The 57,488-nt window shown below is 59.4% G+C and carries 53 protein-coding genes, 1 pseudogene and 3 riboswitches (1 of these 57 running past the window's edge); of the genes and pseudogenes, 30 read left to right on the forward strand and 24 right to left on the reverse strand.

All coding sequences use genetic code 11. The features are described 5' to 3' along the window. Positions 1-198: 198 nt before the first annotated feature. The 3 genes and pseudogenes from QQJ86_RS07885 to QQJ86_RS07895 form a co-directional block, all read right to left on the reverse strand. Positions 199-402: pseudogene (locus QQJ86_RS07885) on the reverse strand (IS4 family transposase); the annotation flags it as partial. Between the two features lie 198 nt (positions 403-600). Then, positions 601-1,101, reverse strand: a complete 501-nt coding sequence (locus QQJ86_RS07890) for a hypothetical protein (protein WP_284320357.1) — start codon at positions 1,099-1,101, stop codon at positions 601-603. Between the two features lie 75 nt (positions 1,102-1,176). Next, positions 1,177-4,668, reverse strand: a complete 3,492-nt coding sequence (locus QQJ86_RS07895) for a LysM peptidoglycan-binding domain-containing protein (RefSeq protein WP_284320358.1) — start codon at positions 4,666-4,668, stop codon at positions 1,177-1,179. Between QQJ86_RS07895 and QQJ86_RS07900 the strand changes: the two genes are divergently transcribed. From QQJ86_RS07900 to metK, 17 genes are all read left to right on the forward strand, one after another. After that, on the forward strand, positions 4,645-5,328 hold the full coding sequence (locus QQJ86_RS07900) for a flagellar M-ring protein FliF C-terminal domain-containing protein (protein ID WP_284320359.1): 684 nt from the start codon (positions 4,645-4,647) through the stop codon (positions 5,326-5,328). The two genes, QQJ86_RS07895 and QQJ86_RS07900, sit on opposite strands and share 24 nt — an antisense overlap. Then, a complete protein-coding gene (locus QQJ86_RS07905) occupies positions 5,315-5,803 on the forward strand; it encodes a hypothetical protein (RefSeq protein ID WP_284320360.1) in 489 nt (162 codons plus the stop codon). Before QQJ86_RS07900 ends, QQJ86_RS07905 begins: the two co-directional genes overlap by 14 nt. After that, entirely contained in the window at positions 5,767-6,486 is a 720-nt protein-coding gene (locus QQJ86_RS07910) for a FliH/SctL family protein (protein ID WP_284320361.1), read from the forward strand. The genes QQJ86_RS07905 and QQJ86_RS07910 overlap by 37 nt, the downstream gene beginning before the upstream one ends. Next, positions 6,479-7,795: a FliI/YscN family ATPase gene (locus QQJ86_RS07915; protein WP_284320362.1), complete on the forward strand. Its 1,317-nt coding sequence runs from the start codon at positions 6,479-6,481 to the stop codon at positions 7,793-7,795. Before QQJ86_RS07910 ends, QQJ86_RS07915 begins: the two co-directional genes overlap by 8 nt. Positions 7,796-7,815: 20 nt before the next feature. Continuing rightward, positions 7,816-8,244, forward strand: a complete 429-nt coding sequence (locus tag QQJ86_RS07920) for a hypothetical protein (RefSeq protein WP_284320363.1) — start codon at positions 7,816-7,818, stop codon at positions 8,242-8,244. Then, a complete protein-coding gene (locus QQJ86_RS07925; protein WP_284320364.1) occupies positions 8,241-8,924 on the forward strand; it encodes a hypothetical protein in 684 nt (227 codons plus the stop codon). The genes QQJ86_RS07920 and QQJ86_RS07925 overlap by 4 nt, the downstream gene beginning before the upstream one ends. After that, positions 8,914-9,321, forward strand: a complete 408-nt coding sequence (locus QQJ86_RS07930) for a flagellar hook assembly protein FlgD (protein WP_284320365.1) — start codon at positions 8,914-8,916, stop codon at positions 9,319-9,321. The genes QQJ86_RS07925 and QQJ86_RS07930 overlap by 11 nt, the downstream gene beginning before the upstream one ends. A gap of 9 nt (positions 9,322-9,330) precedes the next feature. Then, a complete protein-coding gene (locus QQJ86_RS07935) occupies positions 9,331-10,527 on the forward strand; it encodes a flagellar hook protein FlgE (RefSeq protein WP_284320366.1) in 1,197 nt (398 codons plus the stop codon). Next, on the forward strand, positions 10,524-11,330 hold the full coding sequence (locus tag QQJ86_RS07940) for a FliM/FliN family flagellar motor switch protein (RefSeq protein ID WP_284320367.1): 807 nt from the start codon (positions 10,524-10,526) through the stop codon (positions 11,328-11,330). Before QQJ86_RS07935 ends, QQJ86_RS07940 begins: the two co-directional genes overlap by 4 nt. A gap of 14 nt (positions 11,331-11,344) precedes the next feature. After that, positions 11,345-11,656 carry a FliM/FliN family flagellar motor switch protein gene (locus tag QQJ86_RS07945; protein WP_284320368.1) on the forward strand — a complete coding sequence of 104 codons (312 nt, stop codon included), beginning with the start codon at positions 11,345-11,347 and terminating at the stop codon, positions 11,654-11,656. Beyond that, positions 11,656-12,012, forward strand: a complete 357-nt coding sequence (locus tag QQJ86_RS07950; protein WP_284320369.1) for a flagellar biosynthetic protein FliO — start codon at positions 11,656-11,658, stop codon at positions 12,010-12,012. The genes QQJ86_RS07945 and QQJ86_RS07950 overlap by 1 nt, the downstream gene beginning before the upstream one ends. Beyond that, entirely contained in the window at positions 12,009-12,794 is a 786-nt protein-coding gene (gene fliP, locus QQJ86_RS07955; protein ID WP_284320370.1) for a flagellar type III secretion system pore protein FliP, read from the forward strand. Before QQJ86_RS07950 ends, fliP begins: the two co-directional genes overlap by 4 nt. After that, the gene (locus tag QQJ86_RS07960; protein WP_284320371.1) at positions 12,791-13,558 is read left to right on the forward strand and encodes a sigma-70 family RNA polymerase sigma factor; all 768 of its coding nucleotides are present in this window, start codon (positions 12,791-12,793) and stop codon (positions 13,556-13,558) included. Before fliP ends, QQJ86_RS07960 begins: the two co-directional genes overlap by 4 nt. A gap of 3 nt (positions 13,559-13,561) precedes the next feature. Next, positions 13,562-14,134 carry a tetratricopeptide repeat protein gene (locus QQJ86_RS07965; RefSeq protein WP_284320372.1) on the forward strand — a complete coding sequence of 191 codons (573 nt, stop codon included), beginning with the start codon at positions 13,562-13,564 and terminating at the stop codon, positions 14,132-14,134. A 116-nt stretch (positions 14,135-14,250) separates the two neighbouring features. Beyond that, positions 14,251-15,081 (forward strand): class I SAM-dependent methyltransferase, encoded by an 831-nt coding sequence (locus QQJ86_RS07970; RefSeq protein WP_284320373.1) that lies wholly within the window; start codon positions 14,251-14,253, stop codon positions 15,079-15,081. Between the two features lie 54 nt (positions 15,082-15,135). Continuing rightward, positions 15,136-15,349: riboswitch (cobalamin riboswitch) on the forward strand. Between the two features lie 203 nt (positions 15,350-15,552). After that, positions 15,553-17,832, forward strand: a complete 2,280-nt coding sequence (gene metE, locus QQJ86_RS07975; RefSeq protein ID WP_284320374.1) for a 5-methyltetrahydropteroyltriglutamate--homocysteine S-methyltransferase — start codon at positions 15,553-15,555, stop codon at positions 17,830-17,832. 307 nt (positions 17,833-18,139) lie between these two features. Further along, positions 18,140-19,339, forward strand: a complete 1,200-nt coding sequence (gene metK, locus QQJ86_RS07980) for a methionine adenosyltransferase (RefSeq protein WP_284320375.1) — start codon at positions 18,140-18,142, stop codon at positions 19,337-19,339. 123 nt (positions 19,340-19,462) lie between these two features. On the opposite strand, the gene QQJ86_RS07985 is transcribed toward metK, so the two are convergent. Then, complete coding sequence (locus QQJ86_RS07985) at positions 19,463-20,548, reverse strand: D-alanyl-D-alanine carboxypeptidase family protein (RefSeq protein WP_284320376.1); 1,086 nt, start codon at positions 20,546-20,548, stop codon at positions 19,463-19,465. 266 nt (positions 20,549-20,814) lie between these two features. On the opposite strand from QQJ86_RS07985, the gene QQJ86_RS07990 reads away from it, so the two are divergent. After that, entirely contained in the window at positions 20,815-22,695 is a 1,881-nt protein-coding gene (locus QQJ86_RS07990; RefSeq protein WP_284320377.1) for an ATP-binding cassette domain-containing protein, read from the forward strand. A 78-nt stretch (positions 22,696-22,773) separates the two neighbouring features. On the opposite strand, the gene QQJ86_RS07995 is transcribed toward QQJ86_RS07990, so the two are convergent. Further along, entirely contained in the window at positions 22,774-23,403 is a 630-nt protein-coding gene (locus QQJ86_RS07995) for a TIGR00645 family protein (protein WP_284320378.1), read from the reverse strand. 192 nt (positions 23,404-23,595) lie between these two features. Then, positions 23,596-26,301: a phosphoenolpyruvate carboxylase gene (gene ppc, locus QQJ86_RS08000; protein WP_284320379.1), complete on the reverse strand. Its 2,706-nt coding sequence runs from the start codon at positions 26,299-26,301 to the stop codon at positions 23,596-23,598. A 98-nt stretch (positions 26,302-26,399) separates the two neighbouring features. Next, a riboswitch (S-adenosyl-L-homocysteine riboswitch) is annotated at positions 26,400-26,478 on the forward strand. Between the two features lie 66 nt (positions 26,479-26,544). Here ppc and ahcY point away from each other — a divergent pair. Further along, positions 26,545-27,978 (forward strand): adenosylhomocysteinase, encoded by a 1,434-nt coding sequence (ahcY, locus tag QQJ86_RS08005; protein ID WP_284320380.1) that lies wholly within the window; start codon positions 26,545-26,547, stop codon positions 27,976-27,978. Positions 27,979-28,178: 200 nt separating this feature from the next. Here ahcY and QQJ86_RS08010 read toward each other — a convergent pair whose 3' ends face one another. Both QQJ86_RS08010 and QQJ86_RS08015 read right to left on the reverse strand, forming a co-directional pair. Further along, positions 28,179-30,314 carry a beta-galactosidase gene (locus QQJ86_RS08010; protein ID WP_284320381.1) on the reverse strand — a complete coding sequence of 712 codons (2,136 nt, stop codon included), beginning with the start codon at positions 30,312-30,314 and terminating at the stop codon, positions 28,179-28,181. Positions 30,315-30,405: 91 nt separating this feature from the next. After that, a complete protein-coding gene (locus tag QQJ86_RS08015; protein ID WP_284320382.1) occupies positions 30,406-31,746 on the reverse strand; it encodes an APC family permease in 1,341 nt (446 codons plus the stop codon). A 165-nt stretch (positions 31,747-31,911) separates the two neighbouring features. Beyond that, a riboswitch (S-adenosyl-L-homocysteine riboswitch) is annotated at positions 31,912-32,007 on the forward strand. An 18-nt stretch (positions 32,008-32,025) separates the two neighbouring features. On the opposite strand from QQJ86_RS08015, the gene QQJ86_RS08020 reads away from it, so the two are divergent. Then, the gene (locus tag QQJ86_RS08020; RefSeq protein ID WP_284320383.1) at positions 32,026-32,931 is read left to right on the forward strand and encodes an ATP-grasp domain-containing protein; all 906 of its coding nucleotides are present in this window, start codon (positions 32,026-32,028) and stop codon (positions 32,929-32,931) included. A 108-nt stretch (positions 32,932-33,039) separates the two neighbouring features. Here QQJ86_RS08020 and QQJ86_RS08025 read toward each other — a convergent pair whose 3' ends face one another. Then, positions 33,040-33,720 carry a type 1 glutamine amidotransferase domain-containing protein gene (locus QQJ86_RS08025; RefSeq protein ID WP_284320384.1) on the reverse strand — a complete coding sequence of 227 codons (681 nt, stop codon included), beginning with the start codon at positions 33,718-33,720 and terminating at the stop codon, positions 33,040-33,042. A gap of 207 nt (positions 33,721-33,927) precedes the next feature. Between QQJ86_RS08025 and dinB the strand changes: the two genes are divergently transcribed. The 3 genes from dinB (at position 33,928) to QQJ86_RS08040 (ending at position 37,986) form a co-directional block, all read left to right on the forward strand. Continuing rightward, positions 33,928-35,031, forward strand: coding sequence for a DNA polymerase IV (gene dinB, locus QQJ86_RS08030; RefSeq protein WP_284320385.1), 1,104 nt, complete (start codon positions 33,928-33,930; stop codon positions 35,029-35,031). Next, complete coding sequence (locus tag QQJ86_RS08035; protein ID WP_284320386.1) at positions 35,028-37,199, forward strand: alpha-glucuronidase family glycosyl hydrolase; 2,172 nt, start codon at positions 35,028-35,030, stop codon at positions 37,197-37,199. Before dinB ends, QQJ86_RS08035 begins: the two co-directional genes overlap by 4 nt. A 112-nt stretch (positions 37,200-37,311) precedes the next feature. Continuing rightward, positions 37,312-37,986: a hypothetical protein gene (locus tag QQJ86_RS08040; RefSeq protein WP_284320387.1), complete on the forward strand. Its 675-nt coding sequence runs from the start codon at positions 37,312-37,314 to the stop codon at positions 37,984-37,986. 64 nt (positions 37,987-38,050) lie between these two features. On the opposite strand, the gene lpdA is transcribed toward QQJ86_RS08040, so the two are convergent. The 3 genes from lpdA to QQJ86_RS08055 form a co-directional block, all read right to left on the reverse strand. Beyond that, on the reverse strand, positions 38,051-39,871 hold the full coding sequence (gene lpdA, locus QQJ86_RS08045) for a dihydrolipoyl dehydrogenase (RefSeq protein ID WP_284320388.1): 1,821 nt from the start codon (positions 39,869-39,871) through the stop codon (positions 38,051-38,053). Positions 39,872-39,891: 20 nt separating this feature from the next. Then, complete coding sequence (aceF, locus tag QQJ86_RS08050; RefSeq protein ID WP_284320389.1) at positions 39,892-41,256, reverse strand: dihydrolipoyllysine-residue acetyltransferase; 1,365 nt, start codon at positions 41,254-41,256, stop codon at positions 39,892-39,894. 140 nt (positions 41,257-41,396) lie between these two features. Further along, positions 41,397-42,236, reverse strand: coding sequence for a mechanosensitive ion channel family protein (locus QQJ86_RS08055; protein WP_284320390.1), 840 nt, complete (start codon positions 42,234-42,236; stop codon positions 41,397-41,399). A 245-nt stretch (positions 42,237-42,481) separates the two neighbouring features. Here QQJ86_RS08055 and QQJ86_RS08060 point away from each other — a divergent pair, with 245 nt between their 5' ends. Then, positions 42,482-43,531, forward strand: a complete 1,050-nt coding sequence (locus QQJ86_RS08060; protein WP_284320391.1) for a glycoside hydrolase family 18 protein — start codon at positions 42,482-42,484, stop codon at positions 43,529-43,531. Positions 43,532-43,732: 201 nt separating this feature from the next. Here the strand turns inward: QQJ86_RS08060 and QQJ86_RS08065 are convergent, their stop codons facing one another. Next, positions 43,733-44,539 (reverse strand): DUF2884 family protein, encoded by an 807-nt coding sequence (locus tag QQJ86_RS08065; protein WP_284320392.1) that lies wholly within the window; start codon positions 44,537-44,539, stop codon positions 43,733-43,735. 221 nt (positions 44,540-44,760) lie between these two features. Between QQJ86_RS08065 and QQJ86_RS08070 the strand changes: the two genes are divergently transcribed. Further along, positions 44,761-46,416: an FAD-binding dehydrogenase gene (locus QQJ86_RS08070; RefSeq protein ID WP_284320393.1), complete on the forward strand. Its 1,656-nt coding sequence runs from the start codon at positions 44,761-44,763 to the stop codon at positions 46,414-46,416. Beyond that, positions 46,413-47,426: a 2-dehydropantoate 2-reductase gene (locus QQJ86_RS08075; protein WP_284320394.1), complete on the forward strand. Its 1,014-nt coding sequence runs from the start codon at positions 46,413-46,415 to the stop codon at positions 47,424-47,426. The genes QQJ86_RS08070 and QQJ86_RS08075 overlap by 4 nt, the downstream gene beginning before the upstream one ends. Before the next feature lie 78 nt (positions 47,427-47,504). On the opposite strand, the gene QQJ86_RS08080 is transcribed toward QQJ86_RS08075, so the two are convergent. From QQJ86_RS08080 to QQJ86_RS08110, 7 genes are all read right to left on the reverse strand, one after another. Then, entirely contained in the window at positions 47,505-47,837 is a 333-nt protein-coding gene (locus QQJ86_RS08080; protein ID WP_284320395.1) for a DUF2845 domain-containing protein, read from the reverse strand. Positions 47,838-47,887: 50 nt separating this feature from the next. Then, the gene (locus tag QQJ86_RS08085; RefSeq protein WP_345782811.1) at positions 47,888-48,472 is read right to left on the reverse strand and encodes a DUF924 family protein; all 585 of its coding nucleotides are present in this window, start codon (positions 48,470-48,472) and stop codon (positions 47,888-47,890) included. A gap of 2 nt (positions 48,473-48,474) precedes the next feature. Further along, the gene (locus QQJ86_RS08090; protein ID WP_284320396.1) at positions 48,475-48,912 is read right to left on the reverse strand and encodes a DUF2383 domain-containing protein; all 438 of its coding nucleotides are present in this window, start codon (positions 48,910-48,912) and stop codon (positions 48,475-48,477) included. Between the two features lie 114 nt (positions 48,913-49,026). Beyond that, positions 49,027-49,779, reverse strand: a complete 753-nt coding sequence (locus tag QQJ86_RS08095) for a DUF2884 family protein (protein WP_284320397.1) — start codon at positions 49,777-49,779, stop codon at positions 49,027-49,029. Positions 49,780-49,844: 65 nt separating this feature from the next. Beyond that, a complete protein-coding gene (locus tag QQJ86_RS08100; protein WP_284320398.1) occupies positions 49,845-50,375 on the reverse strand; it encodes a hypothetical protein in 531 nt (176 codons plus the stop codon). Next, the gene (locus QQJ86_RS08105) at positions 50,375-50,926 is read right to left on the reverse strand and encodes a peroxiredoxin (protein ID WP_284320399.1); all 552 of its coding nucleotides are present in this window, start codon (positions 50,924-50,926) and stop codon (positions 50,375-50,377) included. The genes QQJ86_RS08100 and QQJ86_RS08105 overlap by 1 nt, the downstream gene beginning before the upstream one ends. A gap of 103 nt (positions 50,927-51,029) precedes the next feature. Beyond that, positions 51,030-51,488 (reverse strand): hypothetical protein, encoded by a 459-nt coding sequence (locus QQJ86_RS08110; protein WP_284320400.1) that lies wholly within the window; start codon positions 51,486-51,488, stop codon positions 51,030-51,032. Between the two features lie 221 nt (positions 51,489-51,709). On the opposite strand from QQJ86_RS08110, the gene QQJ86_RS08115 reads away from it, so the two are divergent. Further along, positions 51,710-52,126, forward strand: a complete 417-nt coding sequence (locus QQJ86_RS08115; RefSeq protein ID WP_284320401.1) for a universal stress protein — start codon at positions 51,710-51,712, stop codon at positions 52,124-52,126. A 139-nt stretch (positions 52,127-52,265) separates the two neighbouring features. After that, positions 52,266-53,090, forward strand: coding sequence for a ferritin-like domain-containing protein (locus QQJ86_RS08120; protein ID WP_284320402.1), 825 nt, complete (start codon positions 52,266-52,268; stop codon positions 53,088-53,090). 107 nt (positions 53,091-53,197) lie between these two features. Here the strand turns inward: QQJ86_RS08120 and QQJ86_RS08125 are convergent, their stop codons facing one another. The 4 genes from QQJ86_RS08125 to QQJ86_RS08140 form a co-directional block, all read right to left on the reverse strand. Then, positions 53,198-53,470, reverse strand: a complete 273-nt coding sequence (locus tag QQJ86_RS08125; protein ID WP_284320403.1) for a hypothetical protein — start codon at positions 53,468-53,470, stop codon at positions 53,198-53,200. 6 nt (positions 53,471-53,476) lie between these two features. Further along, complete coding sequence (locus QQJ86_RS08130; protein WP_284320404.1) at positions 53,477-53,950, reverse strand: DUF6491 family protein; 474 nt, start codon at positions 53,948-53,950, stop codon at positions 53,477-53,479. 63 nt (positions 53,951-54,013) lie between these two features. After that, positions 54,014-54,748, reverse strand: a complete 735-nt coding sequence (locus QQJ86_RS08135; protein WP_284320405.1) for a hypothetical protein — start codon at positions 54,746-54,748, stop codon at positions 54,014-54,016. A gap of 67 nt (positions 54,749-54,815) precedes the next feature. Next, entirely contained in the window at positions 54,816-55,688 is an 873-nt protein-coding gene (locus tag QQJ86_RS08140) for a LytTR family DNA-binding domain-containing protein (RefSeq protein ID WP_284320406.1), read from the reverse strand. Between the two features lie 281 nt (positions 55,689-55,969). Between QQJ86_RS08140 and QQJ86_RS08145 the strand changes: the two genes are divergently transcribed. Together QQJ86_RS08145 and QQJ86_RS08150 are read left to right on the forward strand one after the other, a co-directional pair. Then, positions 55,970-57,208, forward strand: a complete 1,239-nt coding sequence (locus tag QQJ86_RS08145; protein WP_284320407.1) for an MFS transporter — start codon at positions 55,970-55,972, stop codon at positions 57,206-57,208. 214 nt (positions 57,209-57,422) lie between these two features. Continuing rightward, positions 57,423-57,488 carry the start of a hypothetical protein gene (locus QQJ86_RS08150; protein WP_284320408.1) on the forward strand. Its footprint extends 249 nt past the window's final position, so 66 of the gene's 315 nt are visible here — the first part of the coding sequence; the start codon lies at positions 57,423-57,425; its stop codon lies beyond the right edge, outside the window.

The raw sequence follows: 57,488 nt of genomic DNA on the forward strand, positions 1-57,488 counted from the left end.
AGTTGCCGCTTTTGCCGGTGTAGCCGTCGAAGGTGCGGTTGCCGTTGGCGTCGTATTCGTAATAGCCGCGCGTGCCGTTCTCGGTATCGACCATGTCGCGCAGCAAGCCGTTGTTGTAATAGCTGGGCAAGCGGGGTCGTGGGTAGTTAAGCCACTTTAACTACTCACGGTCCCTTTTGGCGGTTACTGTCCCTTTTGGCGGTTACTCAACAGTCGATCAAATGCTTTAAGTGGGGCTTTGACGCGTTCGGCATCGGGCCAAGAGCGTGCGACATCCATCAATGTCAGGCGCCGCCCTCGTAGCAGCGCTTCAACGGAACGCACTAATACATGGTTTCGCAACGCATGCATTGCACCTAACGACCTGGACATACACTTCTGCAATACTCGACTCGCGCGCATGGGCGGCACTCTTTATTGTGCTTGGTCGCCTTGAAGAATGCGCCATGCGCGCACTCTTACGCCACTCGGTACCGCTGTAAGTCGTTGATTGATCCACTAGAAACGTGGGGAAACCTCAGGGTCGTGGGTAGTTAAGCCACTTTAACTACTCACGGTCCCTTTTGGGAGTCCCTTTTGGGAGCATTCGTCAGTAGCCAGTCAATTTACAAGACCTTTTGATGCCTTGAATCTAAGGCCAAGATAAAGCACTAAAAAAAACAAAATAGATATTAATGACCCAAATTTATTTCTATCTATTACAAAAGAAAAAATCGAAGCAAAATAAATAATTCCTTCAAATATAATTTCCTTCCAATTACACACATTAACATTTTTCACATAAACATTCATTCGCCTAAATGCCCTATATGAAATTAGAATAGAAGGAATTATAAAAATAATAAATAATCCCATACCACCATTTTCAAAACTTCTAGAATTAGTCGAATGATATGGCCAAAATTTTTTATAAATTGAACTTAGATCAAAAATCCAATGATCAACAAAGGCATAAATTGAGGCGAAGACAGGAAGCAATCCAAACAACATAAAACCCATTGCCTGATATTTTCTTGAATCTTCATCACCCGATCTCGGCATGCGTGCGCATGCTAAAAATAAACAATCTAAAGCTTCCAATTTAAATCCTAATTTATTCATTTCTTATCCCCTTGCGACGTATAAGATCACAATGGAGACCTCGCACCCTTTGCAAAGGATACGAGGCCCCACCAATCAAGGAAGCTTAGGCATGTATTTTGACTGACGTCCAAACTGAATCAAATCATACATGCCGGCTGCTTGCTCGTGAGTAAGACCTGAACTCTCCCTTTGAATCTTTTGTATTCCAAATTCTCGATTATCCGACCCCGTTGCCCACACTGCGCGCCATCCATTGATATATTTGCCAGCATTTCCTCCGAACGCAGGAGTGTAGTGGTAGCTCTGGGCTGACGTGTCCAAAATTGTCCAATCAGCTCCTAGCAACGCGCCGGGAAGTCCAAATTTGGAAAGGCCAAAAGACACCCCTCCCGTTACGGCAAAATGCCCTATATCCCCTCCATCAACAGGCTTATCTTGGTTCAAGAGCGAAAAACCCTCGATACCAGGAGCTGCAAACGAAGACCACAGACCAAACATCTTCATAGCAGGCACTGCCTTGCTCAAATTAACTCCAAAGGTTTTTGTCAAAGGACTACTTGCTATCCGTCCTGCGTCTGTATATAGCTCAATCACCGTCGGTATCGCGTTAATTCCCTTCCCTCCACCAGCAACCAGCAAAGAATCATAGATCGCTGGTCTAGCCAGGCTTACCCCAAAATTAAATCCCTTTTCACCTAGCGCCTGCACACCGGCAAATGTAGTCCCGGCAGCAGTATTTCCAGCGCCCAGCCAGTCGTACAGCCCAAGGTTTTGCAAAGAGGCGTTGCCGATGTGAGGCTGCGGCTCATCAACGCCCCTACCCCAAGTTGCAAAACCATTAGAAGGTGCGCTCAAGTCGGATGCAGGCAATACATCACCTCGCACACCTGACAACGACACCTGTGAAGATGACCGGCTATAGGTCACAGCATCTCCCCTCACCCCTGCAAACGACGTATAGGTTGTCTGCGCACTTCCCGTCACTCCATCAAAAGGAGAACTCAGCACCACCGGCCCAATATCCGCAAACGTCAACTTATACGGATCAACCTCCAACGGCTGCGCCTCGAACGCAATCGGACTGACGATATCCCGAGCTGAGATCGCGATATTCGGCAACGCATCGCCGCTTCGGACAATCGCCGCCGCACTGAGTTTGCTCGCACTGCTTTGCTGACTCGACGCCTTCGACCTATCCGCAATACTCCCCGCAATGCTATTGCCAAGGGTCTGCCCTGCTGCGCTGTAGAGCAGGTTGTCCAGATTGCGCGACACGCTTTGGCCCGTCGCCGCGGTATAGGCCACGTTGCCAGCCAGGTTGCTGCTGTAATCGCGTGCCAGTTGGAATCCGCCGTTGTTGGTCACGCTTTTCGGCAGTTGGGTATCGACGACTTTGTTGAGACCGTAACTCACACCTGCGGCTACCGCACTGGCAGCGATGTTCTTCCAGCTGAAGCTTTGCAAGCCCGTGACGCTGCCCAGCACGTTGTTGGCGGCGCCAGCTGTAGCGCCGCGCGCCACGGCACCGAAGAAGTTACCGCTGTCGCGTGCCACTTCAGCGGCCGCGCCGCCCGGGGTCGTGGCGCTGCCGATGGCTCCCGCGCCGAAGGCTGACGCCGTGCCGTAGGTGACGCCGGCGCTCAACGCGTTGATGGCCACGCCTTTCCAGTTAAAGCCGTTTTGCGCGCCACCGGCGATCAGCACACCTTGGCTGGCAATAGAGCCGACCGCGCCGCCGATGGCGCCACCGACGACACCCGCGGCAATACTGGCTGCCGTGGCGCCGAGTCCTGCCCCTGCGAAGGCGGGGGCAAGCGCGGTGATGGCAGCACCGGCGGTCACGGCGGTCGCCACCACGGCCACCACGATGGCGATGATCTGCAACGCACCACCACACCCACCGCCCTTGGGCTGCGGCGGTGGCGGCGCATCCGGAATTGTCGGATTGGTATTGCCAATCGCCTTACCCGCGTCATACGGCTTAAACGTGCTTGAGTTGTTGTGGATGTTCGTCACCTTGTTCGGCACGGTCAGCACCGTGTTCGCGATCAAGGGTTCGTTGAGGCTTAGGCCATTCGCATCGGCCAGCAGCCACCACAAGCTGCTGTCACCCCACAGCGCTTGCGCAATGGACGTGAGCGTGTCACCGGCATGCACGATGTAGCTGCCCGGTGCGGCCGTCGGATACAGGCTGTTGATCGGGGTGTAGTTGCTGTCGAAGTCCGCGCCCGCTACGGGACGAAAGCGCTTGTGGCTGGCATCGCTGTTGTCGAAGTTGCGTTGCGCCAGTTCCTGGGCATAGTCGATGCGCTCGACGCCGTCGTTGCCGACGTTGCCGATCTGGCGATCGTCCAGGTAGTAGTAGGCGTGCCAGCGGTTGCTGGTGGCGTTATCGATCTTGCCGGTTTGTTCGTTATACGTACCCAGCAGTTCGTCGCGCTGCAGGATTCTTCCTTCACCATCGGTTTGGTACGCAAACCCTCGTCCGCCTTCGACGTCGTAGGCGGCCTTGATGCGTCCGAAGCTGTCGTACTCGAACGCACTCAGGCCCGGTGCCCAGCCCTTCACGTCCTGGTTGCTGGCTTGCACCTTGATCGTGCTTTGCTTGGCGCTGTCGAACCACACGTAGTCGTAGGTGGTGGTGATGTACGTATGAGGGCTGCTGCCGTCGTTCTTGCTGTCGTAGTCGGCGTACGTGCTGCTGACGGTGCCGTCGGCTAATCGATGCGTGGTGGTCGTGGTGATGGTGTAGCGCGGCGCGATGTTGCCGTTGTCGTCCTTGGCGTTGATGTCCCAGGCGATGACTTTGTCTTGCAGCAGCAGGCTGTCGTTGTCCCAGGTGTGCCAGACCTCTTGCGTGACGAAGCGGTTGGCGTCGTATTCGATGTAGTGGATGACGCGGCCGGCCAAGTCGTTTTCACGCACGGCGATGCCCATCAGGCTGCCGTCCTGGTTCTTGAGTGTGGTGGTGGTGAGGTAGCCCTGCGCGTCGTAGGCGTAGCTTTCGGTATGGCCATCGTACGCGTAGGTGGCGATCACGCGTTCGCCGAAGGTGTTGTAGGCGATGCTGACACCGTCGCCGCTGGTGCCTTGGTACACGTAGGTGCTGGTGTCCGTCGCACTCGATCCACGGCCATTGCTGAGCACGCCCATCGTCGTGGTGAAGCGGTTCATCGCGTCGTAGGCGTACCAGTAGTCCTGCACCTGGTTGGGTTGGCCGAAGGCGTCGTTGTAGGTCGACACCATGTGGATGCGGTTACCCACGGCGTCGTATTCGTACACGATGTTGTAGCGGGGGTCGGTGACCTTCACCAGGCGGTTGAGTGCGTCGTATTCGGCCACGCTTTGCTGGAACGCCCAGTTGCCGCTCTTGCCGGTGTAGCCGTCGAAGGTGCGGTTGCCGTTGGCGTCGTATTCGTAGTAACCGCGGGTACCGTTTTCGGTATCGACCATGTCGCGCAGCAGGCCGTTGTTGTAGTAGCTGTAGAAGGTGTTGCCCTGCTGCTTGAGCAGGCCGTTGTAGGTGTACAGGTAATCGGTGACGCGCCCGGCGATGTCGGTGTGCTGGGTGGTTTGGCCGAACACGGTATCAATTTCGACCAAGTCAGCCTTACCCGCGAATCCGATACAGCGCCGTCGTCCGATGCGAATGTGGCTGCGGTCATCCCGCCGCTTCCGACCAACGAGAAGCCAGGTCGCAAGATCAGTCTTCCGCCCTTGCCACCCAGTGGCCTGCCGTCGGCTGCGCAAAAGAAAACGCAGCGCACGCTTGAACAGGTCGTTTCCGCGCCCGGGTCCGTCAAACGTCTTTCGGTCGGTATTGTGTTAGACCGTGCACCGACCGCAGACGAATCCAAATCACTGCAAGCACTGGTCGCCGCTACGATCGGCATGGATGCCACCCGCGGCGACGTGTGCACGATCGCCGTTCGCGCCGATCAGCCTGCAGTAGCAAAGGTGCCTGCCCAACGCCAATCCTTACCGTCGGACAATGCAGCCGCTCCACCCGCAGCTCAATCAGCAAGCGCGCCTGCTGCAATGTCTATCTCCCACAGCACGGCAGCGCCCCTGTGGGTATTGATTGCAGCGCTGCTATGCGGTGGCGTCGGTATCGGCTTGCTTCTCCGCGTGGTTTGGCCAGGACGAAAGCAACCCGCGCGCCTCACCGAGGATGAGCGCAAAGCGCTGGCGAATCGATTGCAGTTGCTGCTTAGCGAACCGGAGCGAACCCATGCTCGATCCTAAGCAGGAGCGCGAGCTTCGTCGCGCGGTGGTCCAGCTCGATCGGTGTGGCATCGAGGACATCGAATGGATCTGGTCCACACTCAGCGACGACCAGCGTCGTCGTCTGAAGCCTTTGCTGGCCGCAGCTGGAACCCGCTGGAAAGCCTTGCTAGACGACGCCAGTGTGGCGCCGTTGCCGGATGCCGCAGAGGCGGACCAACAACGCATGGCTGCGCTTATCGAACGCCTGCCGATCGAAATCGGCAAGCGCGTGCTTGCCTGCATGGGTGATACGCAACGACATGCGATGGTCGAACGGCTGTCTCCCGCCAAGTCGATCGCCGCCAAGCTGCCTGACGCATCCCGATGGATGACCGAACGTACGCAACGCTCGCTGCAGGTGGCAGCCAGTGCTTGCGCAAAGAGCATGCCGCTGTTGCACCAACGGAAAAAATCCGCGTGGCCGCGCTTCATGCAATGGATGGCACGCCGATGAATGGCCTGGTGAAAGCCAACACAGTCGTCGTGACGCGCGAGCGCTACCAGACTGCGTTATCGTCCTCCGATTCGACGATGCACCGCCTTGATGCCTCAAGCGAAGTGCGCGAAATGGATGCATTGCGAGCACGCGTGGCCGACTTGGAACGACAGCTCGAAGACCTGTCGGGGACTCATGCCCGCCAGGAAACCGAAGCCTACGAACGCGGCGTCAGAGAGGGCGAGCAAGCGGCAGTTAAAACCATCCAGAAAGATCACAACGAACACATCGGTCTGCTCAAGCATGGCATCGAGCGCGCAGTGGCTCGCTTCGACGAAACGCTGGATGCCCTAATGCCGCTATCCCTCGATGTCGCCGAATCAGCATTGTCGTGCGTCATTGACCGACCCTCGCACTACGCGCATTTGATCACGCAGACCGTCGAGCGACAGCTGCGTTATCTGGCGGCGGATACCGTACTGTCCATCGATGTGTCGTCCCACGATTTCCCTGCAAGCGCTGCTCTTGAAAATGGCCTTGCCGGCATACAGTCCCGCCACGGCTTGACCGTTACTGCAAAAGCCACGGCAGATGCCGGCACCTGCATCCTCCATCTGACGCTGGGACGAATCGACGCCAGCCTGACAACGCAACGGCAGCGCTTGGCGGCCATCTTCACCGAGTTGCGCAACGATGATTGATTCCGCCGTCTATCACTCGCGCTACATCCGTGCTTTCAGCGGCGCCGATACGGTTGCACGGCTCGGCACCGTCACACGCATCATGCCCACCTACATCGAAGCCGATGGCCCGGGTGTTGCGCTGGGTTCGTTTTGCATAGCCGGCAACGTGATGGCCGAGGTGGTCAAGGCGGAGCGTGGCCGGGTGACGCTGGCACCCTATGCACCGGTAGCCTCGCTATGCGTGGGCGACAGGGTCGAAGCTGTTCGCATAGGCACCGACGTTTCGGTCGGCCCCCATCTGCTGGGACGTGTCGTCGACCCGCTCGGCGCGCCCGTTGACGGCGGGCGCCCTATGCCGACGACAGGCGACCGTTGGCCGCTCGCAGGCATGGATACCGCCGCGCTCGATCGCGTTACGCCGACACAGCCGTTGGAAACAGGGTGTCGCGCCATCGACAGCTTGCTGACGCTGGGCATCGGACAGCGCGTCGGCATTTTTGCGGGAAGCGGTGTCGGGAAGACAACGCTATTAGGAGGGCTCGCCCGGCATATCAAAGCCGATATCTGCATCCTCTGCCTGGTGGGGGAACGTGGTCGCGAGGCGGATGAGTTTTGGCGTCATGCGTTGAATGACGAAACGCGGAAGCGATCGGTGATGGTGGTGGCCACATCCGATCGGCCCGCTGTCATGCGTGCCCGCAGCGTGCCCTTGGCGCTCGCCTATGCGGAATATTTCCGCGCGCAAGGCAAACATGTATTGCTGCTGATCGATTCGGTGACACGCTATGCACTAGCTTTGCGCGAAATCGGCCTGGCTGCGGGCGAACCGCCAACTCTTCGTGCTTATACGCCGAGCGTGTTCGCGGCATTGCCGAAAATCGTCGAGCGGTGCGGCGCTCTGCGCCAAGGCGGCGCCAGCACGGCCATCATGACCGTCCTGACGGAGACGGATGATATCGACGACCCAATGGCGGAAACGCTCCGCGCCCTGCTCGATGGACACATCGTGTTGACGCGCGCCATGGCCGAGCAAGGTCACTTTCCCGCCATCGATGTACCACGCAGCGTCAGCCGAGTCCTTCGACAAGTCACGACGCTCAATGAAAGGACGTTGGCAACGGAGGCAGTCGGACAACTGTCGCTATACGACGCCTCTCGCACGTTGGTCGAATCGGGCCTGTATGTCGCCGGCAGCAACCCAGCGCTAGACCTCGCGCTGAAGACCCGTCCGGCATTGATACAGTTCCTGAAGCAGGACGTCAGCCTCTCGACATCGCGTGCGCAGGCGCTGACCGATCTGGCGGAACTGCTTGGTGAAACTGCATGAGCAGATCATCACAGCGCCGCATGGCGCAGGACATCATGAAGCTTCGCGAGCTGCAGTGGGAACAGGCCCGCAGCCTTGCTCTTCGCGCGCACGCCGAAGCGATTCGCGGCGACGAAGACGCCCAGAACGCGCAAGAGGCCGCGCTTTCGTGCACCGAGCGCACCAGGCACGCATTGACTACCACCGGCGTTCTGTCTCCGCAGCTGATGGCTAGCTGGACCCGAACCACCGAACTTGCGCAAGGTCATTTGCGCCTTTGCCGCCAGAAGGCGTCGAGCGCGCATGCCGAATTGGAAGAGCAGATGAAAGCACTGCACCGGACGCAGGAACAACTGGATGCAGCCGAACGGCTCGCAAAGCGGTTCAAGCGTGCTGAGGACAGACATATCGAGGAGAAGCGATTGAGTGCGCTGGAAGACAGGCTACTTGCGCGCGGTGTGCAACCATGAAAATTCTCAACGCCACCGCAAGTACGTCGGAAGCTCATGGTCGTTACACCGCATCGAACGATGGCACGAACTTCCAGCAACTTATGCAAGGCATGGAAAAGGACATGTGGCCGGGAGCACGCCCTGGACCAAACCCCGTGTCCGTCCGGTCTGATCAGAAAGGCATGGGCAGTTCTTCAGCGACAGCTCCTTTCATAGGATTGAAGCCCGATCTCGCTGCTAACACCTTCCCTCCAGGTTTCGAGCCAGCTCAGCAACAACCGCGCTACCTGCCTGTTATGCATGCGCCCGATGCCACACGCGATGTCATTCCGCCATACGTAGCGATGCACGATAGCGAACATGAAACGTTGCAGGACCTGTTCCAAGCAATGCCTTCATGCCTGATGCGCATGAATGATCTCGCTGAGGACAAGTCAGCTGATCTCTCCAATCGTCAGAGCGTCCCTTGCTCCGCTCGCGAAACGTCGGAGACGAAAGAGCCATATCGATTGACCGTTCTGAACCAAGCGAATGCACCCGCCATCGTCGTGCGCTACCCCGGCGATAACGAAGCCATTCAACGTCTCCGGCGCACCGTGCAGGAAGCGCTGGATCGACTCGGCATCGTACAGGCGTCATTGATCATCAATGGAACTGAATATCCCGCGCGGATGAAAGGAATCCAATATGGCCACTAATCCCATAAGCGCTGCTTCCGCGGCCAATGCCGGCGCCGGTGCGCTGGGCCTGGATATGCAGTCTTTGCTGCAGATCATTTTGACCCAGCTGACATACCAGGACCCACTCAAACCCGTGGACAACTTCGAGTTCGTCTCGCAACTCGCGCAGTTCACCACGCTCGAACAAACCAGGCAGCTGACTGACAAGATCGACAGCCTGCTGCAGGTGCAGTCGGCCACGCAGACACTGGGGCTGCTCGGTCGAACCGTCGACGTGACCACTAATACGTCGGCCGTCAGCGGCGTCGTGAAAAGCATTTCGTTCGAAGGCGATCAGCCTGAATTGGTCATCGCAACACCCAACGGCGATTTCCTAACCAACGCCACCGTGTCCCAGATCAAGCAAGTTCGCTAGGAGCAGATCATGCTGGAAAGCATCTATATCGGAATGAGCGGTTTGACGGCCTATTCCAAAGGCTTGCAAACCATCAGCAATAACGTAGCCAATATGAATACGCCCGGCTTCAAGGCGACCACGCCGCGGTTTGCCGACCTGTTCTACGGCCAAGAATTCGCGCCAGGCCAAGCGGGAACGACGTCGACCACGTACTTCGGCACCGGTGTGGAATATGGCTATGCGTCGATCGACTTCAGCCAGGGCGAAATTCGCCAAAGCGACGGCGATCTGGATCTTGCCATTCAGGGCAACGGCTTCCTCACCCTGCTCGATGGACAAAAGGCTCAATACGCGCGCACGGGACAATTCGTGGTGGGCGATGACGGTTATCTGGTCGACAAAGTCACCGGTCTGCGTCTGGCCATGCTCAATTCTGCAGGAAAGCCTGAGGCGATCTCCCTCACTGACAAGACTATAAATCCGCCGGTAGCCACCACACTGGTGCAGTTCTCCGACAACCTCTCCTCAAGTGCTACCGACTTTTCCATTCCCAATGTCGTTGTGTACGACGGCAACGGTGATCAGCACACACTGACGATCAACTTCAAGCCCGACAACAAGATCTTCCCGGGCCGCTGGGCCGTGACGGTGACCGACGAAAACGGAAGCGTCGTCCAACAGAGCGCCTTGCAATTTTTGGGCGGCATCCCGGAACCAGGCATGGACAGGATTGATGTCACCATGACGCCCACCGGTGGTGCGCCATTCACCTTTACGTTGGACTTCTCGAGCGGCGTGACCGGCTTTTCGTCCGGCTCAGTGTCCACGCTAAAGGTTGCCAGTGTGGATGGCTATGGCGCCGGCATCTTGTCTTCGCTTTATGTCGATGCCGACGGCGTACTGAATGTCGGCTATTCCAACGGGCAAAAACTTGAACTTGGCTCCGTTGCGCTGGCGAGCTTTACCGATACGCAACTGCTCACCCAGCAAGGCAATGGCCTATTCGACGCTTCACGCGCCTCGGCACCGCAATACACCACCAGCCGCGGCCCGGGTGTCGGACAGCTGATCTCTGGAGCGGTGGAAGCATCCAACGTCGATCTGTCGACCGAGTTTGGCCGGCTCATCCTTATCCAGCGCGGCTTTCAGGCTTCGTCCCAAGTGATCAGCACGGCCAATGAAATGATCATGCAGTTGTTCCAAATGCGGGGACAACAGGGATGAAGCCTGTCGGGAAACCTTGGCGGCCGACGTCTCCCTCGGATCTGCGCAGGATTCAAGGCACCCTGGCACGCGTCGTCGAGGCGTGGCTCCGCGATTGGATCGTGGCGCCGGACCCGGCAACTGTCCGGATATCGTTGATCAACGGGACGTTTCCCCCTTCACCGTCCTCCGATGCTATCCGTTGGTCGCTCGGTGCATCGGTACGTCTAGCAGCTCCGTGGCGCGCATGGGACGTGCTGCTGCGAAAAATACTCGTGATGGACGCCGATATGCCCGCCTTTGCCGGCAATACCGTCGATGCGTTGCTCGAACCACTCCGCACGGAGCTGCAAGACGATCTGCTTCTGCGGCTGAGCGAGGCGCTGATGCTGGAATCCGCAGTACCCATGACAGCTAGCCAAGAACCCGACATGGCAACCGAGGTTCAGCTGACCTGCATGCTTGATGATGCGCTGCCACTTTTCGATATGCACTTCGCCGCACCATGGCGCTGGCTTGCACGAGAAGGCACGCAGCAAACCACATCCAATCATCCGCCCTTGCTCAAACGCGGCGAATCCCTCGCCGACACGCGCCTGAAGATCGCCGCCGTGCTTGGCCACTGCGAGATGTCCGCCGCCGACCTTGGCGGCCTGACGGTTGGCGACGTCATCACTACGCGCCAGCTGTTGAACGAACCGCTCGACCTGGCGATGTTGAACGCGGATGGCACACTGGGACAAATTTTCGCTTGCGGCCGGCCTGTCCATAGGCATGGAAAAGCAAGCCTGCAAATTACTTCTATCAAGGATATTTCCCAATGACTTCACAAGGAAGCGTGAAACAAATCAGCGTCATGCCCGTCGATCTACCCGAACACGTCGAACAAGCTCCAGACAAAAATTCCCCCTTGCCTTCGCGCGCACTGCTGGACGACATCAAGGTACGCGTCGACGTCAGCCTTGGCACAGCCGAGATGACAGTGAAGCAGCTCATGTCGATCCAAAACGGATCGATCGTCGAGCTTGAGCAACAGCTTCATCAGGAGACTCACGTGCTTCTGAACGGTAAAGTTATTGCGCGAGGCGAAATCGTTGCGGTGAACGAGCATTTTGGCATTCGCATCACGCACGTTCTGGATGCGCAGTAATGCTGATCGACCCCATGCGCGCCGCAGCCGATTTCGCTCCCAACGTGGTTGCCGCCCACGGCGGGATTGATGTCTTCAGAGTCGTCCTGGCGCTTTGTTTCTGTCTTGCACTCGGCATCGCGGCGGCGCTCTTGCTGAAGGCCCGATTCCGGCCGCACGCGAGTCGGCTCACGCGCGATCTGCACGTGGTGCAGTCGACGCGTATCGATTCGCGCACTTCCGTCCATCTCGTCCGATGCGCGGGTCGCGACGTGCTCATCGCATGCGGCCCGGCGGGCGTCGCGATGAGCCAATGGCCTAGCGACAGCACACCGCCCACAGAAGACAAGAGCATTACGCAGGACACGTCCCCATGAAGAAGGAGCTTATTCGCCACCTCGCCATGCTTCTCGTTGGGGTCCTCTTAACAGCAGTCAGCGTGCACGTCATGGCAGAAGCACCTGCCGGAGCCACGCTTGGCGCTTCGCCATCACTTGCTAACGCGTCTTTCAGCCAGACGTTTGGAGCAGGAACAACATCTGAAGCCATTCGTATCGCCACGCTGTTGACCATTCTCAGTATCGGCCCGGCGTTGATCGTTTCGATGACGGCCTTCATCCGTATTGTGATCGTGCTTTCGATGATCCGCCACGCGTTCGGCATGCCGGAAACACCACCGACTCCCGTGTTGATCAGCCTGGCGCTTTTCCTCACCGTGTTCGCCATGCTCCCGACCCTGGAAAAAGTGAACAGCGACGCATTGCAGCCTTTTATGAAAGGAAGCTTGACCGTGGAGCAGGCCCTGGACCGTGGCGCATCACCCATGCGCGACTTCATGCTGAAACAGGTTCGCCAGAATGAGCTCAAACTGATGTACGACATGTCGCACAAGCCGCCTCCCGCGTCGACGGATGACGTAAGCCTTCTTCAACTCACCCCTGCCTTCATCCTCAACGAGCTACGCATCGCCTTCCAGATCGGGTTCGTGATCTTGCTGCCATTTCTTCTGATCGATCTGGTGGTGTCGAGCGTTCTTCTCTCGCTAGGCATGTTGATGGTTCCGCCTGCGACGATCTCGCTGCCCCTTAAAGTGCTGATGTTCGTACTGGTCGACGGATGGGGCTTGATCCTACAAGGCGTATTGCAAAGCTTTAGATGAGTGGTCAGCCGCTTCTCCCTGCCACAACACACGCTGCTGGGAGCGCCGACAAAGCCGAACTGGATACGCACTGGCTGTCCTTGCAATCCAGTGCGGATAGCGGCGCGCGCGAGACCATCTTTCAGCACTATCTTCCTTACGCGAAACGCATCGCCTCCCGAATCTATGCGACGCATGGTCGAGACGGCATCGACTACAACGACTTCGTACAACTTGCCTGTGTAGGGTTGCTGGAGTCGATCGATCGCTTCGATCCACAGCGCGGCATTTCTTTCAAGACCTACTGCACGCCGAGAATACGCGGCGCCATCCTGAATGGCATCGACAAATTTGGCGATGCACGCGAGCAGATGTCTTTCAGCAAGCGTGTACGACGAGAGCGACTGGAGTCTCTAACCGACGCGGAGTCGGAAGACTCGCAATTTACCTATCTCTCCTCGCTCGCCACAGGATTGGCCATTGGCTTCATGCTGGACGGCACGGGCATGTACTTCTCCGACAAAGACTCCCCCAGTCCATACGGAAACAGCTATGAAAACGCCGCATGGGAACAGGCGCGTCTTGCGCTTCGGCGTGCCGTCGCGACGTTACCGGAAAAGGCGTCGAAGGTTATCCGTTATCACTATTTCGACCTGCTCTCTTTCGAACAGATCGCCAGCCTTCTTGGCCTGAGCAGAGGACGCGTCTCGCAGATTCATCGCGCGAGCCTCGAGGAACTCAAGAAGGTACTGCAACCGTCCCATTCCACAACTGTCACCGGGTAAATCATGAACAACGCCTCTCGTTGCGATTCGGCCGTCATCGACCACATCACCTTATTGATGCAGACCTCAGACGAAGAAGCGTTGACCGCTATCGACGACGCAATGACTCAATCGCCCTCGGATGCACGCCTGCATTTGCTGCGCGGTGCCATGCTTGCCCACCAAGCCCGATACGATGAGGCAATCACGGCATTGAGCCGCGCTGTGGTTTTGAATCCCACTCTGCACATGGCTCGCTTCATGCTCGGTTATCTGGAAATAGTCGGGAATCGGCCCACCGAGGCCATCGCCATTTTTAGTCCTCTCACCGCCGACCACGGTGATGAGGCGATTCGCCTGTTTGCCACGGGACTGGTGAATCTGCTTGAAAATCGCCTGACGCTGGCGGCCAAAAATCTTCAGGCAGGCCTTGACCTATCGCCTGCCAGCCATCCGCTTGGAGGCTACGTCCACTCTGTACTGGAGGGCATAAAGGAAACGCTTGGCAGACGGAATGATGCGTCGCAGACAGCTCCAACGATCGAGCCAGGCGCAAACCATTTTTTATTGGCGGACTACCTTCATCGATCGCACTGAGCGGCCTTAGAGGAAAACCTGGACAACTCAAGTTACCCAGCAACTGGGTATCGGAGTAACGTAGGAGTCAAGACTGATACTCGCTTCATAGTCCAATCAATGCTGGACACCTCGGCATGAACAGCATCGCCACCGGCGACTTCCCGTATATCCACGGCTTCTCCGAAGATGAGCAGTCCCGACTGATGCGGCAGGCCCGCATGTTTGAGAGCACGTTGTTCAGTCACATCGATTACGGCGCTGCAACGCGCTTGCTGGAAGTTGGCTGCGGAGTTGGCGCACAGACAGAAATTTTGTTGCGGCGCTTTCCGGAGTTGCACGTTACCGGCATCGATCGATCGCCCGCTCAATTGGCGGCGGCCGAACGCAACTTGGCTGCCAAAGTTTGGTGCGAAGCGCGCTATGCGTTGCGGCAGGCTGATGCAGCTGACCTGCCTTTTAACGATCGCAGCTTCGACGCAGCCTATCTGTGCTGGGTGCTGGAACACATGCCCAGTCCCGCGCGCGTGCTCAGCGAGGTGCGCCGCGTACTCAGCCCCGGTGCGGTGATCTATGTCACTGAGGTGTTGAATTCCTCGTTCTTCCTCGATCCCTACTCGCCCAACCTGCTGCGCTACTGGATGGCGTTCAACGATCACCAATATGACAGCGGCGGCGATCCGTTCATTGGAGCCAAGCTCGGCAATCTTCTGTTGGCGGGTGGCTATCGTGATGTGCAGACGGAAGTGAAGAACGTGCACTTGGATAACCGCCAGCCCGGACGCCGCAAGCAAATGATCGAGTTCTGGCAGGAAGTGCTGCTCTCCGCTGCTGAGCAACTCATGGCCAGTGGCAAAACCGACGTCGCCACGGTGGATGGTATGCGCGACGAACTGCAAGCAGTACGCAACGATCCCAACGCAGTGTTCTTCTTCGCCTTCGTACAGGCGCGCGCAACGGTCTACTGAACCACCGCACCCGGCATCGCCACTCGCAGGTTTGACGGCCGCGATGCCCAGGCGCTATCGTTCGCCCGCCGAGGTCTTTATCTCTTTATGCGAATAGAGAGATGAAATTAAAAGGGAAGCCGGTGTGAATCCGGCGCTGCCCCGCAGCGGTATGTGGAAACGATCTTCGCCATCAGCACTGGGTGTATGCCCGGGAAGCGGCGAACAGTAGGCGGCACGATGTGCCTTGTCCACGAGCCCGAAGACCTGCCCCGGCCGAAGCCCACCGTTCGCAACGGCGTGCTTCGTACGACCTGGGATCTCCGCGGGGAGAATCCGGTACCGCGTCACGATATCGACGCGGCGCCCGCCTGCCCGCAGTCAACTCAGTTCGCCCGCGGGGGCGAAGGTCGACGGCGCGCGCCACGGGCCCAACCGCAGCTCACGCCTGCCTTCGTTCCTCTTTGCCATGCACCGCAATGAGGAATACACATGACACACACGACTTACCTTGGTTTTCCGCGCATTGGCCGTCGCCGTGAGTTGAAGCGCGCACTGGAAAATTACTGGCGCGACGGCGACGCCACTCCCCTGCTGGATACGGCACGCGATCTACGTCAGCGACATTGGCAGCTGGCGAGCGCGGCAGGCATGCAAACTGTCGCCGTCAATGACTTCTCGCTCTACGACCAGGTGCTCGACACCGCCGTGCTGTTCGATGCCGTGCCCGATCGCTATCGCCCTCTGCTGCACAAGGACCCGCTGGCCGGCTACTTTGCGATGGCACGCGGCAACGCCGAATTGCACGCGCTGGAGATGACCAAGTGGTTCGATACCAACTACCACTACATCGTTCCGGAACTGCACGCTGGACAACGTTTTCAACTTACCGCCAATAAGCCGCTCAACGAATGGCTGGAAGCCCGTGCGCTGGGATTGAATGCGCGCCCTGTGTTGCTCGGGCCGGTTTCATTTTTGCGCTTGTCCAAAACAGTCGATGGCAGCGATCCACTCAACCTTCTGGACGCACTTATTCCGGCGTACGCCGAACTGCTAAAGCAGCTGGCGCAAGCGGGCGTTCCCTGGGTCCAGTTGGATGAACCTTGCCTGGTGCAGGATCTGGATCTCGCGAGCCGACACGCGTGCACCGTCGCATACAACACCCTGGCGACCAGCCCCTTGCCCAAACGATTGTTGACGACTTACTTCGGCGGCTTGGGCGACAATCTTGCACTTGCGACTGACCTTCCCGTCGACGGACTGCATGTCGACCTGGTGCGCGCGCCGGAGCAACTGGACTCCATCTTGTCCGCGCTGCCTCGCCATTGCGTGCTGAGTGCCGGTGTCGTCGACGGGCGCGCTATCTGGCGCAGCGATCCACGGCGCGTCTTGCCACTGCTGGAGAAGATAGCGGCATCGCGCGGAACCGAGCGCCTGTGGCTGGCACCATCCTGTTCGCTGCTGCACATTCCGCTCGATGCTGCGCAGGAAACGTCCTTACCGCCCACACTGCGAAGCTGGCTCGCTTTCGCGAAACAGAAGCTTGAAGAGCTTCGCCTCTATGCCGATGCACTGAACGGCAGCGATTCTGCCAAACAAGCATTGGTCGAACAGACCTTCCTATTGGCGACACGCAAACACGAACCCGGCGTGCATCGAAACGATGTTCGTAACCGAGTTCACACATTGAGTGCACAAGCCATGCAGCGGCGTTCAAGCCTCAAACATCGCCTGCAAGTCCAGGCCGATGCGCTGGCACTGCCGCCGCTGCCCACCACCACCATTGGCTCATTCCCGCAAACCGATGCGCTGCGTAGTGCGCGCGCCGAGCACCGAGCGGGACGCATCGACGAAAACACCTACGAAACTGTGTTACGCGAGGAAATCGAGCGTGTCATTCGTTTCCAGGAACGCATCGGCCTCGATGTGCTGGTGCATGGCGAGCCCGAGCGGAACGACATGGTGGAATACTTCGGCGAACAGCTCGACGGCTTCGCTTTCACGCGACACGGTTGGGTTCAAAGCTACGGCTCACGCTGCGTGAAACCTCCCATTATCTGGGGCGATGTATCACGCCCTCACCCCATGACCGTGCGCTGGTCACGCTATGCGCAATCACTCACCGACAAGCCCGTCAAAGGCATGTTGACCGGTCCGGTGACGGTGCTGCAGTGGTCGTTCGTGCGTGATGATCTGCCGCGAGAACAGGTTTGCCTGCAATTGGCGCTCGCGCTGAGAGACGAGGTGCACGATCTGGAAACCGCGGGCATCCGCGTCATCCAGATCGACGAACCCGCGCTGCGCGAAGGCCTGCCGATTCGCCACGCAGAACACGCCGCCTATCTCGACTGGGCCGTCCGCTGCTTCCGCATTGCCGCGAGCGGCATCCGCGACACGACGCAGATCCACACGCACATGTGTTACAGCGAATTCAACGACATTATCGAAGCTGTCGCTGCGCTTGATGCCGACGTGATCTCCATCGAAAGCAGCCGTTCTCGCATGGAGCTGCTGCGGGCGTTTGAGGATTTTCGCTATCCGGGCAGCATCGGCCCAGGCGTGTACGACATTCACTCGCCACGCGTGCCCTCACAGGAGGAAATGGTCGAACTGCTGGAACGGGCCCTGACCGTGCTCGAACCTGGGCAGCTGTGGGTCAATCCCGACTGTGGCCTCAAGACGCGCGGCTGGAAGGAAGTGGAGCCCACCTTGATTGCAATGGTGAATGCGGCGAAAGCCCTGCGCGCTGCGTTGGCCGAGAGCGAGGCTTGAGTCGTTCATAGGCTGGGATGACAATCCAAGCTCCTTTTTTGGCTTCTTGATGCTGGGATTTTCATCCCGGCCTACGCGGTTCCCGAAGAGGTGCGGGCGAACGCCCGCACCTCACAAAGCTTTCCCGTCGCTTTCCATCCACCTCATTTGGCCGTCTATTTGCCGCCCCACGTCTGCCGCCGCCTGAACCCCTGCCGCCCCGTCACATAGCTATGCCAGACTGGGCAGTGAAACCCGCCCGCAGTGCGTGTATCATGCGCAATTCCCCTTTCCATCTCTTTATCCGTAAAGAAGGATATAAGCCACGATGAGCAACTACCTCTTCACCTCCGAATCGGTCTCCGAAGGCCATCCGGACAAAGTCGCTGACCAGATCTCTGACGCCGTGCTAGACGCGATCCTCGCCCAGGATCAGCGCGCCCGCGTGGCCTGCGAAACCATGGTGAAGACCGGCGTGGCGATCGTCGCCGGCGAAATCACCACCAGCGCCTGGATCGACCTGGAAGCGCTGACCCGCAAGGTGATCGTGGACATCGGCTACGACTCCAGCGAGGTCGGTTTCGACGGCGAGACCTGCGGCGTGCTGAACCTGATCGGCAAGCAGTCGCCGGACATCAACCAGGGTGTGGACCGCAAGAAGCCCGAAGAACAGGGCGCCGGCGACCAGGGCCTGATGTTCGGCTACGCCACCAACGAAACCAAAGATTTCATGCCGGCGGCGATCTACTACTCGCACCGCCTGGTGGAACAGCAGGCCAAGGTCCGCAAGAAGAAGAACTCCCCGCTGCCCTGGCTGCGTCCGGACGCCAAGAGTCAGGTCACCCTGCGCTATGAAAACGGCGAAGCCACCGCGATCGACGCCGTCGTGCTGTCCACCCAGCACGATCCGAGCGTGAAGCAGAAGGATCTGGTCGAAGCCGTGCGCGAGCACATCCTGAAGCCCGTGCTGCCGACCAAGTTGCTGCACAAGGGCACCAAGTTCCACATCAACCCAACTGGCAAGTTCGTGATCGGTGGCCCGGTGGGCGACTGCGGTCTGACCGGCCGCAAGATCATCGTCGACACCTACGGCGGCTGGGCCCGTCACGGTGGCGGCGCGTTCTCGGGTAAGGATCCGTCCAAGGTGGACCGTTCGGCCGCTTACGCCGCGCGCTACGTGGCCAAGAACATCGTAGCCGCCGGCATCGCCGACCGCTGCGAAGTGCAGGTGAGCTACGCCATCGGCGTGGCCGAACCCACCTCGATCTCGGTCACCACCTTCGGCACCGGCAAGATCGCCGACGATAAGATCGAGAAGCTGATCCGCAAGCACTTCGACCTGCGTCCGTACGGCATCATCAAGATGCTGGACTTGATCCACCCGATGTACCAACAGACCGCCAGCTACGGCCACTTCGGCCGCACGCCGTACGAAGTGAAGGGTCCGGATGGCAAGACCTACACGGCGTTCTCCTGGGAGAAGACCGACAAGGCTGAGGCGCTGCGCGAAGACGCCAAGCTCAAGTAAGCACGGCGCCCTATGCTCCAAACAAAAACCCCGCGGCATGCCGCGGGGTTTTTTCATAGGGGCTTTTTATAAGGCTGCGTGCGATGCCAACATCACATTCTCGACGCCGCTTGACGGCGCGAATCAGTCTTTCTTGTCAGCTGACGAAGCCAGCAGCACCTTCTTGTGCTTGCGGTGCGAAAGATGGGTCGTGGATTTGGAATGGGACTTGGCCACTCGGGGGCAATTCGTACCGCGATGCGGTGTGCAACCGCGGCTGCGGTGATGCGCCGGGGCCGTTTCGTCTGCCTCTGCCGTGTCGATCGGCGAGAGTGCGGCCAGTACACGGCGGGTAGTGCTGCGCACGCCGGCCTGGGCGACCACAGCGTCCGGCGTCGGCTGGTTGTCGAAGCCGTCGTCGAGCAAGCGAGTCATCAAGTTGTCGCGTGAGGAGGCGGAACGGCCGCCCAGCACCACTGCAAACAAGCGACGTCCATCGTGCACCGCGGTGGATGCCAGGTTGAAACCCGAAGCGTCCGTGAAACCCGTCTTCAAGCCATCCATACCCGGATAGCGATCCATCAAGTTGTTGTGCCCGCGAATCAGCTGGCCACGGAACACGAATTCCTTGGTCGAGAAATAGTGCGCGTACTGAGGGAAGTCGCGGTACAGCGCCATGGCGAGCTTGGCCATGTCACGCGCTGTGGATGTGTTGTTCGGGTCGGGCAGGCCACTGGCATTGGCAAAATGCGTGGCGCTCATGCCAAGCAAAGCGGCCTGGGCCGTCATCATCTCGGCGAAATGCCCCTCGTTATCGCCCAGGCCTTCTGCGATGACGCTGGCGGCATCGTTGGCGGACTTGGTCACCATGCCGAGGATGCAATCGTTCACCGAGATAGTTTGACCGGCGCGCAGGCCCAGCTTGGTCGGCGCACGGGACGCATCCCAACTGGAAACCGGCAGTTCCTGATCCACCTTCAGCTTGCCGTTCTGCAGCGCCTGAAAGGTAAGGTAGAGCGTCATCATCTTGGTGAGCGAGGCGGGGTAGTTCTGCTCGTCCGCATTGACGGCGCTGAGCACTTCACCGGTCGCCGGGTCGATCACGATGGCTGCATAGCCTGCATGCGCAGCACCGGCAAAGCCAATAAGACCGCACAAAAACAGCGCAGCGAACAAGCTCCACAGCCGGTTCCGCAACCGCAATGGCTGATTGAATTGGATGTTCGCCACGGCCTTTCACTCCCAGCACCGCGGACCTACCCCCGCGTTGCGCAACCTTAATGCATGGCGATGGTGATTGCCAGAGGAAACACTTTAATCGGCCACGTTAAGTACATGTTTTTTCAAATTTTACCGACCTCCGCGCCGTAAAATTTCGTTAAACGTGCGTGACGATCGGTTCAGTGCTTTATCGACATTTGGCGCCTGCTTCTTTAAGGCAACCTTTCAGTCGAACAGGACAAGGAAAGCAAAGAGCGAGCCAGTAGAATGGCGCCATGCCTCTTATCCAACTCCAGCGTGTCGACTTCAGCGTCGGCGGCCCCCTTCTGCTCGAACACGTCGACCTAGCCATCGACGCCAACGAGCGCGTGTGCATCGTCGGTCGCAACGGCGAAGGCAAGTCCACTCTCATGAAATTGATCGCCGGGGAATTGCAGCCCGACGACGGTGAAGTGCGTGTGCAAAGCGGTGTGGTTGTTGCGCGCATGGCGCAAGAAGTGCCGCAAGATACGTCAGGCAGCGTGTTCGACGTGGTCGCGGATGGACTGGGTGATCTCGGCCACCTGCTTGCGCGCTATCACCATCTGCTCGCCGAAGGTCAGCTCGACGAACTCGGCGAAGTGCAAAACCAAATTGAAGCGCGGCATGGTTGGGATCTGGATCGCCGCGTCACTGACGTTCTGACGAAACTTGAGCTTCCTGCCGAAACCGATTTCGCTGCGCTGTCTGGCGGCATGAAGCGTCGTGTCTTGCTTGCACAAGCCTTGGTGCGCAAGCCGGATGTGCTGCTGTTGGACGAACCGACCAACCACTTGGATATCGAAGCCATCGGCTGGCTTGAAGGCTTTCTCAAGCAGTTCGACGGCAGCATCGTCTTCGTCACGCATGACCGTAGTTTTCTGCGTACGCTCGCTACGCGTATCGTCGAAATCGATCGTGGCCAGCTCACCAGTTGGCCAGGCGATTACGACAATTACCTGCGCCGCCGCGAAGAACGACTGCATGCCGAAGCGCAAGCGAATGCGCTATTCGACAAGAAACTCGCGCAAGAAGAAGTATGGATTCGCCAGGGCATCAAGGCGCGCCGCACCCGCAACGAAGGTCGCGTGCGTGCGTTGAAAGCGCTACGCCGCGAACGCTCGGAACGGCGCGAACTCGGTGGCGCCGCGAAAATGTCGCTGGCCAACGCACAGGCCTCTGGCAAAAAAGTCATCGAACTCGAACGCGTGCATCAAGCTTATGGTGGACGCGTGCTGATCGACGAACTCAACACCGCGATCATGCGCGGCGACCGCGTCGGCATCATCGGTCCGAATGGTGCGGGCAAGAGCACGCTGCTGAAAATCCTGCTTGGCGACCTGAAACCGCAACGCGGTGAGGTCAATCTGGGAACCGGATTGGAGATCGCCTACTTCGATCAGCATCGCGCACAGCTCAACGACACGCTAAACGCGCTGGACAACGTCGCGGAAGGCCGCGAATACATCGAGCTCAACGGGCAGCGCAAACACATCATCGGTTATCTGCAGGATTTTCTTTTTTCGCCCGAACGCGCCCGCGCACCCATCACGCGACTTTCTGGCGGCGAACGTAATCGCCTGCTGTTGGCCAAGCTGTTCGCGCAGCCATCTAATTTACTGGTCATGGACGAACCAACCAATGATCTCGACGTGGAAACACTCGAGCTGTTGGAAGAACTGCTTACCGAGTACAAAGGCACGCTTCTGCTCGTTTCACATGATCGCGAATTTCTCGACAACGTGGTCTCCAGCACGCTGGTGCTGGAAGGCGACGGCAAGGTAGGCGAATACGTGGGCGGCTACAGCGATTGGCTGCGGCAGAAGCCGGTAGATCGCGCTTCCGCTGAAGCGCCTTCGCCCACGTCAAAGCCAACCAAGGCTGAGACACCCACGATTGCAACGAGCAGCGAAAAACCCAAGCGCAAACTCAGCTACAAGGATGCGCGCGAACTGGAACAATTGCCTGCACGCATCGAGCAATTAGAAGTCGAGATCGCAAAGCGCGCCGAAGCAATGAACGATCCTTCGTTCTATCAGCAGGACAACTCGTCGATTCAGAAGGCGAATGACGCGCTCGCAAAAGCACAGGCGGAGCTGGAATTGGCCTATGCGCGATGGGCGGAGTTGGAAGGCTAGCCGCAGATTGGGGTGCAAACCCCAACATCGCCATGTATGTCTTGATCGGGAAGTTGGGGTTTGCACCCCAACCTATGATCAATGTTCCTCAGTGATCTTCGCCATATGCGCGTGCATGATGCGATCCGTCCAGGCAATACCGATCGCTGAAAAAATAAAGGCCACATGGATGATGGTTTGCCACATTACACCCACCGGTGTCAGCGTGGCGCACTTGAGTACACTGCCGGCTTCATCCGCCTGCGCAATGCTGGCAAGCACCTCCGGCGAACAGAATGGCAAGCCGTTCAAAGTACCTGCTGCGATGAACGTCTTGAGCAAGTGAATGGATGAAATGCCGATGATCGCCATCGCCAGTTTCACCTTCAGCATGGATGCATTCACGTGTGAAAGCCATTCCGGTTGATCCGGATGACCTTCCAAGCCCAGCCGCGACACAAAGGTCTCGTAACCGCCTACGATCACCATGATCAGCAAGTTCGAAATCATCACCACGTCGATCAGACCAAGCACGATCAGCATGATCTCCTGCTCGCCCAGGCTCGGCGCTTCGTGAATCAGGTGCCACAGCTCCTTGCCGAACAGATACACATAGACACATTGCGCCACGATCAGGCCGACATACAGCGGCAATTGCAGCCAGCGAGAGCTGAAAATCAGCAGTGGTAGCGCGCCGAGGCGACGTCGAGTGTAAAGAGGTTGGTCCATCTGCATTTTCCGTTGGAAGAGAAAATTCCTAATCTGCCGCCACAATTCCCGCAGAAGCGGTAATGACGACCTGAAAATTCAGGGATGCGTTGACTTATTCAACACTGCTGGCGAAACGAGTGGGATGAAATCCCAGCATTCACTGCATCATCCGATGCTTGGATTTCATCCCAACCTACGAGGCCTGTGAAGTTAGCCAGTATTTTGCAAACCCTGCGCGACACCGTTGACACATGCCACCAGCGAACGCAGCAGATGATCGTCGCTGCGATCACTAGCGCGCCAACGCTGCAATAGATCGACCTGCAGCAAGCTCATCGGATCAACATAAGGATTGCGCAGGCGTATTGAAAGCGAGAGACGCGGATCGTCGCGCAACAGCTCCTCGCTGTGCTTCAACTTAAGCAGCCAGCGACGGGTACGTTCGAATTCTTCGCGAATCATGCCAAAGAAGGTGTCGTGCAAAGGACCCGCTAGCTTGGAGAACGCATCGGCGATATCGAGATCGCACTTGGCCAGCACCATTTCAACGTCATCGAGTGCATTGGCGAAGAACGGCCAATCACGCGCCATTTCCTGCAATGTCTCTTCGCCATGCTTTGCGGCGGCATCTTCGAGCGCAGTGCCCAGACCGTACCAGCCGGTGATGATCGAGCGACACTGCGTCCAGGCGAACACCCATGGAATGGCACGCAGGTCTTCCACGCCGCGCATGCTGCGTCGGCGTGAAGGACGTGAGCCGAGCGCCATCTGTTCGATCACGTCGATCGGTGTGGCTGCGCGAAAATAGTCGACGAAGCCTTCGCGGTCGACGAAGGCGCGATAGGCACGCCGGCTTTCCGCGGCCATGGCAGTCATGATGTCGCGCCAATTCGCTTCGCGTGCTTCTTCATCGCGTGGACGCATGCTGGCACGCATCACTGCGCCCACGGTCTGCTCCAGATTGCGCAATGCCAGCGCGCGAATACCGTATTTGCGATGGATCACTTCGCCCTGCTCGGTCACACGCAGGATGCCGCTTACCGAACCGCGCGGCGACGACATCAGCGCTGGCGTAATACGTGCACCGCCGCGGCTGGCCGAACCGCCGCGGCCGTGGAAGAACGCCAGACGGATGCCGGCCTGCTGCGCCACCTCAAGCAATTCCACCTGCGCACGCTGCAGGCCCCAACGCGAGGCCAGGGTGCCGCCGTCCTTTCCGCTGTCGGAATAACCGAGCATGACCCATTGGCAATCGTCACGCACGCGCAGGTGTGCGCGATAAACCGGGTCATCGAGCAAAGCGCGCAGCGTGCTGGGCGCGTTCTTCAAGTCGTCGACGGTTTCGAACAGCGGCGCAATGTCGAGCGGCACATGCTCTGCTGACGTGAAGCCGCCATATCGCGCCAACGCCAGCACCGCCAGCACGTCTGCAGCAGAGCGCGCCATACTGATGATGTACAGGCCAATCGCGTTGACGCCGTAGCGTTGACGGGATTCATGCAGTGTCGCGAACACCGCTTGCAGCGATGCGGCTTGCGCATCGTCGGTTTTTTCCAGCGCCCGCTCGCCACTCGCATAGGAACGTAGTGCAGTAATGCGTTCCGCCGGTGCACGTTGAGTCCAGCTTTCATCGCGCAACAATGCAGCGAGAGCATCGTCATGCACACGCGAATCCTGGCGCACGTCCAAGCGCGCCATGTGGAAGCCGAAGGTGCGCACACGCCAGATCAGGCGGCGCACGGCATACGCACCTGCGTTGAGACCGCGATGATCGATCAAGCCATGCACGATCAGCAGCAGATCGTCGAGCAATTCCTCGGCGGAGTGATAGCCTTCTTCATTGCCATCATCCAGCGTCGCTTCAAGACGCGCACCAATCAAGGTGAGCAAGCAGCGATAAGGCATATCCGCATGCCGCGGGCGAATCGTCGCTGCAGCACGCGGAAATTGTTCGCGATAATCGGCCAGTCGCTTCAGCAACGACGCTTCGAACTGCACGCGATCGGCCGTCTGACTGAGCTGCCGCGCGAGTCCATCGACGTCGGCGATGTAATGCTCCAACACGTGTGCACGCTGCGTAGCGAGGCTATTGGCGATAGTCTCGGCGCCGACGTTTGGATTGCCGTCCATGTCGCCGCCCACCCAGGTGGCGAAACTCAGCAGGCGCGGCAACGGCACGGCAACTCCGTACACCTCCTGCAACGCATCGGCGAGCAGTTCGTAGAACGCCGGCACGATGCGGTAGATCGGATTGGCAAGATAAAAGCCAACGTGATGATGCTCGTCCTGCACGCTGGGACGGATTGGCGACGCTTCGGCCGTCTGCCAGCCGGCGGAAAGCGCCATGAAGATGCGGTCATCGTCTTCCTTGCGTTCTTGCGGCGTGCGGGTGGGGTCGAAGTTGTCGACCAGGGCGCGCACAACTGCCTGTTCCTTTTCAAGCAGCGAGCGGCGTATCGCTTCAGTGGGATGCGCAGTGAATACGGGCTCGACTTTCAGCTTGTATAGCCATTGCAGCAATTCATCGGCGCTTACGCCTTGCGCTTTCAGGTGCTGCAGCACATCGAGCAGCGATTCCGGCTGTGCGGTGCCGCTTTCGCGCTGATAGTCGCGACGACGGCGGATGCGATGCACTCGCTCGGCGGTGTTCACGGCCTGAAAATACGTAGCGAACGCGCGAGCCAGCGCTTCCGCTTCTTCAGCATCTAACCCAGCCAACGATTCGGCCAGATCGTCCGCGGCGTGCCCCTCGCGACGACGGCGAATGGAAGCGGTACGTACCTGCTCCACGCGCTGGAAAAATCCCTCGCCCCCCTGTTCGGCCAACATGCGTCCCACCATCGCGCCGAGCCGGTGCACGTCTTCGCGCAGCGGGCCGTCGTGGGGCAGGAATTCGGGGTCGCGAGTAGCTTCCATGGGGCCTCCGTTGGGTCAGTTCCCTAGCCTACCGAATTTATGCGGCACTGCGGCAATCCATTCGTCATAAGGAACGTTCTATGGATAGAATGGGCGTCTTCGCCGAGGGGCGCTGCGACCGTGGGAATGCACGGCCAGGCTCGGTGGATGCTTCGACTGTAACGGCGCTCATGACGCGAATTGTCGCGTCGGCCTGGCCTTCCGGGCCGGGTTTTCCCCATGAGACTCGGAGACATCCCTCCCATGAACGCTGTCACCAACGATTCCGCTACACACGACTACAAGGTCCGCGACATTTCGCTGGCCGATCTCGGCCGCCGCCGCATCCGCATGGCCGAAGAGGAAATGCCTGGCTTGATGGCCATCCGCGCGCGCCACTCAGCCGCCAAGCCGCTCAAGGGTGTGCGCCTGTCCGGCTCGCTGCACATGACCAAGGAAACGGCAGTGCTGATCGAGACGCTCAGCGCCCTCGGTGCCTCGGTACGCTGGGCTTCCTGCAACATCTTCTCCACCCAGGACGATTGCGCTGCGGCCGTGGCCGCGGCCGGTATCCCGGTGTTCGCCTGGAAGGGCGAAACGCTGGAGGAGTACTGGGACTGCACGCTCGACATGCTCACCCACCCCGGCATGAAGGGTCCCGAGCTGATCGTCGACGACGGCGGCGACGCCACGCTGCTGATCCACAAGGGCGTGGACATGGAAAACGGTGACAACTGGGTCAACACACCCAGCGGCAATCACGAAGAACAGGTCATCAAGGATCTGCTCAAGCGCACCGCCAAAGAGCGCCCCGGTTTCTGGAAGAAAGTCGCCGCCGACTGGAAGGGTGTTTCCGAAGAAACCACCACTGGTGTGCATCGTCTGTATCAGATGATGGAAGCCGGCAAGCTGTTGGTGCCGGCCATCAACGTCAACGACTCGGTCACCAAGAGCAAGTTCGACAACCTGTACGGCTGCCGCGAATCGCTGGCCGACGGTATCAAGCGCGCCACCGACTTGATGGTCGCCGGCAAGGTCGCCGTGGTGTGCGGCTACGGTGACGTGGGCAAGGGTTGCGCACATTCGCTGAAGGGCTTCGGCGCGCGTGTGATCGTGACCGAGATCGACCCCATCAATGCGCTGCAGGCGGCGATGGAAGGCTTCCAGGTCACGACCGTGGAAGACACGCTCGGCATCGGCGACATCTACGTCACCACCACCGGCAACAAGGACATCATCACGCTGGAACACATGGCGGCGATGAAGAACAACGCCCTGGTGTGCAACATCGGCCACTTCGACAACGAGATCCAGATGGATCGCTTGAACGGTGCGAAGGACGTGACGCGCGAGACCATCAAGCCGCAGGTGGATCGCTACACCTTCGGTAAGACGGGTCGCAGCATCTACATGCTGGCTGAAGGTCGCCTGGTGAACCTGGGTTGCGCGCACGGCCATCCGAGCTTCGTGATGTCCAACAGCTTCAGCAACCAGACGCTGGCGCAGATCGATCTGTGGGCGAACAAAGACACGTATGAGAAGACGGTCTATCGCCTACCCAAGAAGTTGGACGAAGAAGTGGCGCGTCTGCATCTTGAACAGATCGGCGTGAAGCTCACCAAGCTGACACCGGAACAGGCTGCGTACATCGGCGTACCGGTGGAAGGGCCGTACAAGCCGGATCATTATCGTTATTGATCGCTCCACGCTCCCTCTCCCCCATCTTTGATCAAGGATGGGGGAGAGGATTGGGGTGAGGGGCCAACCTCGCCGCAATACTTGATAGATCGTCGCCCCGGCGAAGGCCGGGGCCCAGCGACTTAAAGCGAAAGACACTGGATCCCGGCCTTCGCCGGGACGACGAATCCTAAGCAACAAGCATCACTGAGCAATGCGCCTCAATAGCGCAAACCAAGATTCGCTTTTTGCACAGCATCGACAAATCCCGCAAACGGAATATCGGTCACCCCCACCAACCCGATATGGCTGTTCTCCCCATCGATCAACCTCCCCGTCACCGGCTGATCGACGTACTCGAACCAATGCGTACCCACGATTGCCGGATCGCTCGCTGCAGCCTGCACGAAGCGCGCATACGCCGCACCGCGCTGCTCCTCTGCCCACACTGAAACAACACCCTTGCCGAACGGTCCGCGATCATACGAACCAAAATGGAACTCGGTGATCAGCACCGGCTTGTCGAGCTTGTGTATGGCGTTGAGATCAACACCATGCTGCGGCAGATCCGCATAGACGTTGAAGCTGATCACGTCGCAATACTGTGCACACGCCGCTACGGCTTCCGGCGTATTCACCGCAAAGCGTCCACCCAGGAAAAGATGATGCGGATCGTGGCGATGCATGGCTGCTGCGACGACGCTGAAGTATTGATCGGCATAGTGACGTAACCACGCACTGTAATCTTCGGCGATGGCGGGGTGCGCTGCATTGGGTTCTGGCGCAGGAAAATTCGTGGCGTCTAACGCAGACCAATCGCCAAGCGTGATGCCCCATGCGGAAGCCAGCTTCGAGGCTGCACCGTATTTCTTCTTCAATGTGGCGATAAACGCCTGCTTGGCCGCACTGCGCGCTTCGCCGCACAACGTGCCCATCGCCAAGCCCCAGCGTCCTTGCGGCCCTTGTCCTGCCCACGCCAGTTCGTTATCGGCAAAGTAGCCGAGCAGCCAAGGATCGTCGTGCGACGACGCGGCCGCATTCGCAACAGCGTGCTCGACTGCTTGCACGAAGCGCGGATCGAACGGATCGGGCATGCGTCCCCAATAATCGAAGCCGCTGGAGACATTGCCGAACTCGCCGTTGATGTAGATCGGCAAGGTATAGGCCACGCGGTGCAGCTTGCCCAGCGCATCGTCACTCCAATTGCCGAGCGTGTTGAAACCCCAAGCTTGCAGCCGATCGAGCGTGCGCTTGCGCCAATCGGGCAGCCCATTTGAACCATCTAAGCGATAGAGATTCGCCGCATAGAAGTCAAACCAGCGGCCGTTATTCGCACCGATACCCGCACTCGCACCCCGCTCGGCGTCGCGGCTATCGCTGGAACCGTAGAAGGCGCTCCACGGCGATTGATCCGGCGGCAGATCCGCGAACATGTATTCGCGCCCCTGTACATAGGTGCGCGTGTCGGCGGCGGTCACTGTGTTGATACCCAGCGAAAAGAACGCATGCCCATCCGGCGTTACCAGCCACCAACGGCCATTCGCCTTTTGCGTGTGGAACCAACCAGTGCGCGTCAATGCGATGTTCTGACGGCCACCGTAAGCATCCAAGACGTGGCGCTCAGCCAACTGCGCCAATAGTCGTTGCTGCTCTTGAGCGTGCGCACTGCGCAAAGCCGCATCGCTATCGATCTTTTCCGGCCAGTGTCCACGCGTGTACTGCCCCCACTGATCGACGATGTTGCGATAAGCATCTTGCAAGACCGAATCGCCCGCGCTCGTTTCCATCTTGCCCAGTAAAAGTTGCTGGACAGCCTGCGGCGCCGGCATGCTGAGGCGGACCTCGCGCACCTGCGCAAGATCGATCGCTCCTTCCACCGTTGTCGCAACGAAGACGGCACTCGCACGATCCTCGAATGGCATTGGCGGGCCTGCTTGCATGCCGAATGCACGTGGCGAGGTTGCGTGCAAAGGAATCACCAAGGCTTGCGCAGGACCTGCCGGCAGACCAACAACAGCACGCAGGTGTTGTCCGGCGGCACCATCGACATTCACCTCAAGCGTCACTGCCCAAGGCATCGCGTTCTGCACCTGGATCTGTAGCGCACCCTGCCCTGCCCAATTCCATGAACCGGCTGCAGAGGTGATGACGATCTGCGGCTGACTTACCGGTTGAAACGCATAACGCTGCAACGGCGTGCCATGCGCATCGCGCTCAACTTGGCCGATGCGCTGCACTTGCTGCAATTGAACTTTCGCCGACGCAGATGAAATCGCAAGATCTGCAATATCAGCAGCAGTGCTATCGAACGACAACACCCCCAGTACTGCGCCTGCAAATAGCGTGATCGTTTTCATCTGCAACTTACAACACAGGACGTGAGCCAGTGAGTAGGCTGGGATGATAATCCCAGCATTGCAATGTATGCACTGAGATCGCCATCCCAGCCTATGCACTCGCGCGCTGCTTGCCCCACCTACGCCACATCGCATATACGGGCACGCCAAACGCGATGATCACCAGGCTCATGCCAGCATCACGCGGCGTATCAATTACCGTGGCGATGATCACGCCAAGCACCGTGCATACGAATACGAACGGCAGCACGGGATACAGCGGCACGCGATAAGGCGAGCTCTGCGCCCCAAATTGGCGCCGATACCAGAACAACGTGGCGATGCCAAACGCATGACCCAGCCATTCGCCCACCGTGGTGTAGTTGACCAGCTGATCGAAGGTGCCGGTAAGAATCAGCACGATGGCCCATAGACCCAACACCGCCAGCGCAACTTGCGGTGCACGCCAGCGCGCATCGATCTGCCCTACTGAGCGGAAAAACATTCCATCCGAACCCATCGTCTGCAGTACACGCGCACCACCGGCAATGGCAATGCTGCAGTACCCGAACGTAGAGCAAGCAATGCCGATGGCCATGATCGTGGCGCCATGCGGTCCGAAGATATGGCTCATCAGATCTGCAGCAGGCGCCTTGCTCGCAGCCAGGCCCTCATGCCCCAGGCCGACGAGATAAGCGATATTCGCTAGGACGTAGCACACCACGACGCCCACCAGGCCCAGCGTGAGCGCACGCGGCAAGGTGCGCTGCGGATCGCGCACTTCGCCCGCCATGTCGTTCAAGTAGTGAAAGCCGCCATAGGTGAACAACACCGGCAATACGGCCCCAATCCACGCGCTACCGGATACCTGATGCGCAGTATCCACCGCCAGCACGCCCCCCAGATGCCCATGTGCCAGCACCAGCCCCGCCACCAACAGCATGGAGATCGCTGCCAGCTTCAGCAGCGTAAAAACATTCACCAACAATGAACCAGCACGGATGCCGAACAGGTTGACGCCGACGATGAAGAAAATCGCGCCTACCGCGACCGGTTTCACCCACAGCGCCGGCGCACTCACAGCTCGACAGGCATAGTCAGCAAACGTAACGGCCACCGCCGCCACGCTGCCGGGGTAGTTGATCAGCGCCATGGTCCAGCCGAACAGAAAGGCCGGCAGCGCGCCGAAGGCTTCGCGCAAGTAAAGATAAATGCCGCCTGCGTGCGGACGCCGCGCGCCGAGCTCGCCGTAACAAAGCACGCCGGCCAATGTGAGCAAACCACCCAGTACCCATAGCGCGAGCAACGGCAAGCCGGACGATGTTCGCTCGGCGACCGTGGCAGGTGTGCGGAAAATGCCGCTGCCAATGACGCCGCCGACCACAATGGCAGCGCCGCTCCAAATGCCGAGCCGGCGCAGGTACGAAGAGGATGGGGAGGTTTCGTCGGTCATGGTTGCCGACATTAACCCGAGTCGCTGTCCGCTGTCCGGTGACCTTTGCCCTATGGCGCGTCGGCAGCGCACCATGCACGTGCTCCTAGTCACATTGACACGCCGAAATCCGTCCTCCGATACTTGGCAGGTCACGCGCCATGACCAACGCTACGCTGGCGCATCGGCCCCGAGGGGTGCTGCGACGGATATTGAACAGGCTCTCTATCCGCCACGCTCGGGTCGCCGACCACTCACAATGAACAAGGGCGCCCACCCCAATTATTTGGAGGTGTTCCCATGTCTGTTTCTCGTTTTCGCCTTGCCGTTGCTTCGTCCAGGCAATTCCCGACCGTCCATCAGGATGACGTTCATCTGCTAGCTACGCTCAACCGTCTGGGGGTAGAGACGACGGTTTGCGTCTGGAACGATCCGCACGTCGATTGGACGTCTTTCGATGCAGTTCTGATTCGCACCATCTGGGATTACTTCGAGCACTACACGGCCTTCTGCGCCTGGCTCGATATGCTCGATCGACTAGGCGTCATTACCATCAACGATACGCACACGCTGCGTTGGAACAGCGATAAACGTTATCTGCTCGAGCTAGAGCAGCAAGGCGTGCCCGTTATTCCGACACGCGTTGCGCAGGGTGGCAGCTTGCAGGAAACACTGTCCCCCATGCTGGAACACGACGTAGTCATCAAACCGACCGTCAGCGGCGGTGCGTGGCATACCGTGCGGGGCAAGGTGGGTACAGCCGATTTCCAGCATGCCATCGAGCAGCTGCCGAACAAGCTCGACTATCTGGTGCAACCCTTTGTGCCGGAGATTGCGAGCCACGGCGAATGGTCGCTGATGTTTTTCGACAACGCTTACAGCCATGCCGTACTCAAGCGTCCGACTACGGGCGACTATCGTGTGCAGGAACAGCATGGTGGCCGTACTGACCAAGCCACACCCGATGACCACATAGTGAAAGCCGCAAGCAAGACGCTGGCAGCCACCGCTGCATTAGGGCATCGCGATTTGGCTTATGCGCGAGTCGATGGTGTGGTGGCGAACGGGCAGTTCCTGGTGATGGAACTGGAAGTAATCGAACCGTCGCTGTTCCTAACGGGTAGACCCGAAGCGGCCGAACGATTCGCACAGCTTCTTGTTGAGCGTCTGCAAAGTCTTCCGAGCGAGGCGCGTCGGCTGGGGTGAGGCGAATTTCGCTCACCTCGCTTCTTAGCGTCGAAGTTCAACACATCATGATGTGCCCCCTCCCCTACTGCACGTAGGGGAGGGAACTGTATGTCGCAACCTACATGCTCAGGCACGTAGCAACGTCAGCACTGCCTTTGCAGCATCCTCCGACGACGCCGGATTCTGCCCAGTGACCAGATTGCCATCGGTGATGGCATAAGCCTGCCAGTCGGCCTTGCTCGAATAGTGTCCACCGTTGGCCTTGAGCATGTCTTCAACCAGGAACGGCACGATGTTGGTCAAGCCCACTGCCGCCTCCTCGCTATTGGTGAAGCCAGTGACAGATTTGCCGTGCACCAGCGGCTGACCATCATCGCGCTTAGTGTGACGAAACACTGCCGGCGCATGGCACACCGCACCCACCGGCTTGCCCGCCGCATAGGTACGCTCAATCAAGCGAATCGAATCCTTATCCTCCGCCAAGTCCCACAGCGGCCCATGACCGCCCGGATAGAAAACGGCGTCGTACTCGCCCTTGGCCGCTCCAGCAAGCTTGAGCGTAGACGCTAGCGCGGCCGTCGCAGTGGCGTCAGCACGGAAGCGCCGAGTCGCTTCAGTCTGCGCATCGGGCGCGTCGCTCTTGGGATCAAGCGGCGGCTGGCCACCCTTAGGCGAGGCAAGCACGATCTGCGCACCAGCGTCCTTGAACGCGTAGTACGGCACAGCGAATTCCTCCAGCCAGAACCCGGTTTTATGGCCGGTATTGCCCAACTGGTCGTGCGATGTCAGCACCATCAAAATCTTCATGAATTACTCCTTTGCAAGAAAACCCGTTCATTCCGAGCCGACGAACGGCAAGTGTTCCTGATCTGTGGGTGCACTCGCCGTGCTCAATCCCCATGGTAGGAATGAGCAGACAATCCGCTGGATTGGGTAGACAAGCCGTTCAAGTTCGTTGATACCGAGCCACCAACCAGAGCATCCTTTAGGCACTGACCTACCCTACCCATTACTGTGTCCTTACCCACGCGCAAAATCCTTCACGTCGACATGGATGCGTTCTACGCGTCCGTGGAGCAGCGTGACGATCCGTCATTGCGTGGCAAACCGGTGGTGGTCGCCTGGCGTGGCGCGCGCTCGGTGGTGTGCGCCGCGAGTTACGAAGCGCGCAAGTTCGGCGTGCGCTCAGCCATGCCGGCAGTGCGTGCGGGGCGGCTGTGTCCGCAAGCGATCTTCGTACCGCCGGATTTCGTGCGCTATAAAGCCGCCTCACGGCACGTGCGCGAGATCTTTGCGCGGCATACAGATTTGATCGAACCGCTTTCGCTGGACGAAGCCTATCTCGACGTCACGGAAACAAAGACAAACCTGCCTTCCGCCACCGCCACCGCGGAGGCCATACGCACGGCCATTCGCGAAGAAACCCAACTCACCGCTTCAGCGGGCGTGGCACCGAACAAGTTTCTCGCCAAGATTGCTTCGGACTGGAACAAGCCCGACGGCTTGTTCGTGATTCGCCCGCATCAGGTGCTCGCCTTTCTCGCACCGCTGCCGGTGGGCCGTCTGCCCGGCGTGGGCAAGGTGATGGATGCGAGGCTGGAAGCACTCAGCATCAAGACGGTGGGCGATTTGCGTGCATTACAGCTGCTCGAATTGGAACAACGCTTCGGTCGCTGGGGGCGTCGCCTGCATGAGCTTTCGCTGGGTATCGACGATCATGCAGTGCAACCCAACCAGCTCACCTTGCAGGTGTCATCCGAAGATACGTTCGAGCACGATCTCACGTTGGACGAACTCGAACCGCACATTCGCTATCTGGCGGAGAAAACCTGGGCGGCGCATCAACGGGAAGCGCAGCGAGGTCGTATCGCGCGCACCATTGTGCTGAAACTGAAGACTGCCGATTTTCACACCCTTACCCGCAGCCTTACGCCATCCCTGCACCCGCGCTCGGCGAGCGAGCTGGCCAACGTGGCCTGCGCATTGCGCGAGCGCGTGGAACGCCCCCCCGATACCCGCTATCGACTTGTGGGTGTTGGGCTTTCTGGATTCGTGGATCGGGACAGCTTCATTGCACAAAGCGACCTCTTCGACAACGCGTCATTGGATCAGTCATGAACGCCTTCTTGCGCGCATGGGTAACGCTCTTTCTGATGCTGATCACGCTGCTATGCGCAGCGCCCACACGTGCCGAAGATGGTTATGACCTGTGGCTGCGCTACCGCCTGCTCGCGCCCGAACAAGCAAAGCTTTACCAGGATCATGCCTCCGAGCTGATCATTGGCCATGCCACTTCGACCCAAAGTGCTACTCGTAGCGAATTGCAGCGCGGTTTGAACGGGTTGCTAGGTCGCGACATATCGCTGTCGGATACCGTTACCCGCGATGGCGCCATCATCGTCGGCACACCCGCATCATCCGCACTGATCGCCCGCCTTTCCCTCAACACTCAAAGCCTGGGAAACGAGAGCTATCTGATTCGCAGTGTCGTCGTGGATGGCCACGCGGCAACCGTTATTGCAGGTCGTGAAGATATCGGCGCGCTGTATGGTGCCTTTCACTTCCTGCGTCTGCTGCAGACCGGGCGGCCGATCGACCATCTCGATCTGCACGAATCACCACGCGTGAAACTGCGCGTGCTCAATCACTGGGATTATCTCAACGGCCAGGTCGAACGCGGCTATGCGGGCGCTTCGATCTGGGATTGGTGGAAATTGCCGGACTGGCGTGACCCTCGTTACACCGACTATGCGCGCGCCAACGCCTCGATCGGCATCAATGGCACAGTACTCGACAACGTCAACGCAGGCGCCACGATCCTCACGCCCGTCTATCTGGAAAAGGTCGCGGCACTAGCCGATGTGTTTCGACCTTATGGCATCCGCGTGTATCTGAGTATCCGCTTCAGCGCACCGATGGAGATAGGTGGCTTGAAAACAGCGGACCCGCTCGACCCGCAAGTGCAAGCCTGGTGGCGTGCAAAGGCGGATGAGATCTACAAGCGGATTCCGGATTTCGGCGGTTTTCTAGTCAAAGCGAATTCCGAAGGCCAGCCTGGCCCCGAAGATTACAAACGCACGCACGCTGACGGCGCCAATATGCTTGCCGATGCACTCGCACCACATGGCGGCGTGGTGATGTGGCGAGCCTTTGTCTATTCGCAGACGAATCCGGAAGATCGCGCCAAGCAGGCGTATGACGAGTTCAAGCCGTTGGATGGGCGCTTTCATGCCAATGTGCTCATACAGGTGAAGAATGGTCCCGTGGATTTCCAGCCGAGAGAGCCTTTCCATCCACTGTTCGGCGCCATGCCGAAGACGCCGTTGATGATGGAATTTGAGATCACCAAGGAATACCTCGGTTTCGCGACGCACCTGGTCTATCTCGGACCATTGTTCGAAGAGGTACTGTCAGCCGATACGATGGCGCACGGCAAAGGTTCCACCGTGGCCAAAGTGATCGATGGTTCGCTTGAAGGGCACACGCTGACGGGCATGGCTGGCGTGGCGAATATCGGCACTGATCGCAACTGGAGCGGCTCGGATTTCAATCAAGCTAACTGGTACGTGTTCGGCCGGCTTGCCTGGAATCCGACTTTATCCTCACGCGTTATCGCCGAGGAATGGGTGCGAATGACTTTCAGCAACAACGAAGCCTTCGTCAAACCCGTGGTCGACATGATGATGGGTTCGCGCGAAGCAGCCGTGGATTACATGACCCCGCTTGGGCTGCTGCATCTGATGGGGCCTGGTCATCACTACGGCCCTGCGCCGTGGGACGCCAGCGAATCACAAGCGGATTGGCGACCTGTCTACTACCACCACGCGGATCGTCTTGGCATCGGTTTTGATCGCACCCGTACAGGCAGCGATGCCGTGGCGCAGTATGCACCTGCGCTTGCTGCGCAGTTCAACGATATCAAACAAACGCCTGAGCAGTATCTGCTCTATTTCCATCACGTCCCGTGGGATTACCGCATGCGTTCCGGCCAGACGCTGTGGTCCGAACTGATATCGCATTACACGCAAGGTGTCGATGACATAAAGCAGATGCGCGAAACGTGGAGCCAATTGGAGGGCTATATCGACGCAGAACGCTACCACCAGGTTGCCACCTTCCTTGCCATCCAGGAAAAGGAAGCGCAGTGGTGGCGGGATGCCTGCGTCGCCTACTTTCAAAACGCTTCCGGCCTGCCTCTTCCGACCGGGTACGCACCTCCAGCGCATTCGCTCAATTATTACGAATCGCTGTCGTTTCCCTATGTACCGGGTTTTTCGTCATGGTGACGTCGCATAAGTGACGATTTAGCAATACATCGCCCACCCTTATCACGACAAGTGTTTCCGGGCAGCTCAGGACTGGTTAGGCTTGGTAACCCTTTTGTCCTGGAGCTGCGCCATGCATCTGGAGTTTCCCAAGGAACCGTTGAAGACCCTCAACGACTTCCTCAAGCATTATCTGATGATCGTGCTCAGTATCCTCACCGCGTTGGGACTTGAGGCATGGATTGAACATGCGCACCACGCGCACGCGGCCGATATCGGCAGACAGCAGATCGAAGCGGAGATTCGCAGCAATCTGTCGTCGGTGCAGGCCAGTCTTGAGCAGGATACCGAGCAATTGAAGCGACTCGACAAGATCCGCACCGGCGTGATCAATGATCTCAAGTCACACCTGCCAGATGACGTGATCAAGCAGCACATCCTCGCCCAGGCTGGCGACAACTTCGATTTGAATATGAACTTCCCCACCCTGCGTCATGAAGCCTGGGATGTCACGGTGGCAAATCAATCAGCCAGTTGGATGGATTCCGAACGCATGCAACGGTATTCCGCCGTCTATGCCAGTCAACGCGATGCCATCACCAACATGACCGAAAACACGGCCCTGCTAACGAGCGACATGCATCTGGCCAACGTGGTCGCCGACCTGCAGACCGGAGAAGTACAGCCTCGCGAATTTCTGCATACCGTCAGCCAGATGACGGCTCTGCAACAGCAAGCGGTGAATGACCTTAAGACACTCGAAAAGCGGCTCGGTGACGCGCTAGCAACCAAGCCAAACTCCGTTTGAATGCAACATTCTTAAAAAAAAGCCCGGAAACCGGGCTTTTTTGTTATTGCATGAAAAACATGCCTTATTTCTTCTTTTTCGGCATGTACAGATCGGTAATGGTGCCTTCGTAAATCTCAGCCGCCATACCCACCGATTCGCTCAGCGTCGGATGCGGATGGATGGTGAGGCCGATGTCGGCTGCTTCCGCTCCCATCTCGATCGCCAACGCGATTTCCGAAATGAGATCACCGGCGTGCGGACCGACGATGGCGCCGCCCACCACGCGATGGGTTTCTTCGTCGAACAGCAGCTTGGTAAAGCCCTCGGTGCGATCGATGCCGATGGCGCGACCGCTGGCTACCCACGGGAATTTGCCCACGCCGATCTTCAGGCCCTTTTCCTTCGCTTCACGCTCGGTGACGCCAACCCAGGCGATTTCCGGATCGGTGTAGGCAACCGAGGGAATCACGCGTGCATCGAAATGGCTCTTCTGGCCGGCAACGACTTCGGCGGCAACCTTCGCTTCGTGCGTGGCCTTGTGCGCCAGCATCGGCTGGCCGACCAAGTCGCCGATGGCGAAGATATGCGACACGTTGGTGCGCATCTGCGCGTCGACGTTGATAAAGCCGCGCTCCGTAACAGCGACACCAGCCTTGTCGGCACCGATCTTGTTGCCGTTGGCCGAGCGGCCTACTGACACCAATACGCGATCGAACACGGTGGTTTCCGGAATGCTTTCGCCTTCGTAGCTGACCTCGATGCCTTTCTTGGTGGCTTTCGCTTCCACCACCTTGGTCTTGAGGTGCACGCCCTTGAGCTTGCTGTTCAAACGCTTGGCGAGCGGCTTGATCAGGTCGGCATCCGAGCCCGGAATGATTTGGTCCATGAATTCGACCACGGTTACTTCGCTGCCGAGCGCGGAATACACCGTGGCCATTTCCAGGCCGATGATGCCGCCGCCAACCACGAGCAACTTAGCGGGAACATCTTTCAGTTCCAGCGCGCCGGTGGAATCCATGATGCGATCGTCGTCCCACGGGAACGCGGGCAGACGTACGGCCTGCGAACCGGCGGCGATGATGGCGTATTCGAAACGCAGCAGCTTCTTGCCTTCAGCCGTTTCGATTTCCATTTCATTCGGCGACACGAAGGTGCCCACACCCTGCACGGTGCGCACCTTGCGTTGCTTGGCCATGCTGGCGAGGCCACCGGTAAGCTGGCCAACCACCTTGTCCTTGAAGCTGCGCAGCTTGTCGAGGTCAAGTTTGGGCTTGCCGAAGCTCACGCCGTGCGCGGCCATGGCTTCCGCTTCGTCGATCACTGCTGCGGCATGCAACAGCGCCTTTGAAGGAATGCAGCCGACGTTGAGGCACACGCCGCCGAGCTTGGCATAGCGTTCCACCAATACGGTATCGACGCCCAGATCAGCCGCGCGGAACGCGGCGGTGTAACCGCCCGGACCGGAACCGAGCACGACGAGTTTGCACTCGATGTCTGCGGGTCTTCCTGATGATGCCGCTGCTTGCGGCACGTTCGCCTCCTCTCCCCTCCGGGGAGAGGATTGAGGTGAGGGGCTGGGGCTCGCCGGAGTGCTTGGCGAGGTTGACCCCTCACCCCGACCCTCTCCCCGAAGGGGAGAGGGAGATGGGGCTGCGGCTTCGCCAGCAACTTCGAGGATCGCGATGATCGCGCCTTCTGACACTTCATCACCCAGCTTGAGCTTCATCTCCTTGATGACGCCGGAAGCACTGGCTGGAATTTCCATCGTCGCCTTGTCCGACTCCAGCGTGATAAGGCTTTGTTCCTTCGTCACGCTGTCGCCGGCTTTCACCATCACCTCGATCACCGGCACGCCTTCGTGACCGCCGATGTCGGGAACCTTCAATTCGATCGTAGTAGCCATGATCTAACGTTCTCCTTGCGTCAGAGCAGCAGGCGGCGGATGTCGCCGAGCTGCGTGGCAAGGAAGGACGCGAAGCGCGCGGCCACAGCGCCATCGATCACGCGATGGTCGTAGCTGAGCGACAGCGGCAGGATCAGGCGCGGTGCGAATTCCTTGCCGTTCCACACCGGTTTGGTCTGCGCCTTGGACACACCAAGAATCGCCACTTCCGGCGCGTTGACGATCGGCGTAAACGCCGTGCCGCCGATGCCGCCGAGCGAGGAGATGGAGAAGCAGCCGCCGGACATGTCGGCCGGTCCAAGCTTCTTGTCGCGCGCCTTCTTGGAGATCTCGCCGAGTTCGTTGGCAAGATCAAGCAGGCCCTTCTTGTCGCAGTCGCGGATCACCGGCACGACCAGGCCATCGGGCGTATCCACCGCGATGCCGATGTGGAAGTACTTCTTGAGGATGAGCTTCTCGCCGCTTGCATCCAGCGAGGCGTTGAACTGCGGGAATTTCTTCAGCGCCGCAACCACCGCCTTGATCTGGAACACCAGCGGGGTGATCTTGAGATCTTTGTTCTCTTCGCCGAGCTTTTTGCGGAAAGCTTCCAGCTCGGTGATGTCGGCATCTTCGTGCTGGGTGACGTGCGGGATCATCGCCCAGTTGCGGGCGAGGTTCTGGCCGGAAATCTTCTGGATGCGGGTAAGCGGCTTCTCTTCCACTTCGCCGAACTTGGCGAAATCCACCTTCGGCCATGGCAACAGGTTGAGGCCACCACCAGCCGCCACCGGTGCACCTTCCACGGGACGTGCGCCGGAAGCGAGCGCGTGCTTGACGTAGGCAGCGACGTCTTCGCGCACGATGCGACCGCTGCGACCACTGCCCTTCACCTGATGGATGTCCACGCCCAGCTCACGCGCAAAGGCGCGGATGGCCGGCGTGGCGTACGGCGCATCGCCCGGCATCACCAGCTTGGCGTCGAACGGCGGGCGGGCCTGCGGCGCCACGTCGCCTTCCGGGGCATTGCCCGGCAGCACACTGCGACCGCCGATCGGGGCGGGCTCTTCCTTTACTTGAGGAGCCGGCGCGGGGGCCGGAGCAGGTGCGGGTGCAGGGGTCGGTGCTGGGGCTTTTGCGGCAGGTGCGGGGGCGGCAGCACCATCTGCGGCTTCGATGATGGCGATCAGGGCACCTTCGGAAACCTCATCACCCACCTTCAGCTTCACTTCCTTGACCACGCCGGCGAAGGGCGCGGGCACTTCCATGGTGGCCTTGTCGGACTCAAGCGTGATCAGGCTTTGATCCTTCTCGACGGTATCGCCGGGCTTGATCATCACTTCGATGACGGGCACATCCGCGTGTCCGCCGATATCCGGGACGCGGGCTTCTTTCAGGTCAGCCATGATTTCTCCTGCGGAACGAAGGCAGCCGCGGGGGAGGAGAAGGCGGCCGCAAGGCTTCCATCATAGCAACCGGCAACCCTTCACGAACATGGTAAAGACGCCAAAGAATGCCATCCGCATACGTATGCGGCGGAATTGTCCTACTTATCTGTCTTTGCTGACTCCATGACCACGCGCACCTCACGGTGCGGATAGGGCATGTGGATGCCTTCGGCCTGGAAGTTCTCTTTCACCGCACGCAGCAGATCGGTCTGCGCGGGCCAAAAGTCGTCCACGGCGGCATGACCGCGCAGCAGCAGATATACGGCGCTGTCACCCAGGGAGTCGGTCCAGACGGTGGGGGCCGGATCTTTCAGGATGCGCGGATCAGCAGCAAACAGACGCCGTACCACTGCGATGGCCGTGCCGATGTCGTCGTCGTAGCTGATGCCCACGCGCAGCTCGAAACGCCGCGTACCGCGCCGGCTGAAATTGACGATGGCATCCGCACCGATCTTCGCGTTGGGCACGAACGCTTCGCGATTGTCCGCAAATATCAACTGGGTGTGCATCAAGTTGATGCCTTGCACCGTGCCGTCGACTCCGCCAGCGCTGATGAAATCACCCACTTTGAAGGGCCGGAACACAATCAGCAGCACGCCCCAGGCGAGATTGCTCAGCGATCCCTGCAGGGCAAGGCCGATCGCCAGGCCGCCCGCACCCAATGCCGCAAGCAGCGGTGCGCTCGGCACGCCTGCGGTCTGCAGAGCGATCACAATCAGCACGGCGATCAACACGCCATACAGCAGATTGCGGAGAAAGCCGCTCAGCGTAGGGTCCATCGATGCACGATGCATTGCGCGCTGTACAAAGTTCGCCAGGCGCGCAGCGAGCCAGCTGCCGATGAGCAACACCAGCAACGCGCCGATCAAGGACGGCGCATGGTTGATGAAAAATGTACGCAGATCGTCGCGGGTAAGACTTAATAGGTGTTCGAACATGACGCAGTCCCTGGCAAGACTGCGCAAAGCCTAGCAGCCGCGCATGTCCATTGCAGGTGCTGGCCTATCCCCGCTTGTGCATCGCAGCTCGACAAGGTCGCGCAAGAAGCCCATATAGCCGGAGCCCGCCAATGCTTGGGCAGGGGACAATTCGATGAGTCATGACTTCGGCGGCAATGCACTGCCGGAGCGGTACGTGTTGGTGCGCGCAATACGCAACCTTTCATTGACCGGAGACTATTGCCATGTTTGTCAGAAAGACGATCTTTGTGCGTTCAGTTCTTGCCGTTCTCGCATGCACCGCGTGCGCAGCGGGATTTTCTTCCCAAGTATCAGCTGCTACCACGCTGATCTTCAGCCCTTACAAAGACATCACCGTCGACATGAACTGGCGTAACGACGTGATGCAAACCGCCGCTTCCGGCACATCCCTGCCCTTGGTCGGCACCGGCAGTTTCTACACTACACAAGAACCCAACCTGGGTGCTGTCACGCTGTCCTTTGCAACCGGTGCGTGCGGTAGCGAAAGCTGGGCAGGGCTTTCCGCTGCTGCGTTTACGTCGGCCAACATCGGTGCCTTGTCCAATGCCGGTCTCAACTACGTGATTTCCACGGGCGGGGCCGGTGGTGTGTTTATCTGTGCTACGCCAAGTGCCTTCGCCAGCTTTATCGCCAGCTACTACACACCGCAGATGGTCGGCGTGGATTTCGATATCGAAAGCACGCAGACGCAAGCGGACATCCAGCAACTGGTCGCGGATGTGGCGGCAGTGCAAACGCAATATCCAAACCTGCGCTTTTCCTTCACGGTCGCCACACTGGCAGCATCCGATGGCAGTTATGCGGGCATCAACACACTAGGCCAACAAGTGGTGCAGGCGATCCAGGCATCCAGCCCTGCCCTCACCAACTACACCATCAACCTTATGGCGATGGATTACGGCAAGGCTGCGTCATCCAGCTGCGTGCTGGTGAATGGTGCGTGCGAAATGGGGCAATCGGCGATTCAAGCGGTGCAAAACCTGGAACATACCTACGGCATTGCTCCCGCGCACATCGAGCTGACGCCGATGATCGGCCAGAACAACACCTCCGGCGAAATCACCACAGTGAGCGACGTCGATACCGTCACCAGTTACGCCATCACCCATGGGCTGGCCGGCTTGCACTACTGGTCACTGGATCGCGATACGCCGTGTTCGAGCAAGAAGTCCGTGTCGAATTCGTGCAATGGCGTGAGCGGGTCTACATCGCTGCAATACACGAATGAATTTTTGAAGGATCTCGGGCGCTAGGCATCTATCACCGTCGTCCCGGCGAAGGCCGGGACCCAGCGACTCGTAGATCACCCACGCCACTGGGCCCCGGCCTTCGCCGGGGCGACGGTGAGGGGAAGGTGACGCCCCCTCAATAAGTAAAAAAAAGCCCGGCGGGGAACCGGGCGTGTGACTGTCCATGCCTTAGGGGGAGCATGGCGGGGGTGATGCGCCAGGTGACTAGCGCTGGGCGTATTGGCTCGCCTTGTCGGAACGATCCATGTCTTGGGAAATCAACTGCAGACGCTCGCCATTGGGCAAGCGGAACTGAAATTGCTGTTGCAGTTGCTCCAGCTGACTGAAGTGCGGACACAGCGCTTCCGCGCGTTGCCCCAGTTTGTCAGCCGGTGCATTCACAGCCTTGTCGAGCGTGGCATCCAGTGCATCGGTACGCGCCTGCAGCGCGGCGAGCCGGGTCGAATCGCCACTTAGCGCGTCTTTCACTACATCGGCGGTGACGTTGCTCACCAGGTCGGCAACGGTTTTTTGCAGGTGGTGATCGAACAGATCGTCCGCATCCCCGGCTTTCCAGATGCCGTGAGCAAGCGTGCCCTCAATGTGCTGCATGGCTTCGTTATGCTGTTCGCGCAATTCGCCCAGCAAACGCGTACGTTCGTCGCCATTTTCGGACAATGTGGCGACCATCGTGGTGAGCGCGGAATAGCCGATCTCGACACCATCGCGGGCAATCGCGGTGACAGCCGGCACCAACTCGCGCACTTGCTCTTCATAGTCACGCAGGCGCGCCGCATCCGCCGCAGAAACGGACACGTTCCGGCCATCCACCTGCAACACGCCTTCGTGCATGAATATCTTGGAGGGCGTGCCACTGCTGCGAGTGAATGCGATGCCGCTGGCTTCCACCTGCACGTCATAGTCGCTATTGAAGGAGCACGACAGATGGTGCGAATGACTGCCCGTTGCGTGCACGCCACCGGCCGCGGCGAACGCTAGCATCGTTGCGAATGAAAGCATGTGACGGCGCATGTGCAATCCCTCCCGGGACGTGAACCGAAATGGTTCTTGTGCGCTTGGATGCGCATCCCTGTGCATAGGGTTTAACGCGCCACCACTTGTCAGCATGGGCCGTACGTCACCCCATGCCATCGGTCATGACAAGCCGCCATGACCATTGGCGCAGCGCACATAGGCAAACGCCCGGGTGCGCGATAAGTTGGCGACTGGATCGCGCGACTCAGGGGTTAGCTATGCCATCCACCGATGTGATCGTGATCGGCGCCGGTTTGGCCGGCTTGGTCGCGGCCACGGAGCTGACCGACGCCGGTCGGCGCGTCGTGGTTGTCGAGCAGGAACCGGAACAGAGCCTGGGCGGGCAGGCGTTCTGGTCATTCGGTGGTTTGTTCTTCGTCAATTCCCCGGAACAGCGCCGCATGGGCGTACGCGACTCGCATGCACTGGCGCTGGCGGATTGGATGGGTACCGCCGCGTTCGACCGACCGGAAGATCATTGGCCGCGCCGCTGGGCTGAAGCCTACGTGGATTTTGCCGCCGGCGAGAAACGCGCCTGGCTGCACCACATTGGCATGCGCTGGTTTCCGGTGGTGGGTTGGGCCGAACGCGGTGGTTACGGCGCGATGGGCCATGGCAATTCCGTGCCGCGTTTCCATGTGACCTGGGGTACCGGGCCAGGCGTGCTGGAACCGTTTGTGCGACGTGTGCGTGAAGCACAGGCGAAAGGTCTGCTGAACTTCGCCTTCCGTCATCGCGTAGATGGGCTGATCGTTGAAAACGGTAGTGTGGTCGGCGTGCATGGCGCGCATCTCGCAGACGACACTATCGAACGAGGCAAGCCCAGTTCACGCGACGTCATCAGCGATTTCGAATGGCGCGCGCAGGCGGTGATCGTGGCGTCCGGCGGTATCGGCGGTAATCATGATCTGGTCCGCAAGAACTGGCCGCAGCATCTGGGTGCGCCGCCATCGCACATGCTGTGCGGCGTGCCTGCACATGTGGATGGACGCATGCTGGGTATCAGCGAATCGGCCGGCGCGCGGCTGATCAACCGTGATCGCATGTGGCACTACGTGGAAGGCATCGAGAACTGGGATCCGATCTGGCCGATGCACGCCATCCGCATTCTGCCCGGCCCTTCCTCGCTGTGGTTCGACGCGGGCGGCAATCGCCTGCCCGGTCCGCTATGGCCCGGCTTCGACACTATGGGCACGCTCGAACATCTGCGCCGCACCGGTTTCGACTACAGCTGGTTCATTCTCGACCAGCAGATCATTCGGCGCGAGTTCGCGCTATCGGGTTCCGAACAGAATCCCGACCTTACCGGCAAGAGTTGGCGACAAGTGGCCAAGCGTGCCGTCGGCAAACAAGCGCCCGCACCGGTGGAGGCCTTTAAACGCCATGGTCGCGACTTCATCGTGCGCGACAATCTGGACGATCTGGTCGTCGGCATGAACGCGCTTGCCGGCAGCCAACTGCTCGACGTTGCGCATTTGCGCGAGGAAATCGAAGCGCGCGATCGGCAGCTCGATAATCCGTTCGCGAAAGACGGCCAGGTGATGGCGATTCACAACGCGCGGCGCTATCGCGGTGATCGCCTGGTGCGTGTGGCAAAACCGCACCGCATCCTCGATCCAGCGAATGGTCCGCTCATCGCGGTACGGCTGCACATCCTTACACGCAAGACGCTTGGCGGATTGGAAACCGATCTTGACGCGCGAGTGCTGGGGCACGATGGCCAACCTTTGCGCGGTCTTTACGCGGTCGGGGAAGCAGCTGGCTTCGGCGGTGGCGGCTTGCATGGCTACCGCGCGCTGGAAGGCAGTTTTCTCGGTGGCTGCCTGTTTTCCGGCCGCGTGGCTGGGCGCGCCGCCGCTGCCGCGGTCGCATGACGTCGCCGCCCAGCATTGCCATCTATGGTGCCGGCATGGTCGGTAACTATCTGGGTGGCCGTTTGCATGGGCACGCGCGGGTTCGTTTCATTGGGCGTTCGCGTGTGGTGTCCGTGTTGAAGGAACACGGACTCACGATCAGTGATTTGCATGGTCATCGCCGGCATATTCCAGGGACGGATATTGATGTCGCCACGCAAGCCAGCGCTACGCTTAACGTCGATGCTGTGCTCGTTACGGTGAAATCTGCAGCAACCATGGACGTCGCGCACGAACTGGCCGAGGTGCTTGCACCCGGAACGCTCGTGATCAGTTTTCAGAACGGCGTGCGCAACACGGCGGATTTGCGTGCGGCGCTGCCGGCATGCCACGTATTGGCCGGCATGGTGCCATTCAATGTGGCGCAGCCGGAACCGGCGCATTTCCATCAGGGCTCATCGGGTGAATTGATGGTGGAACGTTCTGCAGCGCTTTTGCCCGCCTTGCGTTCCGCGTTCAATGCCGGCGGGCTGCCGCTGCAATTGTGCGACGACATGCAGGCCGTGTTGTGGGCGAAATTGCTGATCAACCTCAACAATGCCCTCAATGCATTGAGCGGCTTGCCGCTGCGCGAAGAGTTGGCGCAACGAGCCTGGCGACAATGCCTTGCCTTGCTGCAGCGGGAAGGATTGCACGTGCTGGATGCAGTTGGCATTCGTCCCGCCCAAGTCACCGCCCTACCCGCTCGTTGGCTCCCGGCCGTACTCTCGCTGCCCAATGCGCTGTTTTACCGTATTGCCGCGCGCATGCTGGCGATCGATCCGCTGGCGCGCTCCTCCATGTGGGACGATCTGCAGGCGGGACGGCGTACGGAAGTGGATTACATCAACGGCGAGCTTGTCGCGCTGGCGAAATCGAGAGGACTGCGCGCACCGGCGAATGCACGCATCGTTGCGCTCATCAGGGAAGCGGAGCAGTCATACGTTAGCTGGGAGGCACAGGCGCTGTTGAAGACACTACGCGATTTGTAGGTTGGGTTAGCACAGCGTAACCCAACAATGTCGCTCCGAATACGTTGGGTTACGCTGCGCTAACCCAACCTACGGATGCTAGCGCGCCACATCCTCGATATGCGCGACCTTTCCACCAACCATGGTGAACGTGGTGATGCGCCCTTCGCGCTGGTATTGCCACTTCTCGCCCTTGTCTTTTGCGCTGGCCGACTTGCCTTTGCTGTTGCTGGACGATTTCGCCTTGGCTTTGTCATTCTTGCTCTTGCTTGAGCTGGATGCCTTCGCACGTACAGATGGCTCTCCCAACAGTGCCTTGACGCGTGCACCACTATCGCCCACCGCCAGCACCTGACTACCCACGCGCAGGCTTTGCAGCGCATGTGCACTGAAACTTACGACCAGCAAGGTGAGAAAAAAATAACGACGCATGACCTGCTCCTTGTCGTGACATAAACCAATTCCGTGATGGTGATCGGCGTTCAGAACCCCGCGCCGGGTTCAGCAAGATAGGTTAGCTCTTTCGGCGTGCATGCCCTGCCGAGCAACGCGTTGCGATGTGGAAAGCGACCGAAGCGCGCGATCACCGCCTCGTGCCGTCGAGCATAGTCGAGAAAATCAGTGTAGGGATGGCGCACTTCGATGGGTATGTTCTCGCACAGGGCTTCGAACAGAGCGACGCATTGCCGCTGCATCAGCATATCTTCGGCATGTTCAAGCGGCATGTAAGCGAAGACGCGCTGCATCGGCTGCAGTTGTCGGTCGTAACCTTCCTCGATGCCCCACAGCGCCAGTTGTTGCGCAAGAGGATCCTGACCCCACGCTCGCGGATCGTTGCGATAAAGATTGCGTGAAAACTGATCCAGCACGATCAGCAAGGCCAGCCATCCTCGAGGTGTATCGGCCCAATGCTTGAGCTTGCCTTCCGTAGCCAAGCGGAATGTTTCGCCGAACCGGACGCGGATCGCCGCATCGAATTCCGGACACGTGGCAAACCAATCTTGCTGGTGCGCAGGGTCGAACCAGAATGTCAGGACCGCCAGCGCTTCTCCTGGCGGATTTGTCACGATCAGTGCCCGAAGCCGATAGCCTTGGCCAGGCTATGCATGTCCAGGTCGATCGAATGCAGGCGCGGCAACTGGCGATGCAGTTCGGCGCTCATGTCGCTCGGTCCGACGCGTGCAATGACGCGCTCAAACGAACGCAGCAGACTTTGCTCATGGCGCGCCAACAGGCGTATCCAGGCGTCATCGGTGCGTGGCATCAAGGCATCGAAACCAAAACGCACAGCGCCGACCATGCGGCGGCGGGTGGCCGGGGTGCCTTCATGGTTGCGGATTTGCGCCTGCAACTCGGCGATCACCAGGGTCAGGGATTGCGCTTCTTCATCCAGCACGGTGCGCAACCCAGGTTCGCTCACTCGCATCGCCGCATGGCGATACAGCGCGCGCAGCTCGATGCTGCGACGGATCAGACCATTGCATAGATGTTGAATAGCGAACGACACGGCGCCGCCTCCTGGTTGAGCTTGTCTTTAGGAAGACGGGGTCATGTTGCAGGACAAGCACTTAGCGGCGGATAAATCGGCCTGCCTTGGTTAGGCTTTGCTCAGCTAAGGCTTTCATTGACCGATCTGCACGAGATTCAACGGACGGCCGTTGCTTGCGCGGATCCCCTGCTGCAACTCGGCAAGGCGCTGGATATCCGGACATAGCGCCTGGATTTCGGGACGCAGCACCTGCAGCCGCTGCTGCAAACGCGGCTGAAACCCGGTAGTGAGGTTCGCAGCCTGCTCACGCAGCGTGGCGGCCTGCTGCAAATCGCCGTTCATGGCCGCACTGATGGCCTGCTGGCCCATGGCCGAAGCGAGCAAAGGGCCGATGTCGCTAATGATCTGGTTGGCGTACTGGTCGGCGGCGTCGCCATGCCAGTCATGCGTGCTCTGGCTGGCGGCGACACGCTGATGAAGATCGGCCGCGTGCGTTTGCAGCCTGCGCTGCAGCTCCGCGCGGGTATCGGCGTCGAGATTCAGGCCGCTCGATTCATCCTGCACAGCTTGCACCGCAACATCCACGCCGTGATGGATGACCCGCTTCACGCGCGGCACCAGGGCAACCGCCTCGCGCTGAAACAGGGCAAGGCGGTCCTGGTCTTCGGCGTTGAGCGATACGGTTTGACCATCCGTCTGCAACGTGCCCGATTCAATGACCACACGCGTGGGCGCAGGCTCAGTGCGATCGAAGACCAGCCGACCCGGCTGTACGGTGAGGTCGTAGCTGCTGGTCGCGTGGCAGACCTGCGACAAATCCTGTGCATGCAGGCTGCCGCACGCGAACGCAAGCATCCAGGCAGCGAGCAGGCGGGTCGAACGCATAGATACATTTCCGTTGGGCTTGAGGCCTGACAGCGATAAAGCGCAACGGGATAACTGCGGCTGAATCAGCCGGCACGCGGCCGGAATTGCAGCCGGACGGCGGGCTGACCGAGCTGCCAGGCGAGCCATAGCAGTAGTGGAATGGGGATTACTTGCAACACCATCTCAATCAGCAGAGGGCGTTTCAAATCCCCCATCTGCGCCTGGATGGATGCGGCAAGCTGATCCAGCCCATTCCATTGATGCCATACCTGCATGGCGCAATAGGCAAGCCACACGCTCAGCGCCAGCGCCACCGTGCGCAGCACCGAACGTGCCCAGGTTTGGCGCAGGATGCATCCCGCACAGGCGACGATCACGACGAACGACGCGACGAGGTAACCGAGCGCCCAATTCAGCATGCCGTGCAACACGTTGGCGTTTTCAGTGTCGCCTGCAGGCAGGGTTTGCAACGCACCCCACAGCTTCTGCACGTGAATGATGTATTGCGAGCCGAGAAAACCGGCCACCAGCAGCATCACCCACGTGATCATGCGCCACAACGCGAAACCAGCTTTTTTCCTGCGCAAATCCGAATCGAAGCGGGATATCAGCATCAGGTCGCAGCCTTCTTCAGCGTATCGAGATCGGCCATCACCTGCGCGGCATTTTCCTTGGGATCGACATCGCGGTAGATCTTGGCGATCTTGCCATTGGGATCGATCAGGAATGTAGTGCGCTTGGCGAAGTGCAGGCCGATAGCAGAAGTCAGCACGCCATAGCTGATGGCCACGTGACGGTTGGTGTCGGCCAGCAGCGGGAACGGCACATGGTATTTCGCGGCGAATTCGGCATGCGACTTCACGTTGTCCAGGCTCACGCCGACGACGTCTGCGCCAGACTGGCGCAATTTGATGACTTCATCGCGGAAGGTGCAGACCTCGGTGGTACAGCCGGGCGTGAAATCCTTCGGATAGAAGTAGAGCACCAGCCAGTGCCCGTGATAGTCGGCCGGACTGCGCCAATGGCCGTTCTGATCCAGCAAGCGGAAAGCGGGGGTTACCTGGCCGACCTGCGGATCACCTTGCACGCCGGTGCCGGCCAACGCAGGAATTGCTGGTATACCCAGCAGGCCGATCACTGCAAGCAAAGTCAGCAGGCGACGCATGAATATCACTTCCCGGGCAAAAGACCGTGAAGGAGTATACGCTGCCGCATGACAAGCAAAAGGCGCCTCGCGGCGCCTTTTGCGGAACAGACCAACCTGCTGCTTAGCGAGCCGGCTTGATATCGAACTTGCTGATCGCCACGCCCAGATTGATGCCCTCACCGGTGCCGGTCAGCGCGATGGACGTGGTGCCCTTGGTCAGCACCTGTGCCGTACCGCTTCTCACCACACCGCCCGATGCTTCTGCTTGGGCGTAGCTGCCAAAGACGTCCTTGATGCCATAGACGTGGCTGATATCACCATCGCCGGTCACGTGGAACTTGCCCGCGGTCAGACCACCACCATGCATGTTGATGACGACGGCCGCTTTCTGCCCGTTATTGCATCTGACCTCTCCGTGGCCTTCGGCGTGCTCATAAATCGCCGACCATCCGGACAAGCTGTAGGTCAGATGGCACTTCACGGGCGCCTCATCCGCTCGCGCCGACTGGGTAGGCAGGCCACTCATCGCACCGGCGCAAAGCAACAGGGCGGCAGTCAGTCCAAAGGTACGCTTGTTCATAGAGGAGTCTCCTTACACATGGCATGGATCAGCCATGCCGTGGTGAAAGTGTCGGATTGGTCAACTGAACAGATAGCAAGCACCCACACAGGCATTCAGGATAGGCAAGCTCCCGTGAGGTGGGCGTACAGGCATCGCCTATTGTTTCCCTTTGCTTGATGCTTAACTAACGAAGCGCCGCGCAGACTGAATTCGTGGGCGCTTTGACCATGGAGAAAAAAATGCCCAGGTATTCGCTGGTCGGCTACGACAGTTCGGACACTTCGCAACGCGCATTCCGCTTCGCCATGGATCTGGCGCGAGCTTGCAAGGGCCGGGTGCGGGTGGTTTCAGTGCTGCAGGTCACCCAGGGCGGAGCCGATGCCTGCGCGCTGATGATGACCGACTCGGCCAGCGAACGAACACGGGAACTGCAGCAGGAACTACATATCCTGGACCCGGATACCGATGCCCTGGTCGACTTGGAAATCACCCACGGCAGCCCGGGCGATGTCCTGTTAGGCCAAGTGCGCCAACATCCCATCGACCACATCGTGATCGGCCACACCGAACGCGGCGCTCTTGGCCGCTGGCTGCTGGGCTCGGTATCCGAGGACGTGCTGGCTGGCGCCCACGTTCCCGTGACGGTGGTGCGGTAGAGGCCTGCCCTCCCGGCACTCGTTCTTACGACTCCCGTGATCGCATAGCTAGCATTAATCCGCTCCAGCGTTCACCATTTATCCTGTTGTCCTTGATCTGTCACAGATCGGATAGTCTTTTTTGCACAGGAAACCGCACGTGGACTACAGCACCGTCCTGCCCTGGACTCTGGAAAGTCTAAATTTCGCAAACATCGATATTGCCCGTGTGCGGCATGACGAAAATCTGTTTCTGCTGCTCTGCAGCGCCTCGTTCGTCGAGAGTGGCTCGGATCTGTATACCAGCAACCTGATCGAGCACTTCGACGGCGACCTGGAACTGCAAGGCTGGCTGCGCGAGCACTGGGAGCACGAGGAACTGCAGCACGGTCGCGCGCTGGCTGCCTATGTGCGCCACGTATGGCCGGAATTCGACTGGGATGCCGGCTTCCAGGCATTCTGGAAAGACTACGGCGCGCTCTGCACCAACGAGCAATTGGAACCCTCGCGCGGGCTGGAACTGGCTGCACGCTGCGTAGTGGAAACCGGCACCGCCAGCCTTTATCGCGCCTTGAACGACATCGTCGACGAACCGGTGCTCAAGCAGCTCACCAATCACATCAAGAGCGACGAAGTACGCCACTTCAAGCACTTCTACCAAGCCTTCCAACGCTACCGCGAGCAGGAAAAGCTGGGGCGCTACAAAGTGTTCCGCGCCATCCTGCGCCGCCTCAACGAAATCCGGAACGAAGACAGCGATATCGCGCTACGCCACGTTTTCAACCAGTGCTATCCGCAGCACAAGGACGACAACGCGCAGTTCCACAAGGTCGCAGGCCCAGCGCAGGCTTTGTTGCGCAGGCACATCCCGGCGGAGATGACGGTGAAGATGCTGCTCAAGCCGCTGAACCTTCCGCCACGACTGCAGCAGGCCGTAGAAAAGCCGCTGGCGAAAATCAGCGAGAAGCTGTTTTTGCAGGCATAACGCGCTTGCGGAAATGCCAGTTCACCTCACCGTCATTCCGGCGAAGGTTCGCCGGAATGACGGTGAGGAACTGCACACCTCTTGCGCTACTGAGATGCGATGAGCGATCAACGCGAAACAGTTTTCTCCGCCTCCCGCTCATGCTGCTCCTCGCGCGTCTCCGGCTCTGGCCAGTGATACCAATCGCGATGCAGCGAGAACTTCTTGCACGCAAGGCAAGCAGTGATCTCCCAGCGATAACTACAGCCCGGGCAGACACCACCGGTCCAGAACGTATTCCATACCGTGCCGCAGCCGCCCATCTTTGGCGTGCACAGCCAGCGGCTGGTACCTAGCGGACGCCAGGCGCACTGGGGGCAATAGATTTCAGGCTCGCTCACCGCGCCTCACTGCCCGTTGTTGGGGGCCGACGGGTTGCCTGCATTGTCGCGCGGCACGCTGTCGATGTGGCGCTGGCTTGCTTGTTCCAGCTTGAACTGCGTCAGGTTGATCGGGCGAATCTGCTTGATGATGCAGGGAATGTACGGCCGCCCGGTCAGCACTTTGTCGAAGCCGGTCTGCACTTCGCTGGCGAAGCTGGTCAGGCCAATGAAGTTGGTGAAAGTGAGGTTGTTGCACGGCCACACGTCGAGCAGATAGGCCTTGCTGGGCAGCGTATAGATCACCAACTGGGTATCGCTGAGTGGCTCCCACGAATAAATCTGCATGCCCAGTACAAGGCGGAAGCTGCGTACCGGCGCACCGGCGGCAGCGCTGTATGCCTGCTGGCGCTGCTGCAAACGCTGCGCATAAGGAACGCTTTCGCACGACGCCAGCAGCACGCCTATAAGCACGAGCGCCAGAATCCGAAGCTTGCCCATGACACCTGCCTCCTTGATCTGGATAACCGCCATAACGCGTGAGCGCATGGGCGGTGCACGCGCTTACTTTTTGCCTACCGCCTGCCACTTGGATGGATCGTAGCCACCGGTTTCGAACACCAGTTCCTGCTTGCCACCATCCTGCATTTCCACGTCCATCGTGATGCGCTTGGTCTTTTCCATGGCAGTGATGAAGGCCTTGTCGTCGCGAATGAAGGCGGCCGGCTCGCCCGTCGTCGGCAAGAACGCGCGCAGCGGATGCGGTTTGCCGTCGAACTGCGCCTGGATCGTGCAATTGCCCTTGCATACGAAACCGTGGCCGTTGCCGAACAGGAACACGCTCTGACCCCATTGCGTGTGCCGGCGCAGCACCAGTCGCACTGCACGGTCACCACCGGGACGCGAGCTGTAAAGGCTGGCGGTCGACTGCGTGCCCCCTTCCATCGGGCCAACCTGGTAGGTCCACAGTCCGGTAAGGCGCCGCTTGTCGGCGGCTTCTTTTGCACGCTGTTCGACGTCCGGCAGTGTCTGTTGCACCTCCTTGGCGGCATCGCTGGTGGGGAACTGTTTGACGATCGCCTCGCCAAGTTGGGCGGCCATCTCGTCGTTCTTCATCTGCAGCATTTGGCGATAGGTTTGCAGCTGCCGATTTGCCTCGTCGGCCATCTGTTGTGCCTGGGCCTTGGCGGCATCCTGCGGCGACGGCGTGTTTTGATCCTGCTGCGAACAGGCGGCCAGGAACAGCAAGCCGCTTGCGGCGGTTGCAACAAAGGCATGACGAAAAGGCGAACGGATCATCGTCAGCTCGATCCCTATGAAGAAGAGGTCTCTAGCTTGGAACCAGCCCCCACCCCGATGCAACCATCTACGCGGCCGTGGACTGACCAAAGCGATCGCGTAACGCCGCGCGGTAACGCCGGCTGCACGGAAGCTTCATGCCATCTTGCATGGCTAGACGCGCGTCACCGGTATCCAGCGGTTCTATCTCGGACAGGAAATCCAAGTTGACTACGTAACTGCGATGCACGCGCATGAAACGCTGTGCGTCCAGCCGCGCCTCGATGCCGGCCATGGTGGCGCGCAGCGGGTAATCACGGCCACGCACGTGCAGGTTCACGTAGTTGCCCGACGCCTGCAGCCATTCGATCTCGCGCGCAGCCAGCAAAAATTCCTTGCCGAGCTTACGCACCAGGAAGCGCTCCGGCTGCTCGACCGGCTCCACCGGCGGCCCCACATCGGGTTCAGCCAACAGGCGCGCTTCGCCCTGGAAGCGCATCACCCAAAAGCGGTAAAGCGCTACACATACAAGTATCCAAAAATACGAGCGCACGTCCTTGAGGTATTCGTACCCGAAGTCCGGCAACCACCCGCCCGGAAAGTAGTGGTGCCCGGCCATGACATACACGAGCTTGCGCAACGCCACCATGCCGCCGACATGCAGCACGCTGAAGATCACGCTGTAGATCAGATGCCTCGGCAAATTCTGCTGCCAAGTTTCGAAACGGATCGGCCAACGCCGCGAGGCCCACACCAACGCAGGTATCAAAGCCAGCATCACCACGCCGCTGCTCGCTTCCCACGTCCATGGCTCCCAGCGGGGAAAGCCCGGATGATCCATGACAGAGATGATGCCGTTGAGCACAACGTTGATGGCAAAGAACACCGGCCAGAAGCCGAGCTCGAATGAGCGTCGCCAGCGTTGGAAGCTTTCGAAGGTGAAGCCGTGTGTGGTCCGCATTCGGCAGATTTTACATAGCGCGGCAGGCTGCTCCCTCCCCTGCGTACAGGGGAGGGCTGAGGCGGGGTTGCTCGAGCTTGTCGCGCCATTTGAATACGACGCGAGAGTGCCTCACCCCACCCTACCTCCTCCGGCTTGCCGAAGGAGAAGAGAGGGCATGCTCCCCTACTACACGCAGGGGAGGGGACTATGTGCAGCAAGCTCGTGAGAGAGTTTGATCAAGGTCGCTTTGCGAGATCGCCGCAGCTCCAGATAATGCTGCTTCTAGACAAGGACCCCGCATGTCTTCCTCCCCCGCGCCGCGCTCCGCGGACTCGCTGCTCAACCATCCGGCCTACGTTGCCTTCTGGTGCGCACGCACCGCTTCAACCTTCGGCTTCCAGATGCTATCCGTGGCCGTGGGCTGGCAGATTTACGCCATCACCGGGCGCGCCTTCGATCTGGGCCTGATCGGCCTGGTGCAATTCTTTCCTTCCGTCTTGCTGGCCCTGCCGGCAGGTCATCTGGCCGATCAGTTCGACCGTCGGCGGATCGTGCTGATCGGACAGATCGTGGAATGGATAGCGGTCGTGCTGCTGACCACGCTGACCTTGCTGCATGCGATCGATGAGATGGGCATTCTGTTGCTGATCTTCATCATCAGCACAGCCAAGGCATTCGAGTCGCCGTCGCTACAGTCGATGGTTCCGGCGCTGGTGCCGCCTTCCCTGCTTCCACGCGCCATGGCGGTGAATGGTTCGGCCATGCAGGCAGCGATGATCATGGGACCTGCGCTCGGTGGCCTGCTTTATGTCGCGGGTCCCGGTGTGGTGTATGCGGTGGCTGCGGTGTTGTATTTGATTTCCGCCGTGATGGTGTCGCGGCTGCGCTATGAGCAGGCACCGCCGAAGCGTGAACCGGCTACGCTCAAAACGTTGTTCGCCGGCGTGCACTTCATTCGCGAACGCAAAGACGTGCTCGGCGTGATTTCGCTGGATCTGTTCGCTGTGTTGCTGGGCGGTGCAACCGCACTGCTGCCGATCTTCGCCAAGGACATCCTGCATACCGGCCCCTGGGGCTTGGGCCTGCTGCGTGCCGCGCCGGCGGTGGGCGCCTTGCTGATGTCGTTCTGGCTTGCACGTCACAACATGGAACGCAACGTGGGCAAGATCATGTTTGCGTCAGTGGCCGGCTTTGGCGTGGCGACGCTGGTGTTCGCGCTATCGAACGTGTTGTGGCTGTCACTGCTGGCTTTGTTCGCGTTGGGCGCGTTCGACATGGTGAGCATGGTGATCCGCGGTTCGCTGGTGCAACTGGATACCCCCGATGCGATGCGCGGCCGCGTAAGTGCGGTGAATGCGATTTTCATCAACACGTCCAATCAGCTCGGGGAATTTGAATCTGGCATGGTTGCCGCATGGCTGGGTGCAGTCGGTTCGGCGGTGGTCGGCGGCATCGGTACGCTGGTGGTCGTGGGGTTGTGGATAGTGATGTTTCCGACGCTTCGGCGGCGCCAGCGGCTGCATAGGGAAGGGTCCTGATTCTCAGGCCGACTCGCCAGGAACGGTGGGTGACCGAGCACTTGCATGGGATACCTCCGTCCCGTATCCGGCTTACTTCCAGCTGCCGCATGGCATCATTTCAAAACCCGCCAGTAGTGACGAAAATCAAGGGCTCAACGTGCACAATCGGTTAACGTGCCACTCACGTGACCGCTGGCAAGGTCAATCACCCGGATATTGGAGGAAGAACGCCATGAGCAGGCAAGCCGACATCGAACGCCGACTCGACCACCTTGGTAACCGTGTGCGCGAGTACGCA

Origin of the sequence: Dyella acidisoli (assembly GCF_030160295.1) — a bacterium.
Lineage (GTDB): Bacteria > Pseudomonadota > Gammaproteobacteria > Xanthomonadales > Rhodanobacteraceae > Dyella_B > Dyella_B acidisoli.

Coding starts and splice junctions, on each gene's coding strand:
- QQJ86_RS07890 (WP_284320357.1), bottom strand. CDS start 1,101: ATGAATAAATTAGGATTTAAATTGGAAGCTTTAGATTGTTTATTTTTA.
- QQJ86_RS07905 (WP_284320360.1), top strand. CDS start 5,315: ATGCTCGATCCTAAGCAGGAGCGCGAGCTTCGTCGCGCGGTGGTCCAG.
- QQJ86_RS07915 (WP_284320362.1), top strand. CDS start 6,479: ATGATTGATTCCGCCGTCTATCACTCGCGCTACATCCGTGCTTTCAGC.
- QQJ86_RS07920 (WP_284320363.1), top strand. CDS start 7,816: ATGGCGCAGGACATCATGAAGCTTCGCGAGCTGCAGTGGGAACAGGCC.
- QQJ86_RS07925 (WP_284320364.1), top strand. CDS start 8,241: ATGAAAATTCTCAACGCCACCGCAAGTACGTCGGAAGCTCATGGTCGT.
- QQJ86_RS07930 (WP_284320365.1), top strand. CDS start 8,914: ATGGCCACTAATCCCATAAGCGCTGCTTCCGCGGCCAATGCCGGCGCC.
- QQJ86_RS07935 (WP_284320366.1), top strand. CDS start 9,331: ATGCTGGAAAGCATCTATATCGGAATGAGCGGTTTGACGGCCTATTCC.
- QQJ86_RS07940 (WP_284320367.1), top strand. CDS start 10,524: ATGAAGCCTGTCGGGAAACCTTGGCGGCCGACGTCTCCCTCGGATCTG.
- QQJ86_RS07950 (WP_284320369.1), top strand. CDS start 11,656: ATGCTGATCGACCCCATGCGCGCCGCAGCCGATTTCGCTCCCAACGTG.
- fliP (WP_284320370.1), top strand. CDS start 12,009: ATGAAGAAGGAGCTTATTCGCCACCTCGCCATGCTTCTCGTTGGGGTC.
- QQJ86_RS07960 (WP_284320371.1), top strand. CDS start 12,791: ATGAGTGGTCAGCCGCTTCTCCCTGCCACAACACACGCTGCTGGGAGC.
- QQJ86_RS07965 (WP_284320372.1), top strand. CDS start 13,562: ATGAACAACGCCTCTCGTTGCGATTCGGCCGTCATCGACCACATCACC.
- QQJ86_RS07970 (WP_284320373.1), top strand. CDS start 14,251: ATGAACAGCATCGCCACCGGCGACTTCCCGTATATCCACGGCTTCTCC.
- metE (WP_284320374.1), top strand. CDS start 15,553: ATGACACACACGACTTACCTTGGTTTTCCGCGCATTGGCCGTCGCCGT.
- metK (WP_284320375.1), top strand. CDS start 18,140: ATGAGCAACTACCTCTTCACCTCCGAATCGGTCTCCGAAGGCCATCCG.
- QQJ86_RS07990 (WP_284320377.1), top strand. CDS start 20,815: ATGCCTCTTATCCAACTCCAGCGTGTCGACTTCAGCGTCGGCGGCCCC.
- QQJ86_RS07995 (WP_284320378.1), bottom strand. CDS start 23,403: ATGGACCAACCTCTTTACACTCGACGTCGCCTCGGCGCGCTACCACTG.
- ppc (WP_284320379.1), bottom strand. CDS start 26,301: ATGGAAGCTACTCGCGACCCCGAATTCCTGCCCCACGACGGCCCGCTG.
- ahcY (WP_284320380.1), top strand. CDS start 26,545: ATGAACGCTGTCACCAACGATTCCGCTACACACGACTACAAGGTCCGC.
- QQJ86_RS08010 (WP_284320381.1), bottom strand. CDS start 30,314: ATGAAAACGATCACGCTATTTGCAGGCGCAGTACTGGGGGTGTTGTCG.
- QQJ86_RS08015 (WP_284320382.1), bottom strand. CDS start 31,746: ATGACCGACGAAACCTCCCCATCCTCTTCGTACCTGCGCCGGCTCGGC.
- QQJ86_RS08020 (WP_284320383.1), top strand. CDS start 32,026: ATGTCTGTTTCTCGTTTTCGCCTTGCCGTTGCTTCGTCCAGGCAATTC.
- QQJ86_RS08025 (WP_284320384.1), bottom strand. CDS start 33,720: ATGAAGATTTTGATGGTGCTGACATCGCACGACCAGTTGGGCAATACC.
- QQJ86_RS08035 (WP_284320386.1), top strand. CDS start 35,028: ATGAACGCCTTCTTGCGCGCATGGGTAACGCTCTTTCTGATGCTGATC.
- QQJ86_RS08040 (WP_284320387.1), top strand. CDS start 37,312: ATGCATCTGGAGTTTCCCAAGGAACCGTTGAAGACCCTCAACGACTTC.
- lpdA (WP_284320388.1), bottom strand. CDS start 39,871: ATGGCTACTACGATCGAATTGAAGGTTCCCGACATCGGCGGTCACGAA.
- aceF (WP_284320389.1), bottom strand. CDS start 41,256: ATGGCTGACCTGAAAGAAGCCCGCGTCCCGGATATCGGCGGACACGCG.
- QQJ86_RS08055 (WP_284320390.1), bottom strand. CDS start 42,236: ATGTTCGAACACCTATTAAGTCTTACCCGCGACGATCTGCGTACATTT.
- QQJ86_RS08060 (WP_284320391.1), top strand. CDS start 42,482: ATGTTTGTCAGAAAGACGATCTTTGTGCGTTCAGTTCTTGCCGTTCTC.
- QQJ86_RS08065 (WP_284320392.1), bottom strand. CDS start 44,539: ATGCGCCGTCACATGCTTTCATTCGCAACGATGCTAGCGTTCGCCGCG.
- QQJ86_RS08070 (WP_284320393.1), top strand. CDS start 44,761: ATGCCATCCACCGATGTGATCGTGATCGGCGCCGGTTTGGCCGGCTTG.
- QQJ86_RS08075 (WP_284320394.1), top strand. CDS start 46,413: ATGACGTCGCCGCCCAGCATTGCCATCTATGGTGCCGGCATGGTCGGT.
- QQJ86_RS08080 (WP_284320395.1), bottom strand. CDS start 47,837: ATGCGTCGTTATTTTTTTCTCACCTTGCTGGTCGTAAGTTTCAGTGCA.
- QQJ86_RS08095 (WP_284320397.1), bottom strand. CDS start 49,779: ATGCGTTCGACCCGCCTGCTCGCTGCCTGGATGCTTGCGTTCGCGTGC.
- QQJ86_RS08100 (WP_284320398.1), bottom strand. CDS start 50,375: ATGCTGATATCCCGCTTCGATTCGGATTTGCGCAGGAAAAAAGCTGGT.
- QQJ86_RS08105 (WP_284320399.1), bottom strand. CDS start 50,926: ATGCGTCGCCTGCTGACTTTGCTTGCAGTGATCGGCCTGCTGGGTATA.
- QQJ86_RS08110 (WP_284320400.1), bottom strand. CDS start 51,488: ATGAACAAGCGTACCTTTGGACTGACTGCCGCCCTGTTGCTTTGCGCC.
- QQJ86_RS08115 (WP_284320401.1), top strand. CDS start 51,710: ATGCCCAGGTATTCGCTGGTCGGCTACGACAGTTCGGACACTTCGCAA.
- QQJ86_RS08130 (WP_284320404.1), bottom strand. CDS start 53,950: ATGGGCAAGCTTCGGATTCTGGCGCTCGTGCTTATAGGCGTGCTGCTG.
- QQJ86_RS08135 (WP_284320405.1), bottom strand. CDS start 54,748: ATGATCCGTTCGCCTTTTCGTCATGCCTTTGTTGCAACCGCCGCAAGC.
- QQJ86_RS08140 (WP_284320406.1), bottom strand. CDS start 55,688: ATGCGGACCACACACGGCTTCACCTTCGAAAGCTTCCAACGCTGGCGA.
- QQJ86_RS08145 (WP_284320407.1), top strand. CDS start 55,970: ATGTCTTCCTCCCCCGCGCCGCGCTCCGCGGACTCGCTGCTCAACCAT.